Origin of the sequence: Candidatus Berkiella aquae (assembly GCF_001431295.2) — a bacterium.
Classification (GTDB): domain Bacteria; phylum Pseudomonadota; class Gammaproteobacteria; order Berkiellales; family Berkiellaceae; genus Berkiella; species Berkiella aquae.
This window is the reverse complement of sequence record NZ_LKAJ02000001.1, coordinates 1,210,406-1,268,076: the sequence shown is the minus strand read 5'-3', so window position 1 is coordinate 1,268,076 and position 57,671 is coordinate 1,210,406. Positions and strand designations below refer to the sequence as shown.

The following is a 57,671-nucleotide window of genomic DNA, read 5'->3' as shown; positions in this document are numbered from 1 at the left end:
CAGCTTGATCAAGATGAAAAACGTGGTAGACAAAAAGCAGCTTCAACATCAGATGAAAACTCCCCGCCAATAGAAAATAGAATGAAAGGCAACGTTGGTAGTGTTGAAGAAATAGAAAGGAAAGAAGCGGTCATGCCAAATATTGAGAGTGCCTTGCCAGATGAGATTATTCAAGCAGCAGAAGCGTTTTTGGAAAGTCCTAAAGCACATGAAATTAAAAAATTAAAAGAAGAATTTTTTCGTGGCGATTATAATCCTAAAGTAGAAGATAATATTACTATTGCAAGACTCCCTGATGGTAGTTATAAAGTAAGTGATCATTCACGTGCTAACTTGCGATTTCATTTTATCCCGAATATTATTCTCACAAGAGCTGAAATCATTGATTTTGCTCAAAGACAGAAATTGGGTTTGTCTGAAGCGAGCACTGATGTAACTATTAAGCCTAATATCGCATCTGAACTAGATGTCAAAATGCCTCCGGTTGATCCAGCGGTTTCTTTCACTCAAAATATCGAAAACGTGAAAAACATGGAAGAGCTTATTAGTACTATTGAAAAATACCAACATCCGATCCTCAGTTCTCATGGTACGTTGCTGGATAAAGGATTGATGTTAGATAATTTAAAAAAATTAAGCAGCGATCCAGTTGTATTAGAATATATTTCTGGTAATAATCGCATCGATGTCGTGTTTAGCGGGACGCATATCACAGGCCAGCATGGTATTCGTGATAAAGCCATTCAGTTGATGAAACAGAAATATGAACAAGAATTTAAACAAAAGGAACAAACACAACCCATAGAACCTCCAAAGGAAAATGCCACCACAGAACAATCTGAAGCAAAACTGCAAGATGATATGTATTATAAACTTCGAGAAATATTACAAATATACACTGTGTATTCTTCCTTTTCATATTCACCTAATGATGCTGTTTTTAGAGATGTTCCTACTGAAAACATACAAAAAGCGAAAGAGGTTTTAGCTAAGCTGGGAGTTAAACTTGATATTGCATCAAACTATATCTATTTTACAAGCAAACAAATGCCGGTAGGAAAGTATCAGGAATTTGTTGCAACGTTCAATGAAGTAATGCTTCAAAGACAAAAAGATCAAACAGAATTAAAACAACAGCTTGATGGTGCCACCTCAGTAGAGGCTATTATTAAAATATTACAAGATCATGATAAAAATGGTAAAGATATCCTTAGCAGTCGTGGCACTGTGATACCTGCAACCGAGCAAATTGCCGCTATTAAAAAACAGGTTGACCCGACTGTTAAAGCAACAACAAAAGTGACCAGCAATTATGGCTTGGAGCAAAAAGTACAAAGCCTTGCTAAGGCAGAGCCCAAAAATCAGATGCCTATCATGCAAATTATGAAACAAGAGCAAGCTCAAGAAATACCATTGCCTACTCCTGTGCAAAATGATGATCTTGTCATGAATGTCATTAAAAAAATATCTAACCTGGCAATGACTTGGGTTATTTCTCCTCAAGACAACAAAGATCGATGGCTCATTCCACTTCTGGATAAATTGAAAGATATTAATTCAAGCAAACTTCCTAATGAGCAAAAAAACCAAAAAATGATGGAAGCAATCTCTGCAGTGTATCTATCTGCTCACCAAAATAAAAAAGCCAATTATAACGCAATAAAAATCATTGAAGATGCTTTAAAAAGCCTTAACATTGCACTTCCTAGACCTGTAGACAACCAACGTCTTGATTCAATTTTAATGAAAAATTTTGATAATTTAAATACGGATTATAAGCAGTATCATCAAGCTAAACATCACAATGATCGTCGTATTTTAGGCTTATATCAAACCGTAAAATCGGTGGGAAAAGATCTTTCTGGAATTACCAGCGAGCGTAAACAACAAATCAAAGATATTAGCGATGTTTTTAATTTTATAAAAAAGGAAAACACTTTACTTCCACAAGAAAAAGCGATGCTTGCTTTTGCGCAATTAGATAAGATACAACAATCTTTAACTAATAAGTCCAGTTTAAAAACGCTTTGTGAAACCCTTAAAAATCAAATTGAGCTAGCGGCTCCTGGCACTCGAGCAAGCTTTAACGATCCTAACAACAAACAAGTTTATTTAAACACGTTACAAGCCATTCAGAATCCCTTACCCGAGAAAAAAAATAGCAGTAACCGCAAGAAGTAGTGCGGTTTACTTTGTTAATTTAAAATCATCAACCTTAACCACCATCGATGTATGTAAATTTTTATCCTGCGGCTCAACATCTCCCTGAAAAATATTCGCTAAAAACGCTTCTGCCAGTGCATAAAAGGCCATTCGATTCCCTGGATGCATAAACTGATGGCCTTCATCGGGGAAATAGGCATAGGTGACTGGAATGCCATTTGCCTGCATGGCAGCAACCATATGATCGGATTCTGATTGTTTGACCCTCACATCATTTGCACCATGACCAATTAATAATGGTTTGGTAATTTTATTGACCGAATGAATAGGTGAACGTTTAGCTAAAAATGCTTTCCCCTCGGGCGTATCAGGATCGCATCCTAACATCATCCCATTGATAACCCCTTGCATGGTTTTCCAATAGGCTGGAAAATTAGCAGCCATGGTTTCTAAATCAGCAGGCCCTACAATATCTACGCCACAACAAAATACCTCAGGAGTTTGCGTCAATGCCATCAACGTTGCATAGCCGCCAAAACTGCGTCCCATAATAGCCACTTGTTCTTTACGCGAGATCCCTTGCTCTATTGCCCAAGCAACAGCATCCAGTAAATCTTCTTGGATCTTACCACCCCATTCGCCATTTCCTGCCATCGCATGTGCTTTACCAAAGCCAGTTGATGCACGATAGTTAACGCTTAATACCGCATAGCCACGATTGGTTAACCATTGATGAATCGGGTTAAAACCCCAAAAATCACGAAAGTTGGGCCCACCATGCACCATTAATACTAATGGTACGGGTTGTTGTTTATCTAAAGGCAGAGATAAATAGCTGACGCATTCCAAACCATCCCTGGTTTTAATATTTTGTGGTTGCATGCGAGTAAAAGCATATTGAGAAAAAGAAGCATGGCTATCAAACAAATGATTTAAAGTTTTTTTATCTCGATGGTAGAGATAATAGCCTACAGGACCATTATCACGAACATAAGCAATGATCCAAAGTTGATTGTCTTTAGTTTGACTCACAATATCCATATCACCATCATCGAACGCCGTTAAAAAACGTATTTCCTGTTCGGTCTCTTTATCAAGTCCAAACCAGGCTTTTCGTTGATGGTTCACCGCATAGGCTAAAGGGATTTTATGTTGAGGATCAAGCAGTATATCGCAAATATCGGCATTTTGTTGTCCGCCTAATACACTTAGTTGCTTGCTCGATAATGTCACGGCACTTAATTGAGAGGTGTTCGTTTTTTCACTCTGTGCTAAAAAAAGCTGTGTACCATCAGCTGATAAGCCCAGACGCAATCGCGGATAGAAATAAAGTCCAAAAAGATCATGCTGTGTAACCTTCGCAACACATTCTGGCTCAGCTTGTGTTAAGTCAAGGTATTCTCCCCCTTGCAAAGTTATCTTCACCCCTAAACGTATAGTGAGCTCATCATCCGCAATAAATTCCCAATACGCATTATTTTGCCAAATACACTCCATATGGTTTGCGGCAAGATCTAATAAATAAACATCGTGATAATGGCTATCTCGCTGGTTTAACCCAATCAAGATTTGTTCAGGCTTCTTGGCACTAATATGAATAATTTTGGCATTACAGCCTTTTGCAGTATAAGAATGATAACTACCCGTTTCACAATGAAAACCGTGTAACTGCCAATTCTCATCGCCTTTTTCATCATGGATATAAAGGAGAAAATCTCCATTACCACTCCAACAATAATCTTTAATCGGTTGCTTGCTCTTGGTGACGGGTTTTGCAGCTTGGCTATTAGTAATAGGGGCTAGCCATAAATTAAGCTCCTCCTCATAAGGCGCCAAATAGCTAATGTGTTTACCATCCGGACTTATCTTAACGTTGAGTTTTTCTGGATCAGCAAATAGAACCTGCCGTGGAATCAATTTTGTATTTTGCATAGCTTTTTCCTTACATGCAATATCACAATAAGTCTTTGTTATATGATATTTTATATATTATTCAATAACTTATAGAGTTTTACCTATTATCAGGCATTAGCAAACGGTCATCTGACTTTTCTTGACAATATTTGAAATATTCTTCAGTTAACTATTGAACTAGCAAATATATGAGGTATAATACGCTCAATTTAGCGAACTAACGATTCTTATCGTTCTAGCTTGCTATCGAGAAGCTTAGTAACATAAAAAACATATAGGAACAGTAATCATGGCCCGACGCAACGATAAACGTGAACGATTAATTGAAGCCGCTGATGCGCTATTTCATCAGCAAGGCGTGAGCAATACAACGCTTGCGAATATCGCCTCTTTAGCGGATGTGCCATTAGGTAACGTGTATTACTACTTCAAATCCAAAGACTCTATAACTTTGGCAGTGATTGAACGTCGTAAGAAATTATTGGCTACTTTATTTAGCGAATGGAATAACCAAACAGACGTGAAAAGCCGTTTACGTGCACTGATTGAATACGTTGGCACATTAGCTGATGAATCCGCTAAATTTGGTGATTCTTTAGGTAGCTTATGCCAAGAATTAGGTAAGCAAGGTGGCACAATTGGCCAAGCAGCTTCCCAGTTAATGAACGATATTATCCACTGGTGTGAGAAGCAATTTAAATCACTCGGTAAGACAGATGATGATTCTTCAAAATTAGCACTGAATTTAGTTGCTAGCTTACAAGGTATTAACTTAATTACCTTAACATTTAAAGATCCACAATTCGTTGCGCGCCAAGGCGAATACTTAGGTCAGTGGATTGAAACTGTTTAATTTTTGAACAAAACGCTTTCCTCTCTAAAAGCATCACGTGATCCTCTCTCGTGGTGCTTTTTTCTTTTCAACAGCATAAAAAAATTTAAGAAGTTCAGCTTAATGGATACTTTTTAATTTTCATTGTAAGCTTCTCACCATTCCTGATGAAGGCTATCCGACAAAGCGTAACGGGCGCCCCTACGAAACATCAGTTGTGCCCAGGTTTTCCACAAGTTATACCCAGGTTCTTCACTTGCATTAGACGTGGAACCGCACTATCTTGTATGTAGCTGTTGGTTTTTTTCTATATGTTGGGGTTCAAAAGGTATTTCCCCAAATTAATTCACCACTAGTTAGTAATTGTACTTTGCCACTTGTTTCAAGCTGGCAGTGAGTTTTTTTGACTTTTTTCTTCCAATTGCGCTGGAGGATCCATGCAAATCGATATTTTAGATACAGAACAAAGCAACCTAATCAGTTTGCCCGTTTCACCAAAACCCGGACAACTGTACGTCATGCGCCGTGATAACCGCAGTGTTGTACCGTTTAATCCTGAAAAAATTAAAGTGGCCATTACCAAAGCTTTCCTCGCGATTGAAGGAAGTAATGCTGCCGATTCTCGTCGTATACATGAAGTCGTTGACGAACTCGCCGATTATGTCACCAGCAGCGTATCGCGCTATCTTAAGACCGGTGGCATCGTTCGCGTAGAAGAAATCCAAGATCAAGTGGAATTATCTCTCATGCGTCAGGGGTACCACAAAGAAGCGCGCACCTATATTCTCTATCGAGAAGAACGTCGTCTTGCCCGGGAAGCAAAACATAAAGCAATCCCTGCTTCTGATGCATTACATATTACGCTGGATAATGAACAGCGCGTCCCACTAGATGAACAACGCCTTAAAAGTCGCGTCGATGCTGCTTGCCGTGATCTCAATGATGTTGATGCATTAAGCATTGTGACAGAAACAAAACGCAACATTTTTGATGGCATTAAAGCCAGTGATTTGCGCAAAGCACTCATTATGAGCGCACGCACCAAAATTGAAACAGAACCGAGCTATTCCTTTGTTGCTGCTCGTTTATTGCTTGATGATTTAATGAGCGAAGCTTGCAAATTCATGGCGCTACCAGCACCTGAAAATGAACAAGAGAAATCGGCTATTTATAAACAAGCCTTTAAACAATTCATGCATAAAGGCGTGGAATTAGAGCTGCTTAGCCCTGAACTTAAAGAATTTGATCTGGATTTACTCAGTAATGCATTGATGCCAGAACGTGATAATCAATTCACTTATTTGGGCTTGCAAACGCTTTACGATCGCTATTTTATTCATGAGCGCGGTGTTCGTTTTGAATTACCTCAAGTTTTCTTTATGCGAGTATGCATGGGCCTTGCGTTGAAAGAACCTGAAAAGAACGCGCGAGCCATTGAATTCTATAACTTGCTATCTTCATTCGATTATATGTGCTCAACACCTACCCTATTTAATTCAGGCACATTAAGACCCCAGCTTTCAAGCTGCTTCTTAACAACCGTTCCTGATGATTTAGAAGGCATCTACAGCGCACTAAAAGATAACGCTTTACTCTCTAAATTTGCCGGTGGCTTGGGTAATGATTGGACTTCCGTTCGTGCAATGGGCGCTCACATTAAAGGCACCAATGGTAAATCACAGGGTGTTGTTCCTTTCTTAAAAGTCGCAAATGATACAGCGGTAGCAGTCAATCAAGGCGGCAAGCGCAAAGGGGCAATGTGTGCCTACTTGGAAACTTGGCACTTGGATATCGAGGAATTTCTGGATTTACGTAAAAATACCGGAGATGATCGCCGTCGTACCCATGACATGAACACCGCAAACTGGATCCCAGATTTGTTCATGAAGCGTATGATGGAAAACAAAGAATGGACCTTGTTCTCCCCCGATGACGTGCCTGATTTGCATGACCTTTACGGCCATGCTTTTGATGCAGCCTATGAAAATTATGAACGTAAAGCTGCTACTGGCATTATTAAAAATTTCAAGAAAGTACCCGCAATTAACTTGTGGCGAAAAATGTTAGGTATGATCTTTGAAACAGGCCATCCGTGGGTTACTTTTAAAGATCCTTGCAACTTACGTTCACCGCAACAACATGCAGGTGTTATTCATAGTTCTAATCTGTGCACAGAAATCACCCTCAATACATCAACCGATGAAATCGCCGTTTGTAATTTAGGCAGCATTAATCTGTCACAGCACATCAAAGACAACAAATTAGATCTAGAAAAATTGCAACGTACCGTTAAAACTGCCTTGCGAATGCTCGATAATGTTATCGACATTAACTATTACTCGGTTATCCAAGCCAGACGTTCAAACTTACGTCATCGTCCTGTTGGCATGGGTTTGATGGGCTTTCAAGATGCGTTGTATCAAATTGATATCGCCTATGCTTCACAAGCTGCGATTGAATTTGCTGATACCACCATGGAAGCTATCAGTTACTACGCGATTCAAGCTTCTACCGATTTGGCAGAAGAACGTGGTACTTATGCAACCTATGAAGGCTCTTTATGGAGCAAAGGTGTGTTACCTATCGATTCCATTGCTCATTTAGCTGAGTATCGTGGAAAATACTTAGAAGTAGATAGATCAGCTCGTTTTGATTGGAAAACCTTACGCGAACGCGTTAAAACTGTGGGAATGCGTAACTCCAATGTAATGGCAATTGCTCCTACAGCAACCATTTCCAATATTTGTGGTGTTTCACAATCTATTGAGCCCACCTATCAAAACCTCTACGTCAAATCGAATCTCTCAGGAGAATTCACTGTCGTTAACCCTTATTTAGTAAACGACTTGAAAAAACTGAATATTTGGGACGAAGTATTGGTTAATGATTTAAAATACTTTAATGGTAGTGTGCAACAAATCGATCGCATCCCTGCTGAACTAAAAGCGAAATATGCCACGGTTTTTGAAATCGAACCCGCTTGGTTAATTGAAGCCGGCGCTCGTCGTCAAAAATGGATTGATCAAAGCCAATCATTAAATATTTACATTGATAAACCATCCGGTAAGAAAATCGATTCGGTTTATAAATTGGCTTGGTTGCGTGGCCTTAAAACCACCTATTATTGCCGCACTTTAGGCGCATCAGATGCAGAAAAATCAACCGTTTCACGTAGCACGTTAAATGCAGTGAAAGCATCGATGGATGAAACGACAATGGTTGCCCCCCAAGTGTGCCCAATTGATGATCCAACTTGTGAAGCTTGCCAATAAGGAGAGAATGAACATGACAGCGGTATTAACCCCTCCAGCAGCCAAAACACGTGGCGGCGCAACTGGCTTAGAAGCTTTAGAAATGGGCGCAGCCAGAATTCGGGTTGATGATAAAAAAATCATCAACTGTCGCGCCGATCTGAACCAGCTCGTTCCTTTTAAGTACGAATGGGCTTGGGATAAATATTTGGTTGCTTGCGCTAACCATTGGATGCCCACTGAAATCAACATGACGGCAGACGTTGCATTATGGCGCAGTAATGATGGTTTAACGCCTGATGAGCGCATGATTATTGAGCGCAACTTAGGCTTTTTCTCAACGGCTGACTCATTGGTTGCAAATAACTTAGTATTGGCTGTTTATCGCCATATTACGAATCCTGAGTGCCGCCAATATTTACTTCGTCAAGCTTTTGAAGAAGCCTTACATACCCATGCTTATCAATATGTGATTGAAAGCTTGGGCATGGATGAAGGTCGTGTGTTCAACATGTACCGTGAATTGCCTGCGGTTGCTCATAAAGCAGCATGGGCATTACCTTTCACTGAAAGCTTAGGCGATCCAAGCTTCCATACCGGTACCTTTGAAGCCAATCAACGCCTCTTAAGAGATCTGATTGCTTTCTATGTGGTATTTGAAGGGATCTTCTTCTATGTAGGCTTCACCCAAGTGTTATCACTGGGACGTCGTAACAAAATGGTGGGTACCGCAGAGCAGTTCCAATACATTTTACGCGATGAGTCTATGCATCTTAATTTTGGTATCGACGTTATTAACCAAATCAAGATTGAAAACCCTGAGCTCTGGTCAGCTTCTTTCCAACGTGAAATGATTGATATCATTCGCCAAGGCGTTGATTTAGAGTATCAATATGCCATCGACACTATGCCACGTGGTATCTTGGGCTTAAATGCTCAAATGTTCCGTGAATATTTGGAATATGTCGCTAATCGACGTTGTTCACAAATTGGTCTTGCAGAACAATATCCTGGCGCAACCAATCCTTTCCCTTGGATGAGTGAAATGATTGATTTGAAAAAGGAAAAGAACTTTTTTGAAACACGTGTTACGGAATATCAAACCGGTGGTACATTAAGCTGGGATGAATAAAAAGAAAAAAGGGCCTTTAAGGCCCTTTTTTCTTACTTGAGAGTTACATTCTGTGTTATATCTACTTTGGGTTGCAAAGTCGCCGGATATTTCTGTAGCAATGAGACTTGCTGTTCAGGCAACAGTTTCGCAAATCCTAGCAATAAAGCAGGTAGCTTAGGATTATTAACAAAAGAGCGTACATAAGCTTCATCATATTGGTTAAATACCGTTAAGGCTTGCGGATTAGCTTCAATCAGTTTTGCGATTGCGGTTGCAGCTGCGTTCGTTTGCATAATTGCAAGAAAAGGCAATTTAATCCCCTTTCGTTCGCTGACTAAGGGCGTCATTGACCGCGCTGAATTGACAGAAATAGCCTCTTGCAATAAATGTCGCGACGGCCCAATAACAGGTGTTGGAACAACTACGGGAGTTGAGATAACCGTCGGCATTTGCATCGTTCCTCGATTAATATCCGTCAAAACAGGTTTATTGAGCGCTGCAAATTTCTCTAAGAACGAGACAAGCGAAAGCGCATTTAATTTTGCAATCTTTTCGCAAGTTTTAGCATCAGCATATTTCGCTATAAATGCTTTCGCTATCACACCACTAAATTTTTCATTGACAACCTTTACCGCCGCTGCATTTTGCTCAAATAATTGAATATATTTTTTACCTTCATCAGACTGATTAAAAACGCGATGAACAGAAGGTGACAAAGTCGAGGTGCTCGGTTGCAACTTTTTCGCTTGCGCCATTTTTAATTCCAATCGTGAAAGTTCTACAGCAAGACGGTGTGCTTCTTTAATAGCTTCTAACTCTGTTGAAGATATTTCACCAAACTGACATTTCACTTCCGCAATAATTAATTCCTTAGAGATTGAGCGTCCACCATATAATTTGAATTTTCCTGATTGCTTCTCATCGGTGAAAAAAGCTTCCATCATCTCATTAGGATAATATTGATTGTGCTCTCTTGCTTTTTCAACATCATTATTGGGTTCTTGATAGATCCAATGTAAACCCATATTAAAGACTTTGATGACCCAGGGAAATTCTCTTTGTGGCATTGATTGTGCACCACCAGTATATTCTGCTAAGCCATTATGTAATAGTGCATGACGCATTGACTCAAGCGTATAGACTTCTGCACCAATATTAAGTTTTTCACATAAAAATTGTAAATGATCAGCTGAAACCATCACACTGTTATTCATATCTGCAATATAATTAGCATAACGTTGGCAGCCATTTGTTAACCATTCAATTTGAGCAATGGGGACAAACTCATCTTCGATAGTGTTTCTTCGTTGAAAAATAACATGTCGCAAAATCTCTTCTTCAGTCATTTTATATTGAGGATTTGCTTTATTGTCACTATGATTTGCTAAGGCACTACGGGCTGTCGCTAATTCTCTCTCTGTTGGCGGTGTATTTAATGCTTCGATTAATGCCTCTTCAAAACGCTTTTTTAAACCATCCAAATACTCTTTATTGGAACGATAAACAGGCTGCGCAACATCTGCAACTGTTCCATGCTTAATATAATCGGAGACTGCCATACTGGCATCGGTATCCCATAGTGCTTCTTGATGTTCCATCAATGCTTTACCAAGATGTTTGCGCAAAACAGGTGCAAAAATGGCTTCTTGATCGGTAGGCACAGGATGAGCGCGCAATAAATCAAGCACATCATGCCAGCCATGTTCTTGTGTTAAGCCATAATATTCATTGAAAGAAGCTAACAGTGAAAGGTATTCGGGATTTTCACTTAAGAAAATATCCAATTCGCTATTGGAAAACGCTGATAATTTTGCAACTAAAAAGTGGGTTAAAGCATTTAAACCACAATTATTGTGCCAGCCTGTGGTTTTACATAATTTAGTAAAATCCAGCTGGAGTGTTTGCGCAGAACTTGTGGTGCCTTTAATTGACATAAAAAAATCCCCAATACGTGTAAATACGTAAAGATATGTTGTAATTCATTGGGGACTATTATATATAAAATGTTAGTTTACTAAGCTACCGTCTACCTTTTGTATAACGCCTTTCATAGGAAAATCAGCGATTGATATGATTATGCTCGAGGTTTCTTTGATGGAGGAGGATTGCTGGGTACTTTTTCTATTTTGTTCTTATTATCCTCTTCATGTTCTTTTGAACTGGGGGCAGTAGAAAGCTTTTCTTCTAATTTTCTTTTTCTTGACGCCTTAGTAGCTCCCTTGTAAGCATCAATTGCATCCCAGGCTGCATATAAACTACTATCTGACTTAAAGTCTTTGAATATTCTATGTAATTCGCTGCCTTTTTTAAATATTTTCTTAATCGAGCCAAAAGCGACTTCTATATCGGTCATTCTTTTAAGATCTTCTAATTCCTCTTCTTCATCAGAAAGCGCATAGTTTAATTCTCCCTCTTCCTCCTCTTCTTCCTCTTCATTTGTAAGTTCTAATTCTTCTGCTCTACCATAATCTATAAAAGATACCTTCATACTAATAGGATCAATAATAATATTGCCTGGATGCAAGTCATTATGTTTAATATTATTCTTTTTCAAACCTTCCAGCGCTTTTAAAAAATTGGTAGCTAATTCAATTTCTTCATTTGCAGTCAATGGGTGATACTTTACGATTTCCGCAAAACGCTCTAAAGTTATCCCATTAACCAAATTGACAAAAAGATAGTTATGTTTCCTGTCAATCAACTGCTCATCTACCCGTAATCCTCTCAATTGAGAAAATGAGGATTCTTTTTTAAATGCTTTAGAATTATAGTTAAATTGTTTTTTCATTATACAAACCTTCCCTGTATTTAATTCTAGGGCAAGTTTTACAGCACCATAATCACCCTTACTTAATCCACCATGATAAAGTGCAAATAGTCCTCCATCGACACCAGAAACAATGGAAAATTTTAGATTTTGATCTCTTTTTAACTTTTTGATTTCAGCTGATGAAAATTTACTCTGAAAATTATGAATATTTTCACTAGAAAAATATTCATTAAATTCTTTTTCCATCTGAGCTTTTTCTTTATAAATTTTTTCGTTACTCAGAATTTCTTCCCATAATTTTTTTCTTTCGCTCTTACTTTGGCGGCCCTCTCTGCTCATGTGTAACATCAAATTTGCTCCTACATCCCGCAATATTTAGTTATCATACTTTATTATATGTTTTTTAAGAGATGTAGACAAAATTTGTTATACAGGTTGTGTGTATGTTCTCAGGAGCTAAGTGAATCAATCAGGTTTAAATACACTTAACTCTAAAATATAAAACTGAAAAAATGATATTATTGTCTTTTGTTTAACAAGATATTGATCAAATAAGAATTTTATATGAATACAGAGTTTCCCCCTTGCCCTCAGTGCCAATCCGCTTTCGTGTATGCTGATCAAGAACATTATGTTTGTCCTGAATGTGGACATGAATGGAATCAAGGGCAAGAATCTACTACTGAGACAGATGTCTTGGTTGTCAAAGATGCCAATGGCAATCCATTACAAGAAGGTGACTATGTCACATTAATCAAAGATTTAAAGGTAAAAGGCTCTTCATCAGTCGCAAAAATAGGTACCAAAGTAAAAATCAATCGTCTCGTTGATGGCGACCATGATATCGATTGTAAAATCGAAGGCATTGGGCCTATGATGTTGAAATCAGAATTTGTTAAAAAATTATAAAGGTATTATGCAAAGCTCCTACCTTGGGAGCTTTGCATGCTCGGGAAATTTGTAACATTCTGCAAGACATCCTGGATTCTTCTGCTACACCTACTTCTTCCTCTAAAGTAGGAACATCATGCAAATGAGAATGTAACCATTTGATATTAATAGGCTTTTTAAGACTCCGATAAAAGCTGCGTTAACAAGTGATGAATGGCGAATATCAGGATTGCTTCATTACTTTGGTTTACTCTTTGCAACGCTCTTTTCTTGGGCATCTTGTCGTGGTGTTTTTGATATTGGCTGATCTTTCAAAAGCGGGGTTATATTAGCGACTTTGCCATGCTCATTTAACCAATGATTAATAGTATGAAATTTTGCATTTTGGTAGTGCTCAGGGCGCGTTAGTTCATCGCGAGACAAACCTTTTTGCGATTGGTAATCATCAATGACTTCAACACACCTGGATACATTGATATTTTTATTATGCTCATAAAATTCAGGATATTTTTGAACTAACATCTGTTTCAATTTCACGCCTTCTTTGCTTTCCCATATTCCCCCACCCATCAGTGAAGAGAATAAAAGATGATGCAAACAAGGTACCCTTTGATGCAAATCTTTGTGGATAATTTTTAAACTATCGACAATTTCACTCGGCATATATGAAAATAATCTAAAAGGAGGAACCACTGGCTTTTGAAAATAGCCAGGGATATTTCTCCCATCTTTGATGACAAGCCCCTGCATATCCTTTGCCGGTTCTGAGAGCAACCCTTCAAATGGAAACCAAGTCCCTGCTAATCCTGAATTTTGACCTGAAGAACTATAAAAAGGGATCCCATTTACAATCGTAATATCACGAGAAGTTTCCTTACCATGATCACTTGAAATATATCGGATATAATCTAATTGGATCCCTTCTTTTTCGACTGGCACTGAGCTAGCCGCTGATGAACTGCTAGCATCAGCTCTTCTCTTTTTTCTTTTTGAGTGATCTTTCTTTTCGTCAACATTACTCGCTCTATTTTCTTTATCATATTTCTCGTTAAATGAACGCTGTCTTATTAAAGGTGGCCTTGCTCTTGTGGGAACTTCCTGGGTAGCAATCTTTGCGCTAGCAACTAAATCTCGTTTAATAAGCTCAAGATCTTTTCGATTCTGTTTGCTTAAATGATGATATCGAACATCAACTTCATTTAATATTCCTTTTAATTTTTCGACTAAATCCTTTCTACTTCTCAACTGTTCAAAGACACTCGTATCTTTCTCAAATTCCTCCAATAGCGTCACAAGACTTTTTGTCTTAATCCCGAGAAACTGCCCAATCGATCTTATCGTCATTTCATTTTCATTGCTCATTTCTGCTATAATCGAGCGTAAATCTGCAGCTAATTTTACATCATAAGCATGTTCAATATTGGCTACTAATTCACGTAGTTTTTGAGCAGAAATGGCACCTTCGTTTAATCTATTCAGTGCCTTTTTGATTAAATCATCGATTGACGTGGTCATTTTTCATCTACCTAAATTTTTGATTCCATAAAATAGACACCGTAAGCGATGAAAAGTTCAAAAAGCGCAGCAATCCATGTAACGGCACCTTTTTTCTTAAATATGAGGTATAAATGATTTAGCAGGAATAAGGGAACAGCATGTTGATTGCTGTTCCATCAGGGAGAAATGAAGGTAGTTTAGGTCGACAAACTCAGTGCAATTTCAGGTTGCGAATTAACGTTCATCATCACGATACTTGCTATCTTATCCTCAATGCTTTTTTGATCTTTTCGCAACGATAAATAACGAACTTTGAGCTGGATGCCAAGAGGCCTGTCTTGCTGAACACGCAATAAAAAATGCGCTTTGTGCTGGCCAAGGCGTTTCAAATGCTCAAATTCTTGTTGTTGCTTTTTAGTCCAGCCACTATGCATATGGGTAAGTAGTTGATCGACTTCTCGATCGATTTCTTCTATGACTTCTTGAATTTTATCAAGCGCCGATGCAAACGTGAAAGTAAAAAAACATTTTCCTTCAATGAAGGCTCTATCTAAGGTGAAATTTACAATCGGGTTATTAGCAACTAAACTATTAGGAATTTTGATGGTGCGGCCTGTTTTATCTCCCCAAATCAATTCACTGGCTTCTTCTAATGAAAAATATAATGGCCCAATATTTTTGACATAACCACTATATTTGCCAATTTCAATATAATCCCCTTCTGTAAACAAAGAACGCCACATGATAATCAACCAACCAATAAAATTCATGAGGTATTCTTTTTGGGTAATGGTTAATGCCGCGGAAATAACGCCCACAAAGGTGAGCAAATAACCAAAACCTTCAACCCAGATCTTAGCCATGAAAAATAAAAAGCAGAAAAATAAGACGTAACGGGTGCCGACACGGATTTTAAAGCTTTTCTTTTTATCTTTGATATTGCGAACCAGTAATAGCTCTGCAACAAAGTCAATCAATAAAAGGAAAACAACTGCACTTAATGTTTTAATTAAATTAATATAAAGCTCATTCATGATATATACCTATTACACTTCAAAATGCAAAGCGTGATTTGAAGCGCTCATTACGCGATGGGGTTTATCAGGGGGAGAATCGCGATTTCTCCCCCTGATTGCAAGCGCAGAGTATTCTGAGCGCTGCATTAAAACAAAGAATTAAATAGAATAACCAATCACTCGTTTAGGTAAACGAGGTCTGGCATGGTGTTCAAGATAGTCAATAATTAAAGTTCCTAAATCAAGGCCAGATATTTTTTCTATACGCTTAAATGACGGAGAACTATTGACGTCAATAACGCGTGGCCCCGCTTTGGTGCGTAAAAAATTGACTACCGCAAATTTAAGCCCTAACACACGAGCAGCACGGATTGCTAATTTCTTCTCTATTGAGGTAATTTCAATCAAATGCGATTTTCTCGGGGTTGTCACTTCGTCCGTTAATATTTCAAGCGAAGATGTTTCTTGCTGAATTGCTGTTATCACTTTATTGCCTAAAATAACGCATAAGATATCTTTGCTTTTTGGCTCCTGAATATATTGTTGCGCAATAAAATTCGCTTTTAAGCCGCGAAAAGCTTGGATCACAGCAGCTGCTGATTTATTGGTTTGTGCTAGAACCACCCCTTTATTACCTTGTTGCCCTTCAAGCAATTTAATCACTAATGGTGCACCACCCAAGATTTTGATCATATCTTTGGTATCACCGGGATAGTGTGCAAAAGCGGTTGTTGGCATACTCACCCCGGCCCGGCTTAGCAATTGATGGGCAAATAGTCTATCACGCGAATGGGCAATTGCGCTGGCACTATTAATACAAAACGTTCCGAGTGTCTCAAACTGCCTTAAAATAGCAATGCCGTAATAATTGGTGTTTACATGATGGGAAAAAAGTGCATCAAAACGTGGTAAAACCTCACCTTGATAGTGAACTGCAGGCTTGTTAGAGCTAATATCAACATAACAGCGCGTTGCATCAATCACCTCAACTCGATGTCCTCGATTTTCAGCGACGGTGACTAAACGATCGGTTGTATAAATATTGCGCGAACGGCTCAAAATACAGATCTTCATTTTGCGCTTTTTACGCTTAGGGACAATATCATCATAACCGGAAGGACAAAGCGCCCCCAGCATAAAGGAGTGTTCTGGATTGACGGAAAGTTTGCCTTCCATCGCAGAGCGTCCTATTAACATGCGATAAGCCATCGTTTCGCGATCGGTTAGGGTAATTTCAATAGGCCATTTTTTTTTACCAAATTTCGCAATCGTGCGAATAACGTAGCGAAGCTCGGTTTGTCCATTTGAGCTCGTTATTTCGCGTTCAGCAACTAAATGTGCTTTACAATAAACTTCCACTTCAGGACGTTCAGGGATAGGATGAATGCCAAAATGGACTTTAACATCACCCTCTTCAATAATTTTTTCAACCATAAAAGCATGCAAGGCTGATGTTTTAGCGCCAGTATCCACTTTTGCTTTGATAGCAGGCAAACCAAGCTCAGGTAATGCAACCCACTCTTCCCAGCCAATCTGCATGATTTCATTATTTGCCATGGTATAGCCTTACAATCATCTTAGCTTTCCAACCTAAAATAACACTCTGTACTTATGTTATTATATGCTTATTACGCTCCCCTACCAGGGTATATCGTAAGGCTTTCGCTTTAGCCAAGGTTTCTTCGTATTCTTCTTTTGGTACAGAATCAATGGTTACCGCTCCACCCGTTTGAAAGGTTAAAAAATTCTGATGAATCGCATAAGTTCTAATGGTAATAGAAAGTGCAACATTATCATTAAATCCTAAATAACCAATACTTCCGCAATAAGGTCCACGCAAGGTTGGTTCACATTCTGCAATAATTTCCATGGCTCGAATCTTTGGCGCACCGGTAATAGAGCCGCCCGGGAAAGTGGCTTTCAATAAATCCAGCGCATTAAATTCGGGCTTTATTTTTCCTTGCACCACAGAAACCAAGTGATGAACCGTGGCAAAAGATTCTAATGCGCATAACTGTGAAACTTGAATAGAGTGTGCTAAGCAAACACGTGATAAATCATTTCGCATTAAATCCACAATCATGACATTTTCAGCATGATCTTTTTCGCTATCCATCAGTTCTTGCGCATTGCGTTTATCTTGTTCGGGGGTTGCATGACGAGGTCTTGTGCCTTTAATCGGCCGTGTTTCTACCATGCCATTTTCAAGTTGTAAAAATTGTTCAGGTGAAGCACTGGCAATAACATTGTCACCCAATTGCATATAAGCGGCATAAGGTGCAGGATTATTTTTGCGTAAGCGGCGATATAAATCAAAAGTACTCAGCTTATCTGGTAAGGTACAGGAAAATCGCTGCGAAATGTTCGCTTCGAAAATATCGCCTGCACGAATATATTCAATCACTCGTGCAACCTCTTCTTCATAACGTGCTTGGGTAAAAGTCGACGTAATCGCCTCTTCAGCAATCGTGACGGCACAGACTTCAGGCAGCGTTACCGTTTGTGATAATAAATCCTTAGCATAAGCAAGCCGTTTTTTAGCTCTTGTTAAGCGCGCTTCCTCCGATGTTTCAGGAAAACCGCTGGAAAATAACCAACATCGCTGCAATGGATGATCAAATGCCAACACCAAGTCGTAACAACCAACCATCAGTTCAGGAAACTGTAAGTCATCGATGGTTGAACGCGGTAATTTTTCAAGATATCCCCCTAATTCATAACTAAAAACGCCAGCAATTCCTCCTTGAAAGGGTGGCAAATCAGAGAGTGGCGTCAGCTTATAACGCGCAAAAACCGCTTCTAAAACCGTCCAAGGATTAACTGCTTCATTTTTACTGATAATGGTTTGAAAAGGACTAAAGGCAATATAACTATAGCGCCCTTGCTGTGATGTTGCGGCACTATCAAGCCATAATGCACCTTCACGTGGGACTCGAATAAAGCACGTTAAAGGGTCTTGATAGCGAAGCTCTTCAACAATGGGAAAATGATCCATACTATCCTCTTAAGGCTTAAATGAAGGGAGCATCGGCAAGAAGACCTCTGTCACTAACAAGGGGAATTGTTTTAAATAAAAATAAGATCGACGTCCCCACAACATCGGCTCCGTTAAAGACAGATAGGCTTGGATCTCACGATAAAGTGGGGTGTCTTGTGTAATCAGCGCATATTCAAAACGACTGCGTGTTGTATCAGGGTTATTATATAACAACGTCTCCCCTAGCGGCTTGGAGCCTAGTGAAGCAAACTGTGTAAAGTAACTTTGATAGGTACTCGGTGCAATCACAACACGACCATAAGTCCAAGGAACATCATCGCCGCATAAAAAGACTTGCCTGACAAAAGGTAAAGCACCTTGTTCAGAGAGTGTCTGCTCTGTGGCATCAACTGCAGCAAATTGCTGTGCTAATACCTGCACTCCCAAATGTTGGCAGTGGCGCTTAAGGGCATGGCTCAAAATATAAGGCTGGGTAAGCCAATTCTCGATAGAAGGAGATGGCTGTGTTTGTAAGGCTGCGACAGAGCTTTCCCACTGAATAGACTTCATAGGCTCCTCAATCCAGTAAGTAAGTTAGTTTATTTAAGCAATCATGTTAATATGCTTATGGATGTCGTTGATGCTAACAAAGTCCCCCCCAAAGCTCAATATACCTAGTTTGATAACTTTAAACTGGGTTACGAAGAGTATATTGAGTGTTTGTTTGTTCTTGCATCCCCCCTATAATGGAGCAACGAACAATCGACTAGATGAATAAAACATGCCAACGAAACCACACTATGGTGAGCCAAAAAGCAAAATAACCCTACCTTTAAACCAGTGGGATCTTGCTATATTGCTCTTGTTGTTTGGTTTGTTTGCTTCCTTGATATGGGGCGCTCAGAAAATGACGCTTCCCTATGCACTCGGCACACAAATTACCATTTCACTTTCACCCGAGATGCTACCCGGCTATGCCATCAGCACCATTATTCGAATGGGTATTGCGCTTTTTTTCTCACTGTTATTTACCTTCACCGTCGGCACCCTCGCAGCGAAAAATGCCCGAGCTGAAAAGTTTATTCTACCCTTTATTGATATTATGCAATCTGTGCCTATCTTAGGTTTTCTTTCTATCACAGTACTTTCCTTTATTTACTTATTTCCAGGTAGCCGCTTAGGGCCTGAATGTGCTGCTATTTTTGCTATTTTTACCTCACAAGTATGGAATATGGCACTTTCTTTTTATCAATCATTACGCACCATTCCTAAGGATCTCAAAGAAGCAGCGGATATGTTTCATTTAAGCCCTTGGCAACGTTTCTGGCGTCTTGAAGTTCCCTTTGCAACGCCCAGCTTAATTTGGAATACCATGATGTCCTTGTCGGCAGGCTGGTTCTTTGTAGTCGCTTCTGAAGCTATTTCAGTAAACAATCAAAATATTACTCTACCCGGTATTGGCTCTTACATTATGCAAGCCACGCAGCAAAGTGATTATGCTGCGATTAGTTATGTTATCTTGACCATGTTTATCGTCATTTTGGTTTATGACCAATTAATCTTTCGACCTCTCATCACTTGGTCAGAAAAATTTAAAATGGAGCATAACCCTGATGCTGAAACAGAAACCTGGTTTTTAAATCTACTGCAGCGAGCCCAGATCACTCACCATCTCATGAAATTGCTTGCCAGAATAAGAGATCTATTAACCGGACCTTTTTTTCCCAAAAAAGCCCATAACAAACGTTTGCCTCCTCGTGTGCGTCAAGCGCTGTCTTGGACAGCCGTGACATTTTGGAACAGCTTCTTATTTATTGGTATTGTAGGTTCAATTGGTATGCTCGGCCATTTCATTTATACCAAGCTCACCATGGGTGAAGTCTTACATGTTTGTTGGCTGGGCCTGATTACTGCTTTTAAAGTTACCATTTTGATTATGCTCTGCTCACTGGTATGGGTACCCATTGGGGTGTGGATTGGTCTCAAACCCAAAGTTGCAAAGATTATGCAACCCATCGCTCAATTTTTAGCTGCCTTTCCAGCCAATTTAGTGTATCCCGTACTCTTTATGATGATTGTTAGCCATAATCTGAATGTTAACATCTGGAGCGCCCCTTTAATGATATTAGGCACCCAGTGGTACATTTTATTTAATGTCATTGCAGGCACTTCAAACTTACCGCAAGAACTGCATCTGGTGACACAAAATTATGGCGTCAAAGGGTGGCTATGGTGGCGTAAATTAATTTTGCCGGGTATTTTGCCCTATTACATCACAGGTGCCATGACGGCGGCTGGCGGTTGTTGGAATGCAAGCGTTGTCGCCGATGTTGTTACCTGGGGCGGCAAGACGTTACATGCAACCGGACTCGGTGGATACATTACACAATATACTGCTGTCGGTGATTTTGCTCGTATAGGATTGGGTATTGCCGTTATGTGCTTATACGTCATGATCATTAATCGTCTGGTATGGCGAAAATTATATGACTTTGCTGAAGAAAGATATCAAGTGGGTTAATCATCATGAGTGAATCATCTAAAAACATCATTTTTACTGTTAAAGATCTGAAAAAGACTTTTCGCTCAAGTGAAGGGCAAGAACTTACCGTATTAGAATCGGTTGATTTTACCATGTATGAAAACGAAATCGTTGCTTTAGTTGGCAAATCGGGTTCGGGTAAATCAACACTTTTGCGCATTATTGCTGGTCTTGTAAAACCTTCCGGTGGTCAAGTGCTTTATCATGATCAAGTGGTTCATGAGCCGGTCCAAGGCATCGCCATGGTATTTCAAAATTTTGCGCTCTTACCCTGGTTAACCGTTTTACAGAATGTAGAATTAGGCCTTGAAGCATTAGGCGTTGAACGCCAAGAAAGACGGCGGCGTGCATTAAAAGCCATTGATACTATCGGTTTAGATGGATTTGAATCAGCCTATCCCAAAGAGTTATCCGGGGGCATGCGCCAGCGCGTTGGTTTTGCGCGTGCTTTAGTGGTCAACCCTGAAGTGCTTCTCATGGATGAGCCCTTTTCCGCATTAGATGTCTTAACCTCAGAAAACTTAAGAAGCGACTTAATTGACCTTTGGCTTGCGAAACGCACTCGAACCAAAGGCATTTTATTTGTCACCCACAGCATTGAAGAAGCAGCGTTGATGGCGGATAGAATCATCATTTTTGCAAGTAATCCTGGGCGTATTCGTGCTGAATTAACGGTTAGCACACCTTTGCCCCGCGATTCTGAAGATCCGCATTTTCGTAAATTAGTCGATGATATTTACACCTTAATGACCACCAGTGAACGCAAACGCGTTCGGGTTGATGAAGTGCATAAAGTCGATTTTGGTTATCGTTTACCCGATGCTGGCATTTCAGAGCTTACAGGCTTAGTCGATGCACTGTGGGCAGAAGACGAACAATCTGCCAGCGTAGACTTACCTTTACTGGCAGAAAGCTTACATTTAGAGGTGGATAGCTTATTTCCTTTAACCGAAGCTTTAGAAATTCTTCATTTTGCCACCGTTTCCAAGGGGGATATTACGCTAACCGACGAAGGTAAAATATTTGCAGATGCAACCATTTTGGAACGCAAAAAACTCTTTGCCAAACAGCTTGAGAAGCATATTCCGCTTGCAAAGCATATTCGTGAAACCTTAGATAATCGCCCTAATCATCGTGAGTCAGAAACCTATTTCTTACGAGAATTGGAAGAACATTTAAGTGAAACCGAAGCAGAACGCGTATTAACTGTTATCATTGACTGGGGACGTTATGCTGAAATTTTCGCTTATGATTACGATTCAGGAATTTTAAGCCTTGAAAATCCACGCTAGGATGCGTCATTCTCTTTGTACCTTACTACTTTTAGGTAGTTTAAGTTCGTTTGGCTCGCTTTTAGCCAAAGAAAAAGAAGAGGATTTTAATATTCATATCAATGGCGTCAGCAAAACCATTGAAGAAAACATTCGAGCCAATCTCACCTTAACGCCTGAGCAAAGTGAATTAGACGACAAAGCAAAAATACAACAATATGAAGAACGCGTTACTCAAGAAGTTACCAAAGCCATTCAACCTTTTGGCTATTATTCTCCTAAAATCGCATTGACCACCAATGCAACACAAAAGGCCATTGCAATAACCATTGATTTAGGTATGCCGGTTCGTATTCAAAAAATCACGATTAGCGTTGTGGGTGAAGGCAGCACCGATCCCAGCCTAAAGGAAATTAAAAATGAATTCTCCTTACATGAGGGGGAAATATTCGACCATACGCTATATGAACAAGGTAAAAAAGCGCTACTGTCTGCCTCTATTCAAAATGGTTACCTAGATGCCACTTTTAGTGTCCATCGAGTTGAAGTCAATCTGGATACGCACAGTAGTGATATCTATTTAACATTGGATACCAAACAGCGGCACTATTTTGGCCCCGTTAATTATCATGAAACAGTATTATCTGAAAAATTATTAAATCGCTATTTACCCTTTCAAACAGGCGATGTTTATTCTCCTGAAAAAATGTTGAAATTACAAAGTCGCTTAGCACAAAGCGACTATTTTTCTGAAGTGAATGTAAAGCCGCAAACAACGATTGACTCCAATGTGGTACCTATTCAAGTTGAATTAAAAGATGCCAAACCTAATCGCTATTTATTAGGCGCAGGCTATGGCACTGACACCGGGGTTCGTGGTAAAGCCGCATGGACCAGACGTCGTTTAAATTCAATGGGGCATCGTTTAAACGCAGAAGCGCGCGTTTCCGAAGTGTATGATAAATTTGAACTCGATTATATTATTCCCGGCAAACAACCTGCTACTGACACTTTTGCGATACATGGCAGTTACTTTGAAGAGGAATATACTGAAAAACTCTCGCAACTCTATGAAGCGGGTTTTACCCAAGTTCGTGAGATCAATAATTGGCAGCGTAAATTAGCGATTGCTTATTTGCATGAAAGTTACACTGCCTATATTACGAATGAACCCATTCAATCCAATCTCATTCTACCCAGTGTCACCTTTACGCAAATAAAGCGTGATAATGCCGCAGCCCCTACTCGTGGACGACGCATTGAGATTAATTTGCGCGGTTCAGTGGATGCCTTGGTGAGTGATACCAGCTTTTTCCAAGCGTATCTGCAATGTCGCTGGTTACATGCTTTCAATGAATCTTTAAAAGCATTAGTCAGGACAGAGCTTGGTTTCACTTTACCCGATGATAGCGAGCGTTTGCCTTTAAGTCAGCGTTTCTTCGCAGGCGGTGATTTAAGCATTCGTGGTTATGGCTATCGCTCGTTACCCAATGAAATTGATAAAGACGGTAATCGTTTACCCGTGGGTGGTGCTTACTTAGGGATAGTGAGCTTTGAAGTGGTTAAAACGATTAAAAAGCCGTTTGGCGTTTTAGCCTTTATTGATGCGGGTAATGCGTTTCGCCATTTTGGTGATCAAATTGAAGTCGGTACAGGCGTAGGGGTCGAATGGCAAACCCGTTTAGGCCCCGTCAAATTTGCCATTGCAAAACCGCTTAATAAAGATAGTGAAGCTTGGCGTATTCATGCTTCTTTTGGTCCTGAGATATAATCATCAAAAATAAGTTATTTAACTAATACTTAAACCAAAAGAGCATAAAGCTGTTCAATCAGCCACTAAGCAGATACAATACTCGTCAGCTAAATTAATTGCATATACCAAACACAGAGGGCGGACACAGAGGTCCGCCCCTACCCAACAACGACCTATGTAGAGGCGGACCTCTGTGTCCGCCTGGTGAGCAAATGGCATCATTATTATTTAGACATCTTGAACCTCTCTCGATTTTAAAAAAAATCGTGAAGCTCTTTGTCACCTTATTATTTGCAGGGCTTGCTTTTGTAGTATATTGCTTCTTAACGCCCTGCGGCACCAAAGTCGCATTACAGCTGATTGCCGATCTCACGCCTTATCAGATTCAATTTAAAGAAATCAAAGGCAGTTTGGCAACTGCACTCATCTTAGAAGATCTCTCTATTGAAACGCCTCGTTTCACCTTAACAGCGAAACAGCTTGAAACCCATTGGGATTGGCTTGATTTACTACACCATAAAACCATTTCAGAGATTATCGCGCAAAATGCAACCATCACTATCACCGCAACCACACCCAATAAAATAGAATCTCAAGCAATGCCGCTTGATACGCAAGCGATTGAATCTGCACTCACCGATGTCAAAACGGAACTTCATAAACTACCGGTTCCGTTTAAAGTGGGACATTTAGTGCTAGAAGATAGCTCTGTTATCTGGGAAACAGAGCAACATCACATTGATAAACTGGTATTGCTTAATACCGATACAGACAATGAAAACCTATTTCAAGAAATTCATTACCAAGGCAGTGCAGGTACCTTCGATGCAACGATAGCAAATACCGTCAATATCCATTGGAATTTACACTTGGCTTCAAATCCCTTTTTTGCACGATATTTCAGCGGCGAATTATCAAGCACGGGACACATTTTATTTTTAAAACAACAACTCGACCATCCTTCCACCAAGCTGAATATGAGCCTTCATGCAAGCAAAATGCAAATGGGACATTATCCACTTGAAAATGTATCGCTTCGATTACAGGGCACCTTGGCAAAACATGAAGCAATTATTAATGCCAAAATCGATGGCTACCCCGTCAAAAGTGCTCTTTATGGCGAATTGACACCTCAAAAATGGATAGCCAAATTAAATGAAATTGTTGTAGAACATGAACGTTGGCAACAAATGGGGACGACTAACGGTATTTTAACCCTGAACTGGAATCAGAAATACATAAAAGCATCCATAGACGCTTTACTCTGGAACAAGTACCCATTAGCTATTCAGCTCAAAACGCTCAAAGCAAAGCCCTACGCTGTTTCAGGAACCATTCAATCCCAAGTTAAAGAAATTAAAACGCTAGCCCCCCTTATTCCCGATTTAAAACCATGGCGTGCAAAGTGTAATATTAATTTAACGGTTGCTGGTACTTTAGGCTCACCGCAAATCACCGGTGACATTGCCCTGAAAGATATCCGGCTACGCTACTTTGCTTGGGGCAGTAAAGCCGTTATTCAACAACTTAATATTGCCTTATTACCTAATCATTTATTATCAATGACAGGTAATGGTACCTGGGGCAGTGGCCCATTTACCCTCAATGGCGAAGGTAAATTTGCCCAGGGCAAACCACACTTTGCTTTAAATCTTAAAGGCGAGAAATTATTATTAAGCGATACCCCTGAATATTATATTGTCGCTAATCCTGACTTAATCTTAACCTTAAAAAATGGTGAACCTTTACTATCAGGCAGTATTTTAGTCCCACAAGCCGAAATTCGCAGTCTGAAAAATCCAGATATGGTAACAACCTCTGACGATGTGGTGATTGTTTCACAGAAACCGCAAGCAAAACCGCTTGCTGAACGCAGTTTCGCTACCGCATTGACAACCAATATCGAAATTATTTTAGGCAACCAGATCTCGTATAGTGGTCATGGCTTTACAACCCACGCCAAAGGTAAATTATTAATCCGCCAATTACCTGGGCAAATGCCCAATGCGAAGGGTCAAATTAACTTAATTAATGGTAAATACCGCTCTTATGGAAAAGTATTTGATATTGATTATGGACAAATTGTTTTTTCCGGTGGCCCTATTAATGATCCCTTATTAGATATTCGGGCACAACGAAAAATTGAACCTGCTTCGAGCCTCGTTTCTGCGAAAACGGAACAAACCATTATTGCGGGTATTAAATTTGTCGGTAATTTAAAATCACCCCAAATTGAATTTTATTCTGTTCCTGCCATGAGCGATGCCGATATTATTTCCTATCTGGTGGTTGGTCGTCCGCAAAGTCAAATGAATGAAGCACAAAGTGAATTGCTATTACAAGCAGCCTCACAATTACTGAATATTATGGGTAATGAACGCGAAGATGTGCAGCTTAATCTTGCTGATAAACTTAAGCTCGATCAATTTGGATTTTCTAAAAAATCTAAAAGTTCGAAGAAATCAGGGCGTAGTCCGTTAGAAGATACCGTATTCGTTCTGGGCAAACAGCTCTCAGAACGCCTCTATTTACATTACAGCCTCGGTATTGCTGACTCTGCTAATAACTTCGGCTTGCGTTATATGTTGGGTAAAAATGTCACGGTAGAAGCTTCTACCGGCACCCAAGGAAGCAGCGCAGACGTACTGCTTTCGTTCGAAGGTCATTAAATTTCTTTTCCCTCCTTTTATGCTAAAACAATAAATGTTCTAACAAATTGTTAGAACATTTATTTAAAATGCTTTGCATTACGATAATTGGTTAATTGCCACTGATTATGAACATACTCTTTGTGATAATTAATATGTTAGTTTTATTACTTCTTGTTTAATAAAACACTTCGAACTTTTTGTCGCAAGAGGATATCTACAATGTTAACCGGTTCATCAGTAACACAGCATTCAAATGCATTTTTTACGGCTGAAGATGCGCTGGAAAAAATCAATAGTTTAATACCAGATATAACTGAAAAAGATGCAAAAATTGGTGTGCGCGTACTCATGTTGAGAAAACATATTTTACGTGATTTAAATAGCGCATTTACGATTAATTTCATTAAGAAACAATTAATCAATACGATTGAAATGCAAAAAGCAAAAGACTTGGATAATAATAAAGAAAATCTACCGCATGAAAATATAGCAATAAACAATGCACAACCGATACTTCATACCGCAAAAATAACTGCTAATAAAAAAGAAAAACTATCTGCCAAAGCAAATAACAATATCAAAAAATTTGCAGAGCTATCAGGCTCTAATGCAAAGACTGGAACCCGGATGAATGAATTCGTGATGACGCTCGGTTTACCTGATTTACCCAGAAGACATCCCGGTGCTGACGATAGCTATCATCCAGAAAAGGATATTGATGCAGAATATTTAGATTTACTTGAACGCAGCAATGTTACCTTAAAATATATTAAAAATAAAAAAGGTGGAAAACCCTGCCCCAAGCTACTGTTTTTACGTTGCAAAGTCGATGAATCAGACGATCCATTAACCCAACAAATTCACACAGGCCATACACTCGCAGATTTTGCCAGTAAAATTCTTGTTGAAACACAATATCCTGCCATATTTCATTTTGCAGGCCATGGCAATGCTGAGAAAATTGGCTCCATGACACAAGACAAACGCTTTTCTCCTGAACAATTTGCAGAGCATTTTACGCGTATCGCTGAAAATGCCGGATTATTAGAAAAGCTACAAAAACCTAAATACCCTGTAGAATTTTATTTTGATGTTTGTAATGCAGCTTTTACCAACGCAACAGATGCCGATGATGAAAACACCATCATCGAAAAAGTGCAAAATGAATCTGTTATTGGCCGTTTTGCAAATGCAATGCAGGCACTTGGTTACACTGATTTTGTTGTTCATGGCTATCGTGGTTTTTATACGGGCATGGCAACCAAAACCTCCAGCGGTATTCGTATTATCGATAGCATTTCAGAGCCAAGCGTCGATGTTGCAGCTGAGAACACCCAACACTCTATCACGGTTAATCATGATGCTATTTCGGTCACTTTGCCGAAAAACGAAAAATTTCGCACTTTCCCGGTCACAATGCTACCAACCGCATTAGCACCTGAAATGACAACCACTGCTCCTTTTTTATAAAAGGTTAATCGAGGCTAAGACAGCTTGCTCTCCCTTAGCAAGTTGTCTTAAGCGAAATAAGGTAAATAGCATGTATTTACACCATTTTTCAAAGCATCGATTGCAAAAAATTAGACAGGTTAACAACCATTTGTTAACATCCACAACGCTTTAGAATAATTTAGGAAGCTGGCATGTTAGCAGATTTTAATGATTATAATGACTCTGGCAAAACCATCACTTACTATTTTAATACAACAGCCCAACGTGCTAATCGCTCTCGTTATAGTCATTATGTGCTACTTCCCGTAATACCCCAATTTATTGCCAATCCTAAGAACACCTTAGATTTTGATTCCAATGAACTCTTTAGTTTTGCTGCTAAAACCATCCAGTCTTTAAAGAATAATTCAAAAAATAAAGTATTCCCTATTCCATTATTAACGGATACGCAAACACAAACGACTGCACAATTAAGCTCTTTTCAATTGACGCAATGTGCTTCAATCATTAAGGCTGAAAAACAATATACACCAACTTTTGTTGTTGTCGGACATGGCTCGCCCTTGGGAATTGGCTTTTTAGATCCTGAAGACCAAATAGCACCCGAAGTTTTTGCTGAAAAAATTGAGGCGCTATTTAAGAATGCAGAACTTAACTTCTATACAAAACCTTTTCATATTGCCTTTGAAACTTGCAATAGCGCCTTTGCTGCGGTCTCAACTGAAATGACTAGAAATGAAGCTTTACAACAAGTGATGGAACAATCTTTTATCGGAAGGTTCTATAATCGAATGTGCGAACTTGGCTACACTGAAATCACGGTAACAGGTTATCGCGGATATTTTTGTTCGATTAATACCAAAAAATCCTCTGCTGCGAGAGTACAAAACAGCTTTTGTAAGCCAACAATCGATCTTGATTCTAAACAAGGCCAATACGTCATTTACAATGGGCAATGCCAAAGTCCATGCCACGATGAATACTTAGCTTTCCCTGTGGAGGTATCGATGACTGCTATGAAAGAAGTCACCGAGAAACTCACCAAGCTTAGTCTGTAATAACCCATTCTTATACTTTAATACCACGACGCAAAGGCATTCGTTGTTGAGGTTCTACTTCTGGCTCAACCTCTTGTTCGATCATCGTATTAGAGCGTAGCTGATAGCGATGTATAATCGGTTTTGGTGCCTTAAAACGATCTTTCGCTTTTAACTTTGGTGCTAAAGCAACCGATCCTTTTTCGTCAATGCTGATATGGGTGTGGGTTAAAATATTAAATCGCTTAAAAATAGGCGATTCACCTAAAATCTCCATCACTTCATTTTTATTAGCAAGTGCCATAAAACTTAATGGTTGAGTAGCTGCGATTTTATCTTGGTTACGCAGATTTCGATATTCTTTTAACGCTGCCAAATTCAGCGGCAACACGCCAACCACCACATCTGCAATAGCAACCAAACGCACCAAGGAATCTGCTTTCTTTTTTAAGTTGTTGCCAAAGAAGCGTTCTTCAACTTGTCGCAATATGCCATCTTCTTTCTTTAACATTTTTTTACGAAAATCGATACCATTTTCATATAATGCAGGAGCGAAAGTAGGTGTTGGTTCATTATTCGCAGGAATATTAAAATAAGCTTGACTCAATTCTTTCATGAGCGTTTTAGGAATAAAGCGATAACCTTCAAGCAAGGCTTGTCCTTCATCGGGATGATAAAGTCGCATCATCGCACCAATATGCGCTAATAATCGTTTTTCTGAAATAGTTATTTCGCGATCGGGCAGATCACCCATTTTAAGAAAATCTTGCCAACGTTTATCAAGATAGTCATTCAGCAACACTTGCGAGGTCACATTTTCTTCAGTAAACAAGCGCTCTAAGGTCGTTTCTAGCGCCATCATCGCTTCAAATACATTGCTGGTTAAATATAATGAACCATGGGGATCAACATGTCCTCTAAAGCCCGTGATATTAATGGTCCAGTGGCAACGCCAAAAATCAAAACTTTCTTTATCAATGCTGCCATTTTGCACCCTCTCTCGAAGCGCATCAAACATGGTTTGATTGCCTTCGGTATACATCATATGTCGATAATGCTGACGGCTGGGAAAAGCAGCTTGTAATAACTTGGTGATACGTGCATGCTCATGCTCAGGATGCGCTTGGAAGAGCTCTTCGACGACAGGATAAATCGCCCGTGCATGTTGAATATTTCTAAAGGTGTCTGCCAAAAATTCTACGCTATCCAGCGTATAATTATCCTTACCTAAAACCGCATCGGCTCTTTCTCGGGCTTTAGGTGACAAAGGAACCGAGCTAACCATGGTGGAAACTCGCAACACACTTCTTGCGATATCATCAAGGGCTTGAAAACGCTCACTGAGTTTTTGATATTGTTCCTGTGTCAACGCAGGACTATATTCATCGGTTGTAGGCTGATTATTGGTAAAAGCAGGATATCCTTCCAATGAGTGTAATTGCTGCTCGCAAAATAATCTGGCTAAACAGCGTTTCACTTCCATATGAGCAGGATCGGATTCAAAAGCCTTTTCTGGCGATACGATCCCCCGAATACTCCAAGATAACTGCTCAATTTGCGTTTGTGTTAGCTCTACTGAAGGGAAATCTGCTGCAGAGTATTGACGAATACCATCTAAAGCCATCTTAACCACCTAGTTAGTTATACAATACATAAGAATTGGGAAACATTCTTACAGATAATAATTCATTTCGCAATGTTCGAATAGAAAAAACGATTTTTATTGCATTTTTTTCCTGAATTAAGATACTACTTTTTTCACTATGCAAGGCTCAATAAAGGAGTCAACCCATGCAAAACGGCCCCAATCGTTACGATCAACCGCCTCCCAATAAACGTGCTAAATTTCATGAAGAACCCGAAGAGAACCTTGATCCCTCCCCTTTAACACAATTCAACAATATCCCTATCGAACGACTTCTCCATATTGTCAATTATCTTCCTGCCTATCAACGTTTTGGTTTAAGACGTGTATCATTAATAAGCAGACAATTTCAAAGTATGCCTTCTCAAATATCGTTTGCAGAGCTTTATCAATCTTGCTTAAAAGACCCCGAGGGTGTGCCTTATCTTTTATCACATCCGACTTGTCTTGCGCATTTTACCACGACCCAATTATTGGAATTAGTAAGTTGTAACCTCACGTTAGCCACTAAAATCTTGGTATTATTGTCTCAAGCACCTTTTATGCGAAGCACCTATTTTTCAATTGTGGGTTTAAATCTTGATGTTGCAAAAATGATACTTTTGCATTATGAAGATTATGGCTTTGAAACGATTGATGAATTAACATTATTTGAAATACTTGCGCAAATGCACGAAGAGATAGCGCTAAAGTTGCTAACTATTCATTTACCCAATCTTAATTTTCTTGCTTATCAAATCGTTAATATTGCTTTTTACCATGAAACTGCAGCAGAACTTGTGTTAAATACGCAAGCACTATTTGATCAATTAGCGGATGATGATATTGCCTGTTTAGTTTGCCAACACGAACGATTAGCCATTCATGTCTTAAATACCCCCGAACTGAATGACAGAATGGGTATTTTTGAATTGTCTATTTTAGGTAGCAAACATCTATCTGTTGCCAAACGGATATTGCAAGAACAGGGTGAGCGTTTTCAAGAACCCGATTTAATTGAACTTTGTAGTCATAATCCTTTAATCGCTGCGGAAATCATTCATGATCCTTTGATAGTAGAAAAATTATCTGAAGGTTGTGTTGTTTTCATGGCTTCACTTTCTGAACCCCTTGCATTATCTGTTGTTTCGCACCCCACACTTTCGCAAAGGCTATCAGCTCAGTCCCTCGTCAATCTAGCGATGCCTTATCCTAGCGTTGCCAAGGAAATACAGAAAGCGCCTCAACTTCATGAAAAATTAACGGCTTTACAACAATTGATGCTGTTATGTCAGAGTCCCATGCTTTGTAATAAGCTTGCTGATCCCGCAATCAACCAAGATCTAACCGGCAGTGATTTTGTTGCCCTTTCTCAATACTCTCTTCCTGCAATGAGAATGATTTTAAGTACGCCAGAACTGTACCTTAAATTGAATGCCAATAACCTCATGGAAATGGGCAGTAAAAATCAGGAAATGTTCCTCATGATTCAACAAAATCCTCTATTATGGGATCGCCTGGATACTGAACATTTATTAGATTTTCATCATCAATATCCAGGACTACACGAAACTTTAATGAAAAATGACAAGGTCAATGAGATCAATCGCGTGGAATTAAAATGTGAACACCAGCTGCGTGAGGGCGTTCATCAAATTGCCAAAGCACTCTATGTTCCTAACGAAAACAAGGTTTGCGCAAGAACCCGCCCTGTGCCACGCAGAAGGTAATTGTTAATATCGGCGATAATAACGGCAATGTTTGTGACCATGATGGCGCCAGCAGCGTTTTACGGTGCCATCGCGGTAATATCGATACCCGGGTGTTTTGCCATAGTAAGTCCCTGGGCCATAGAAATAAATGCCGCTTTTATGATGATGATGGTGGTGGTGCTTATAATGATGACCATCATCATAATGATAAGGTTTTGCAAACACGGCTGTTGAAAAGATCATTAATATCGCTAGAATAAATGCTTTCATACAGTACTCCTAATACATCAATATAGTATTTGATGCAATTTATTCTAAAAAGTTCATTTCCAAAATTATCCACCCTTTCTATAAGGAAAATATTGTATGAATTTACAATGACCCCGTGTTTAATCGAACATATTGTAAACAGATTAATGTAGAACATTTATTTTTTGTTCAAACATTTTCTTCGCAAAATTACTGTTATCAGCTTAACTTTACCATTAATAATTTATTTGAATTTTTATAGTTCTTTCTCTTTAAGATTAAAGTAAAATCCCTGCAGCTTAATTTAACCTAGTTGTGTATCTAAGAGAGTTTCTCATGCCAAATTTAAAAGATTTTCATACTTATCAAGCCATCAGAGAATTGATTATTCACAATTTAAAAAGAGAAAAAATGGATCTTGATAAGATCAATCGAGCTATTGGCACGTTAAATGTATTACATGCTCTCAATGCCAATACAAAGTTTGAAAAGCTTGGGGATTTGATCTTAGAAAATGAAATCTCGCGAAATATGTGGCGATACCCAGAAAAATTAACACTAGAAGATAAACGCAAAATTACTCAATATGCTAAAGAACTTGAATTTGCCAACGAAGCAGAATTCTTGCAATGGTTAAAATTTGTAACGCCTAATCCCAGTGGGCTTGCACCTTGTGGACATATTCCAGGCGGCATTAGCCAAAAAGATAAAAGGGAATTAGTTGGAGATAAATTTGATATCCACGTACACACGGGAGATTTTATTACTCAAACTGAATCTGAAAAAGGCATTGTTAGAATTGGCAAAATGGGTAATACCGCGGGCAAACCACTCCCTACTTGGACGCAAGGCATACAAAACTGGTCTGAGGATTTCATGAATGCGGTGAGTATCGCTTGCGAATATGGCATGTGGAAAGAATTTGCTTATGCCTTGGGTGGATTGCCTTGCGGACAAGGAAGATTCTGGCCCTTAGAAGACTTCATCGTCAAAATGAAAAAAGAAAAATCTCTCGATAACGCCGCATTACAAGTACTTCAAGCAAAGCATTTGTCGCATATTCAAATACCTGTTATCCAACCGTCAAACATCTCAAAAGAAGAACCTGCAAAAGTTGCGTATCAGCTAGAAGATTTTTCAGATCTGTCGATGCAAAAAACAGGACGAGTACCCAATAAAGAAGGCTTTTCTCTAATCGCAGAATATCTCAGCAAAAAGCTCGGTACTGAAATTTTTGTCGCTGAAAATAATCAGGATGTTACTTCGCTTCTTAATTTAATGGCAAATGATCAAATTTCATGTGGTACCAAAGTAGGTGTCATAGGATTATCATCCAGCGGCCACTGGTATGCTTTGCAAGTGGAAAAAACCCAGCACAACCAAATGAGTGTCATATTGATGGATTCGCTTGGTAATGGTGAACATGCTCGAAGCGCTGCTTTTGATGAAGTTTCTTATGCAGTACAACAGTTTATTAGTCGCAATACACAGTTTAACGATTCTGTATTATTTCATAATAGGGAAAGATTGCAGTTTGATCCGGAAAATTGCGGAACTTATTCTGCCCAATTCTGCAAAAAAATGCTAACATCTGATTTTCTCAGAACAATCAACGCCGCAGAACAGGCAAAAGAGAAAGAAAAGGAGAGTGACAAACCAGATTTTACCAGACTCTATTCTTTACCTGCTGATTATTATTTTAAACAATATAACCATTTAGGCGGAGAAAGCGAGCTGGTTTTACAAAATATGTTAAAGCAATATAAGCACTCACTGCAGGCTAATGGAACGATAGAAGATGCTTATATGACACCCGATTTAGGCGGACTATCTGACAATCCTTATTATAAAATTTTCCAAGAAATTAAGCGAATCAGAGATAAATATTGGGAAAATGTCATCGCTCAGTTTCAGCGTGAAATGCCTAGCAGTCAAATGACATCCCTGCTTGCTAGCAGAAAATTAGAGAACGTTGGACTGCCTCAATTAATTTCAGCTACTCAGCCAAAGCCTGTGGTACCGCCGCGTTCCGCAAAAACGTATGACTTTCCATTATTACAAGTTGTGACTCAAAAGATGGAAAATCTGAGTATCACTCCAACAACTCTTCCAGGATCTCAAGCAGACCAAAAATCGCTTATCGAAGACATAGCCGATATTAAAGCCGAAATGGTTAAATTAGGCAAACGAAGAAATGTCACCGCCAATTTTGCTGTCACTCAATTAAGAAATTATTTGGAAAAAAATGCCATAGGCACGGGTGCAGATGAGCAGAAAATATATGTAGACAGCTTGCAATCTTTAACAAACAGAATCAAGCGCGGTGTCCAAGATGCAGAAGTAATTTCTCTGTTTCAAAGAATTGAGAATGTTGGCACTAAAGCAGCAACGCTTAGATTATCGTAACACAAATTAAAGTCAAATTGCGTCCTTCCATTTACGTTGTTAAATGGGAGGCCTTTAATGCCGTTTGGGAGAGGATTTATTCGCTTCGGTAGGAGGCAATGGTGTTTTAAGAATTTTATCAATCAATTCATTAAGGTTATCGTTTTTGATATTTTTGAGGCTACCTTTTTGCTGCAGATCTTTTACTAAATGTTGTAAATTTTTATACTGTTCACTCTGTAATTGTTGCTTAGCCGTGCTTGGCCTTATGCACTCCATCATTTTTCTTAAAACACCTTGGGTAATAAACCCTTCATTTCCTGCCAACTTTAACTCTGTTACTTCTTTTATCATTTCTTGCCATGATTGTGATTGCCCTTGGTTTTCTTCCAATCGCTTCACCGGGGGCTCATCCGCTTGTTTAGATTGCGATGAAATTTGCGTTTCTGCAGATTTAAGGTGCTCTGTTGGAGTGACAACCTGCTGTTGAATTGGCACATGCGCTTTTTGTTGCTGACTATTTCTTGTTGATATAGGGAAAGGCTTACGTAAAAGAGAGGCAGTCGTGGTAGTGCTTTCTCGATGTTTCCAAAAATCTCTGGCATTCGACGTTGGGGCCCTAACAGGGGTAGATTTCACTTCGGCTGCGGTTGTCAGTTCATCATGCAGCTTTTGTGCTTCCTTGATTTGAATATTCCCCACATTTCTGCGTTTTAATTCAAATTCAGCTTCTACCGGCGAAAAAATAGCATACTTGTTTTCTAACGTAGCAGTTTCTTCTTTGACGAGAGTTGTTGATGGAGACTGATTGACACTTAAATTAATCTTTGCAATTGATATGTTTTTCGCTTTTCGATTCTCAATTATTTTGCTAATTTCAGCAGAGTTTTTATTCTCATGAGTAGCTTGAATTGCTCTCTCCCAATACTTATTGCGAAAATACACCATTCTCATATTGACATCATATGAGCCTCCACCTTCGCCTTTCCCTGCAGGACTTTTTTGAAAGGCAGTGACGATACATTCTCCATCAACCGTTTCTTTAAGCTCATACTTGAATTCTTTGTTCATTCTTTCTGAGATTTTCCTTTTCTGTTCTTCTATTTTGCTTTGAAAATTTTCTCCGCGTTCGTAATATTGTGCATATTTTTTTCGTTGATTGTAACTAAAATACTCCGGTGGCAAAACATAGGATTTTATTTTTTGTTCGTATAATTTTGTAATTTGGACCTCATCTAGTTTTTGACGTCCTTTACCCATAGCGACTCTAGCACTCGCATCTTCAATGACATATCCTTCTTCCTTAAGCCTTTTGACAAAATCTTTTTCCTTTAGCATCCTTTCACAAAATTTCATTGAAAATGAACCACAATTTTCATAATCAAATTGGACTAGTTCGATGTTTTGATACAATTCAGAATCGTGATACTCAGGATGTTTATCTTTGAATTCTTTGAATATCTCAATCGCTGCATGTTCAGAAGATTCACGCAATGCGGTTCCATCTCCTAAAGAATCCATTAATACAAGATTAAGTTTGCCATCTCGTTCTTTCTCAATCATTAAAGCATACCAATGTGAACTTTGGTCTCCGGTAAGACCTTGAACCGCAATTTTTGCGCCTGGTTTTACCTCATTTTGAGACATCATATGCAATAGGTTACTTACCTCTTCTGAATTTTCTGCAATATAAATATCTTCATTACGTGTGTTTTTTAAATGCTCTGCAATTAAACATAGACCATTGGCATTGGGAACACGACCTGTTTGCTTTCTCGTGGGATCCATGTACTCCTGTAAAGGCTCCGGTTTAGTCACTACAGTGGTATCCTTTTTACTTGCATGTAATTCAGGAACTATCCTCCCAGTTAAAAGTTCCTCTTTCAGATTGTCAAAAGCTACTAAAGAATGAGTCTCTTCCACTTTTTTTCTTAAAATTATAAATTCATCCATTCTTGCTTGACCACAGCCAAGTGCTTCATCTTTAATAACATCCCACATGTTGTATTTCTCAACAGCCGCCACTGTTATTAAAAAATCATCCGTCATCTGCTGTATTGTTTCTTCCCATGTTTTGAATTGCAAATTCGTACCAGAAGAATCTCGCTGCTTTGCTTCATCGCATGTTAAAATTCGCCAACTACCCGTTTTACTTACGTGAATATCCATATTCAACCCGATATTCTTTGCTTTCTCAGTTGAAGATATACCCTTCATTTTACCAGAAGGTGCAATTCCAGCGCTGGCGTCATAAACTTTTACAAGCCAAGCCGCCAATTCTGTTAACGACGAGAAATCAAAATCTTTTTTTAACTGTTCAAGTCTTTCTGTACCTACACTAGCTTGTAGTGTGATAACCATTGCTGCTAATTCTTTTTTCTTTTGTTCTTCACTCTGAGCCTTTGCAAGAGCTGCCCTAAAACCGCCCATTCCTGTTATACCTTCTAATTTTCCCTCCAATTTATAATTACCTAACTTTACAAATCTGTCGTAATCTTTATGTAATTCATGAAGGCCATTTAAAGTGCCAAGCCATCTATTTCTTGCAGTTTGTTTAGGATCAGGTAACTTTTGGATTATTAGCTGACGTATCGCATCATAAGCGGCAGTACTCTCAAGTTCGTGGCTCATTGACCTAACCTCCATACCTCCATTTTTATGCCTATAGTAATTTGAGTAGGTACAATGCCATTAAGTTCCTGAAAAACGAAGGGTGTAGTAGCAAAGTAATTGAGTGGTTACTTTGCTCTATCGATTAGGATGTGCAAAAAATTTCAGCCGTAATGCCTCGTGTTTTGAGCATTTCTTTCAAATGATTTAAAGCTTCCACTTGGATTTGTCGTACTCGTTCACGTGTTAAGCCAATTTCTGCACCAACTTCTTCTAAAGTCGACGCTTCAAAGCCACGTAAACCAAAACGTCTTGAAATCACGGCGCGTTGCTTTTCATTGAGCGTGTTCAACCAGCGATCAACTTCATATTTGAAATCTTTTTCGGCGATCATTTGAATGGGATCAAGTTCATCATCATTGGCAATATTGCTTACCAGCGATTTTTCCGTTTCGCCCGTAATTGTCATATCTAAGGAGGTAACCTTTTCATTAAGCCCTAAAATTTTCTCTACGGTATCTACGTCTTTGCCTACTTGTTTTGCAATTTCATCAGGGCGAGGTTCATGATCAAGTTTATGAACTAATTCACGAGAGGTTCTTAAGTAAACATTTAATTCTTTGACAACATGAATCGGTAAACGAATCGTCCGTGTTTGACTCATCAGCGCTCGTTCTATGGTTTGCCGAATCCACCACGTGCCATAAGTGGAAAAGCGAAATCCTTTTTCTGGATCAAATTTTTCTACCGCGCGGATTAAGCCTAAATTACCCTCTTCAATCAAATCAATCAGCGGTAAGCCACGATTGAGATAGCGTCTAGCAATTTTAACCACTAAACGTAAATTGCTTTCTATCATTTGATTGCGGGATAAAATACAACCACTTTGCGCAAGACGCGCAAGACGAACTTCATCTTCTGCCGATAATAAACTCACGTACCCTATTTCATTCATATACATTTGAGTTGCATCAAATGCACTCTTTTTATTGGGTCCATCGGCTAATTTTTGGGACGATAAATCATCTTCTAGCAGATCATCTGCTAGCAATTCTAAGGGATCCTCATCATCGGCAAGCATTTCCACATCATCAAAACATTCTTCATCCTCGGTTTCATCTTCGACACCCATGGATAAAAAATCGCTTCCTTGTTCGTCGTCATCCTTGACAACGGATGCTTGCCAATCCTTTAGCATGATGAGTTCCCTTATAGCGCTTACATTTCAGCAATGACTTTCGTTAGGAAATCCAGTTCTTTGAGTAAGTGCTCAAATCTCTCTTGACCTAAACCAGCCACAATCTTCGTTTGCGCGTTATTCCATAACGGGATCCCTTTCGCCAAGGTCTCACGTCCTTTATCCGTTAGCGCATAAGCCTTAGATCGCTTGTCACGCGGCTCTACGGTTTCTATCAAACCCAATTTTTCAAGCGGTTTGAGATTACGCGTTAAGGTTGTTCTGTCCATGACCAAGGTACTTGCCATTTCAGTAAGCGTATGAGCAGACACGGAAGCCATTGAGACGAGCAACGTAAACTGTGTTGCACGGATCCCAGCTGGCTCGAGGCAATGGTCATAATACTGCGTGACCGCCCGAGTTGCCTTACGCAAGTTGAAACAGCTGCACCTGGCATTAATTTGTCGATAATTTATAGGTTCGCTGACTTCCATTGGTTTTCCTCCTTACAAAAAGTGTAGACCCCCGCTCACCCTCCCTGCAAGAGATATTAGTCAGTTTTCACAAATATTTTTTAACCCATTGCTATTTCTCGCAATATTTCCCAAAAAAGAATAAACTCACTGCACGATAAGGGCAGAAATAGTCACTATTTCTGGATGAATAATCAGGCATTTGGGAGGCTGGAATGAAAGACAGTTTTAAAACCGCAGATCAATTAACTGTCCACGGTAAGGATTATGAATTTTTTAATCTTAATAAGTTAGACAAGTCTTTTGATGTGAATAGGCTGCCTTTCTCATTAAAAATCCTTTTAGAAAATTTATTACGCACCGAAGATGGTATAAGCGTGCGCAAGCAGGATATTGAAGCCCTTTTAAAATGGGATCCTAAAGCAACGCCTAATACCGAAATTGCCTTTACGCCTAGCCGCGTTATTTTACAAGACTTTACGGGCGTACCCGCAGTAGTCGATTTAGCCGCAATGCGCGAAGCAATGAAAAAACTGGGCGGTAATGCGACCAAAATCAATCCTTTATCCCCTGTTGAATTAGTTATCGATCACTCCGTGATGGTTGATTATTTTGGTAATAACAATGCCTTTCATCTGAATACTGAAATTGAAATTGAGCGCAACCATGAGCGTTATAGTTTCTTGCGTTGGGGCCAACAAGCCTTTCAAAACTTTAAAGTGGTCCCCCCTGGCACCGGTATTGTGCATCAGGTCAATTTAGAATATTTAGCTCGAGTCGTTTTTGGTGAGACACGCCAAGGACGCTTACAAGCGTTCCCAGATACGCTCGTTGGCACCGATTCTCATACCACCATGATCAATGGTTTGGGCGTACTCGGCTGGGGCGTTGGCGGCATTGAGGCAGAAGCAGCCATGTTGGGTCAACCTATCACCATGTTAATCCCACAAGTCGTCGGTTTTGAACTGAAAGGTAAATTACCCGGTGGCGCAACGGCAACCGATTTAGTGCTCGTTGTCACACAAATGCTCCGTCAAAAAGGGGTGGTGGGTAAATTCGTTGAATTTTATGGCGAAGGCTTAGCTCATCTTCCTTTGGCGGATAGAGCAACCATCGCCAACATGGCACCCGAATATGGTGCAACTTGCGGTATGTTCCCTATCGATCAAGAAACATTAAACTTTTTAATGCTAACGGGGCGCGATAAAAAACAAGCGGAATTTATTGCAGAATATGCCAAAGCACAAGGCTTATTCCATACTCCTAGCTCAGCTCATGCACAATACAGTGATACCTTAACCTTAGATTTAAACGATGTTGATCCTTGTATTGCAGGCCCTAAACGTCCACAAGATCGCATTGCTTTACGTCAAGCGAAACAAACCTATGAGACCATTCTTGAGAGCTTATTAAAAGATGGCCCCAAAAATGGCAATGGTCATGCTAAACAAGCGCTTGAGCGCGGTTTAAATGAAGGCGCCCATATTACCGCTAAAGAAGCACCAGTTCCTCAACCTGAATCACATGAAGGTAAAATTCATCATGGTTCAGTGGTGATTGCGGCGATTACCAGTTGTACTAATACCTCGAATCCTGCGGTCATGATAGCTGCCGGTTTAATTGCGAAAGCTGCGCATGATCGGGGTTTAAAAACCAAATCCTGGGTGAAAACCAGCTTAGCCCCTGGCTCTCAAGTGGTAACCGATTATCTCAATCGTTGCAATCTGATGAAGCCACTTGAAGACTTAGGATTTAACTTAGTCGGCTATGGTTGTACAACCTGTATTGGTAATTCAGGCCCGTTACCAGAAAAAGTCAGCAAAGCCATTCAACAAGACAAATTGGCGGTAGCGGCGGTGCTTTCAGGTAACCGCAACTTCGAAGGACGCATTCACCCTGAAGTACAACATGCCTTCTTGGCTTCACCTCCTTTGGTCGTTATTTATGCGTTAGCAGGAACTATGGACATCGATTTGTTCAATGAACCCCTGGGTAAAGATAAAAAAGGCCAACCGGTTTATATGAAAGATCTGTGGCCAAGCCCACAAGAAATTCAAGAAATGATGAATACTTGCATCAGTCCTGAAATGTTTTCTTCGCGCTATGCGCATGTCTTTACAGGCGATGAGCAATGGCAAAAATTACCAGCCCCCAATTCTGAATTATTTGTTTGGGACGATAAGTCGACTTATGTCAAAAATCCCCCTTATTTTGAAGATATGACCTTAAGCGTGGGGACTTTGCAAAATATCAAAGATGCACGCGTTTTAGTGAAAGTAGGTGATTCTGTCACTACCGATCATATCTCTCCTGCAGGATCAATTGATGCCAACTCACCTGCTGGGCAATATTTAATCAGCAAAGGGGTTGAACCCAAAGATTTCAATTCTTATGGTTCAAGACGCGGTAATCATGAAGTTATGATGCGAGGTACCTTTGCCAATATTCGCCTCAAAAACCAGCTTGCACAAGGCAAAGAAGGTTGCTGGACCGCTTATCAACCTAGCAATGAAATCATGACAATTTATGATGCTTCTTTGCGTTATAAGAGCGAAAATGTGCCACTTATCATTTTAGCGGGTAAAGAATATGGCACCGGCTCTTCTCGCGATTGGGCCGCAAAAGGCACGGTGTTACTTGGCGTCAAAGCCGTGATTGCAGAAAGTTTTGAACGCATCCATCGTTCCAATTTAATCGGAATGGGCGTTTTGCCATTACAATTTATGGAATCAGAAAATGCGCAAAGCCTTGGTTTAACGGGGCAAGAAGCTTTTTCTATTATTCTCGATGGCATAAAACCACAAGACACACTTTCCATTGAGGTAACCGATACTAGCGGCAAAACACGCCGCTTTAACGCCAAAGTGCGTATCGATACCCCTAAAGAATTAGAGTATTACCAACATGGCGGTATTTTGCATTATGTTTTAAGACATTTAGCGAAAACCAGCTAAGGAGCGACAGAAGTTATGAGTGACAAATTTCGAATCGTAAAAGATAGTATGGGTGACATGAAGGTGCCTGTTGATGCACTGTATGGCGCACAAACACAGCGCGCTATCGAAAATTTCCCCATTTCGGGTATTCCAATGCCTCGTGGTTTCATTGAAGCCATGGGGTTAATTAAAGGCGCTGCGGCGAAAGCCAATGCGGATTTAAAATTAATCGATGCCCAAAAAGCGAATGCTATCATTGAAGCCGCCAATGCCGTTGCACAAGGCAAACATGATGCTTCTTTTCCTATTGATGTTTTTCAAACGGGCTCTGGTACCAGCACCAACATGAATGCTAATGAAGTGATTGCTGAACTTGCGACCCGTATTGCCAAATCACCTATTCATCCTAATGATGATGTGAATATGAGCCAAAGTAGTAATGATGTTATTCCTACCGCCATTCATGTGAGTGCTAGTATCGCTTTACATCGGGATTTATTACCTGCTCTAAAACATCTACAAGAAACCTTAGAAAAAAGAGCCAATGAATTAAAAGAGGTTGTTAAAACCGGTCGAACCCATTTAATGGACGCAATGCCTGTTACTTTAGGGCAAGAATTAGGCGGTTATGCAGCGCAAATAGCAGCCAATATCGCTCAATTAACAGCGGTTTCTAAAGGTATAGAAGCATTAGTGATTGGCGGCACCGCCGTTGGCACCGGCATTAATGCCCATCCTGAATTTGGTCAGCGCGTTACTAAAGAATTGGCGCAAAAACAACATATTGCCTTTACCGAAAGCACCAATCGATTTGCAAGCATGAGCTCTCAAGATGCAGCTGTTGCTTTGTCTGGTCAATTAAAAACCACGGCTGTTAGTTTAATGAAAATAGCCAATGATTTGCGTTGGATGAACAGCGGTCCACTTGCCGGCCTAGGTGAAATTGCTTTACCTTCATTGCAACCCGGTAGCAGCATTATGCCTGGCAAAGTGAATCCTGTGATCCCCGAAGCAATGACGATGATTTGTGCCCAGGTTATCGGCAATGACACAGCAATTACCATTGGTGGCCAATCGGGTAACTTCCAACTCAATGTGATGCTACCGATGATTGCGCATAATCTGCTGCAAAGCTTGCAGATCTTAAGCCAAGGTGCACGTTTATTAGCAGATAAAGCCATCGCTGGGTTTACAGTTAATCAGGCACGTTTAGAAGAGCAACTTTCTCGCAATCCTATTTTGGTAACCGCGCTTAATACCGTTATTGGTTATGAATTGGGTGCCAAAATTGCGAAAACAGCCTATGCCAAAGGATTGCCATTAATGGATGTTGCCAAAGAAATGACCGATTTATCAGAAGAGCATCTGAAGCAATTGCTTGATCCTGCCCTTTTAACCAAAGGCGGTATTCCCAAATAAGGATGGCATTTATCTCTTAATTAACATCAGCGCCATTTGGCGCTGGTGTTAATACTACCTCTGTCTCGCCGACTTTCTTTTATATGCCGCCCAATCCAATGTCGGCTCAACATGATGAGAACCTTTTACAGTCTCATATTTTTTAGCTTGCTCTTTTGCTTGTTTTAGTAATAGCAAGTTAGGCTTGATAGAATGTGCCATATAATCATCAATGGCATTAGCATAATCATAATGAATGTAAGAAAGTACATCGCTAAGACTCCTATTATAAGCGATTTTAGATGAGTATTGCTTTTTATTATAATGATAACTGATTGCTAACAGGAGGCCCTTTAAACTGTAGTATGAACAATTCCCCATAGTTTGTGCAGGAATATCAATTTGCTCAAGTTGCGTTAAGTGATGTTTTTTAGAAAAATCTTTGAAATCATTAAATTCCATCACACGAGCAATTTTATCTTGCAATTTTGCTGGGTTGCGCATCTCTTCATCTGTAATTTGAATCTGATCTAATAAATCCGTTTTTTCCCAAGATTTTAAATCATTTAACACGGATGCTTTTTTATGATGAGGAACATCATAAACCTGAATACCAGGAGCTTTACTGCCAAGCCCCATATTAATCATATATAACTTATCATCTAATAATATTGCGCACCAACCATGATTTACATGATTAAAATAAAATAGTTCTCCATTTAACGTATGTTTTCCTGATTGAGGTAATAGGTTAACAATCTCATCAACGGCCCGATTAAATCCTTCACTCAGTTTGTTGGGATGTTTGACCGCAAACAATAAAAGATGCTCTTTGAATTGCCTCAATGAAAAGCCTGCATTTTGTCCTTCTAAACTTATCTCATCTAATTTAGCTTTATCCCATTTTATTTCGGCTTTCCCAGGCAAGTTGAGACGATGGTTAAGCTCATGAATATAATAAGGTTCATAGAGGCTAAAATACAGTTTTTCATAAGGAGATAACTGCCCATAAGAACGACCCTGATAGCGTTTTGGATCGAGTTTATAAAACAAGTCCCACATCATTAAATTTCCAGCATCCGGATAAAAAGATTGAATCAGTGATTTCAAACTACTGTCACTCACCGATAATGGATGCTCTAATAATGTTTGAAAAAGTTTACTATTGTGTATCTCAATTGCAAAATCAACAGCAGATGATAATTTTTTTTGCGTTGGCTTTGCTTTTGCAAAATTAGCAAAACTCAACATATTCATTAATGCTTTTGTATTGTCGATAACAGTCTTATTAGATGAGCGAATAATAAGTGCTATTGCATCAGCTTTCATTTGTCGACTTAGCTTTGCTTTTTGTAGCAAGCGTGGGTTTTTGTACAACAGCAAACCTAATTCTGTTCCTAACTTTTTTAGCTTAGCTGTTGAGCATGGCTTCATGCCTTGTCGAATAAGTGCATAGAGTTGCTGTTGTTTTTTATCTTGCACTACTTGTCCAATAGAATGTTTAGTCATAATTAATATCTCACTACGATGTCTATAATTTAAATTTTCCTTAGCATTTTTCTTTTAAATGTTAAAAACTCATCTTTTGATACGCAGCCTCATCCTGAGTTTCATCAATAAGCAAATCCCATGGGTGAAACTCATATTTTTTCGCTTGTGCTTTTGCACGCTCTAGCAAAGGAAAATTAGGATGTATCGAATGTGCTAAATAATCCTCTATCGCATTCGCATAGTCATAATTATTGAAAGCAAGGAGATTGCGTAGGCTTTTGTCATAAGCCATTTGAGGGGCGTAATGTGCTTGATTATAATGATAGCTCATTGCTAGCAATAACCCTTTTAAACTGTAATAAGAGCAATTATCAACCGTTTGTGCTGGAATATCGATTTGCTCAAGTTGTGTCAAGTTATGTTTTTGTGCAAAATTTCTAAAATGTTTATAGCTCATTTTAGTATCTAATAAGCTACGATTTTCCCATGCGGTTAAAGTATTTAATACAGTTGATACTTTGTCATTGGGCACATCATAAACTTGAATACCCGGCGTTTCACTGCCATATCCCATATTAATCATATACAACTTATTATCCACATAAAACGCACACCAAATATGATGCGAATGATTAAAATAAAATATATTTTTTTTATTTTCAGTGCTTTTATTAAAATAATGGCATCCTGATTGTGGTGTTAATTCAAGTATCTCATTCACAGCCTGAGTAAACCCAGGACTCAATTTGTTATTGTTTGCAATAAATAATAAAAGATGATTTTTTAACTGCATCAATCCACAACCGGGATCTTGCCCTGTTTTAGAATCAATTTTGTATATATTTTTTTTGCCCCACTTGATATGAGATCTGCCACCCAAATTTAAACGATGGTTGAGTTCAGCCACATAATAATATTCATATACTTGATAATATAATTTTTCATAAGGCGAGAGAGTTCGATAAGCTCTGCTTTGATACTGTTTGGGATCAAGCTTATGGAATAAATCCCACTTCATCAAATCTCCTTCATCATTAAAAAATCTATCTACCAGTGAAATTAAATGGTTATCACTGATTGAGGAAGGATGTTCTAAGAGTGCTTGAAACAGTTTGCTGTTTTGTGTCTTGATGGCAAATTCAATAGCAGGCAATAATTGATGATTACTCGGCTTTATCTGTGCAAAGTGTTTAACATTGAGTAATTCGATTAATGTTTTGCGTTGTGCAATAACCGTATCATGGGTTGAACGAATAATAAGCGCCAAGGCATCGGTTTTTTGTTGCCGACTCCACTGGTAATTCAGTAAATGCGGATTGCTAAGCAATAGCAAGCCAATTTCTGTACCATAATGATCAAGTTGCTTGTCAGAACTTTGCTGTATACCTGTTCGAATAAGCGCACGTAGTTGTTTAATAGACATTGTGAATTCCCCCAAATTCATAGTGTCAGAAAAATAACTTTTGCAAGAATTCATTTCAAGTTAATGCGGATAGATGAAAATCACTCCGTGATGAATGGTTATATTAAAGAGAGATGAACTTAATATATTCGAACAATAAAAACAGATTGGCTCTAAGCTTCAGCACGTGCTTCCGTTACTGCTTGCGCAATAATTGCTTGCTGATCGGCTTCGTAACTGAAAATGGTACTACGCAGCCACCAGAGTAAAAGTAAGCCTGGTACCGCAAATACAACTGTCCACAAGAAAAACTCTGCCCAACCCACATTTTCAACTAAAAATCCGGCAGCCGGCCCAACAAAAACACGACCAATCGCACTGAATGAACTGAGTAAAGCAAATTGCGTTGCCGTAAAACGAGCATTACATAAGCTCATGACTAATGCCATAAAAGCTGCCGTGCCAAGTCCACCGCTGAAGTTCTCTAAAAATACCGTTACGACATAGAGCGGAAAATGTTGCCCCACCATCGCTAATGCAAAGAAAAGTAAATTAGTAATGGCCTGCAAAATACCAAACCATAACAAAGAGCGGAATAAGCCCAGCTTCACCATCAACACGCCACCGACAAATACGCCAAATAAAGTAGAGGCAAGGCCGATCGTTTTGTTGACAAAACCCACTTCAACTAATGAAAAACCGACGCCCTTTAACAAAAAGGCCGTGGTGAGACTACCTGCAAAGGCATCTCCGAGTTTATAAAGAACAATGAATCCAAGCAAAGCCACTGCATGTTGACGACTAAAAAATTCTTTAAAAGGTTCTAAACAGGCGGTTAAAAATGGCACTGATTTTTCACGATAATGTTGTGGCTCTTGTCCCCACAACGTTGCAAAAACACCAACGCCCATTAATGCAGCCATTAATAAATACGTAAAAGAAAAACTGCTATAGTGGGCAATAATCATGGTAAGCCCACCCGATACGAGCATCGCAATACGATAGCCTGTTACCGCCATGGAAGTACCCATGCCCCGCTCTTGGACAGTGAGCAACTCTGTGCGATAAGCATCAATTGCAATATCTTGGGTTGCGGATAATACCGTCAAGCAAAGTGCTAAGAAGGCTAGATGATAAGGTTCTACCGCGGGCTTCATCATAGCCATCAACACCAGCACGATGATAATGCCAAGCTGCATTGCTATCATCCAACCTCTTCGTAAACCCAAGAAGGGCAAGCGATATTTATCTAAAACCGGTGACCACAGAAATTTATAAACATAAGGCTGACCGACCAGCGCTAAAAAGCCGATGGTCACCATATTGACCCCATCCATGGCATACCAAGCTTGCAACGTTGAGCCACTTAACCCTAAGGGAAGCCCTGAAGCAAAACCCAATAACAGAATGAGTAACATTTTCTTTTGCAGAAGCAAACTAAGCCATTGGGGCGCATTTTTCATATGTTAACTAACTGATATCAATGTATGATGAACTCTTTTGATTCTACTGTTTACGCTATTGAATACCAATCCTTTTATTTTGAAAACCATCTTAAGTTAAGGGCTTATATGCAAAGAGAAAACAACTTGATATAGTGAGTTTCTCGCATTTTGGGTAACTTTGAGGATTTACAATGAAACGGACACTTATCGCCCTAACAACTGCAACCCTTTGTTTCTTTGCTCAACAATCTTTTGCAGCTGAAGGTAAAGCTATGCAACTAAAAGATAAAACCGATAAAATCAGCTACAGCATCGGTGTTGATGTTGGTAAAAGCATTCAAAAACAAAAAATTGAAATCAACCCAGAAGCTTTTCTTGCTGGCTTTAAAGAAGGTCAAGCAGACAAATTAACACTCATGACCGAAGATCAAATTCGTGAAACCTTAATGGCGCTACAAACTGAAATGTTAGAAAAACATAAAGCCCTTGCTAAAGAACTCGCTAGCAAAAACCTAGCCGAAGGTGAAAAATTCCTGACTGAAAACAAAAAGCAAAAAGGTGTTGTCACCCTTCCTAGCGGCTTGCAATATCGTATTATCAAAGAAGGTAAAGGTTCTTCACCTAAAGCGACTGATACGGTTGTGACCCACTATCGTGGCAAGCTCATCAACGGCACGGAATTTGATAGCTCTTATTCCCGTGGCGAACCTGCTAAATTCGCTGTTAACGGCGTTATTCCTGGTTGGGTTGAAGCATTACAATTAATGAAACCCGGCGCTAAATGGGAATTATTTGTTCCTGCTAAATTAGCTTATGGCGAAAATGGCGTTGGTCAATTAATTGGTCCTAACTCTACTTTGTTATTTGAAGTTGAATTAGTGAATGTAGAAGGCGCTGACAACACCGCTTCTGCACCAACAACCAAAACTGAGAAAAACTAAAGAACAAAATGGATCACCTCTCTTTAAGAGAGGTGATCACTTCTTCTAAGATACCGGAAAATTCAAAATAGCCCTCTTAAAGTTCCGACTAATTGGATAAGGCCCAACCCACATCCTTAATAAGGTGTTAAAGAAATTTTTAGCATAGGGCCAGTGGTAAGAAATTTTTCCATTTAACAACATCGTAACGCCATATTGAGGCGAATATTGAAATGCTAGCGTATCTCCTGCATTGAGGGTTTCAGCTAGATGCTCTTGTAGCTCGGTTAAGCGTTTATCAATGGGATTCTTATCGTTTTCGACGTTATTGATCATGATAGCTTCAGCAAAGGCGTCCATTAACATGGAACGAGAAATATCATCTTCAACAAAGAAAAATACCATTGCCATTGGGCTATCATTCAATAACAGCATCTCAGCACGCTTTTCAATGGCATCTGTATAAAGAGCGCCTACATAAATTTCTTTTCCCCAGCGACTACAAATAGCGTAACCATTTAAAATGACCTTTTCTTTGGTATTTTCCAAAATCATTTGATTGGGTAAGGAGACGCCAAGTAACTCTATATAGCTTTCTCTGGCACATGCCAAATGAGTGCTAGTCGCTAAAAAAATAAAAAATACACATCTTGCTATCAATGTCATGTCGCATTCCCTTGCCAATGGCATTAATCACGACGCAATTTCTCAGAAAAAGCAATCGGGTTTGGATAACGGTTCACTACCCAATAAGACGAAACCATAAATGTAATAACGGTGGTTATTTGAATCAATGCGTAAGCAGCTTCACTAATCAGTTTGTTATTTTCTGCCGTATAAGCAACCAATAAAGAAAACTCACTAATTTGTCCTAACCTGACCCCAATTTCCCAACCTGCACTTTTAGAAGGGGCAATACGCCCAAGTAATTGTTGGAAGATAACGGGTTTGGTAACCAACATGAGTGCAGCCAAAGCAATGGCGGGCAGCCAAATTTGATCGATCAAAGAAAGATGGATTTTGGCTCCCAGTGAAAAGAAAAATAAGATCAAAAAGAAATCTCGGATAGGTCGTAAACTTTCTGCGATAAAGCGGGCAATAGGACTTTGTGCAATGGAGATCCCAGCAACAAAAGCACCAATTTCAAATGAAAGATTCATCATTTCTGCTAGCTGGCCAAGTCCAAGACACCAGCCAATGGCAACTAAAAATAAATATTCATGGATCCGGCTAAAGCGGTGCACTATTTTAATTAAGAGATAACGCTCTACCAAAAAGGCAAAGATGATCAAGAGCGGTAAAGCAATAAATGCTCTTAGTAATGCAAACCAGCCCAAGGTTCCACTACTTGCCCCGTGGAGAATCAGCAAGGTAAATATAGCGATAATATCTTGCATTAACAAAATACTGATGACGATTTCACCGGTACGCTGATGGTGCAAAACGGTTGTTGGTAGCAATTTTAAAGCAATAATAGTGCTTGAAAACATCATACAAGCTCCAACGACAAAAGCATCGGCTTGCGTAAAACCACCGGCGATGGCAAGCGCATAGCCGATTGCCGCAAAAGCAAAGGCGCTCATCATCGTAATAATCGTGGTCTGCTTTAGGGTTTTCAATAAATTATGTGGTTCTAGATGTAGCCCTAGCAAAAACAAGAGAAAAATGATTCCAATATCACCAATCTCTTTCAAAACCTTAGGATCATCGATGAGTTTTAGGCCAAAAGGACCCAGTACAACGCCAAGAATAATGTAGGCAACCAACAATGATTGACGGGTATACAGCGATAACGTTGCTAAAACGGCTGCCCCGGAAAAAATGAGAAAGATGGAAAAAATGATATCATTATGCATATGTGGATTATACCTATTGCACTTGCAGATGCGAAGCATCAAAAAATGCTGTGCATCGATGGTTACTTGTGAGATTGATATGGATGACTCTTTAAAACAACAATTTGAAGCGGCATTAGCGCTACAACAGCAAAATAAGCTGGAGGCAGCTATCCCCTTATTACATTCCCTTTTAATACAATCACCCCGCGATGGTGATATTTTACACGCGCTTGGCATGGCTTATGCGCAAAATCATGATTTTGAAAAAGCGCGCAGTTATCTTGAGCAAGCGATTCAGGCTGCTCCAAAGGTCGCAGAATTTCATAATAACATAGCAAATGTTTACAAAGGGATGGGACAATTATCACTTGCGCAACGTCATTATCAAGAAGCATTGCGCCTAAAAACCCCTTATCCTCAAGCTCATAATAATTTAGGGGCTTTACTTTATAAGTTAGGTAAGTATGACGAAGCAATCAATCATTTTCAAAAGGCCGTTCGCATGGCACCTTTTGCAGTGGATACACATTACAATTTAGCCAATGCTTATATCCAGCAAGACCGATTTTTAGATGCCAAAGCCCACTATGAAGAAGTATTAAAGCTGCGCCCGGAACATTTAGGTGCTTTGCATAATCTTGGGATTACCTTGTGTGTACTCAAGCAATTTGCACAAGCTGCGCCCCTTCTAGAACAAGTGATATCTCGTGAGCCACACAACATTGATGCTCTTTATCATTTAGGCGTTATTGCAAGCGCACTTAACAACGGTGAAGAGGCAAAAACGTATTTTAGCAAAGTACTTGAATTGAATCCTAACCATGCCAACAGCCAACACAATCTTGCAACCGTCTATTTGCAATTGGGTGAGCCTGCTCTAGCATTGTCACATTTTCAGGCAGCCTTTGCGCTTGAGCCTAATAATCAAACAGCGGCGCATATGATCGCAGCACTTCAAGGCAAAACCTCGCCAGAGGGCGCCCCTCTTCCTTTTACACGTGCCCTTTTTGATCAGTATGCTTATAGTTATGATCAACATGTCAAAAACCAACTCAACTATCAGGTACCAACGCTACTTCGGCAAGCCATGGCACCTTTTATCAACCAGCGTCAATCATGGGATACCTTAGACTTAGGATGCGGCAGTGGTTTATGTGCCCCCTTATTTGCTGATCTTGCCACACGATTAACGGGTGTCGATCTATCGCCTAATATGCTTGAAGTTGCCAAACAGCGAGGCGCTTATAATGCCTTGTATTGTGAAGATGCGTTGAGTTTTTTACAGACACAAAAAGCCAGTTTTGATTTAATTATTGCCGCAGATGTCTTTGTCTATTTTGGCTCCTTAAGTGCTGTTTTTAATGCATGCCAGCGTGCCCTCAAAGAATCCGGTTACTTTTGTTTTTCTATTGAAACACTTGAAGATGATAATAAAGAGGACTATCAACTTCGTCATACAGGACGCTATGCTCACCGGCGTTCTTATATTCAACAATTATTAGCGCAATATCACTTTAAGCAACTTGATGAGCAAAGTGCCACGTTACGAACCCAAGAGGGTGAAGCTGTGATAGGCCATATCTTCGTTCTACAAAAAATAGCGTAGCTACACTGATAATTATTAATAATAGAGCAATACTATAATAATAAATAATACTCACAGCAGATGATTGGTCGGGTAGGCGCCGATCCCCCGAGCAATCCAGCCTACACTAAAAGCTTCGGCGGACCTGAAATCAGACCCGGCGTAGCTTTAGCGGAGACGGGCCGGGTATATAAAAAATACATGAGGATTGTGAGGTGGGGCGAAGGCAACGCCCCGACGATTCAACTGCGAAGAGTATGGAGGACTGTATGAATCTTTCTGGTAATTTATTGAATTATGTTTGGCTAGGTATTGGTATTTTTGCCTTGTTATATCTTGTTTTAATTTTTAATAACTTGGTAACATTGAAAAACAATGTCAAAAAGTCCTGGGCCAATATTGATGTACTGCTAAAGCAAAGGCATGATGAATTACCTAAACTCGTTGAAACTTGCAAGCAGTATATGGCCTATGAACGCCCAACGCTCGAAAAAATCACCGAGCTTCGAGCAAAAGCAATGCAAGCGCGTGAACAAGGTGATATTAATACGCTGGGTAAAGTAGAAGGTTTACTTAAGGGTTCTTTGGGGAATCTATTTGCTTTGGCAGAAAACTACCCCGAACTCAAAGCGAATCAAACCTTTGCACATCTGCAAACCCGCATCTCCGGTTTAGAGAACTCCATTGCCGATCGTCGTGAGCTTTATAATGACAGTGTCACTCTCAATAATATCCGCATTGAACAAATCCCTGATATTCTTGTCGCTAAACTATTTGGTTTTAAGCATTTCGTTCCATTAGAATATTCAGCCAGTGAAACGGCTGATGTTGACGTAAATCAACTATTTTCAAAGTAATAGACATTATGAGTGTGAAATATCATCTACAGCAAAGCTATCAAGACCTAAGTGCTTTTCGCATGATCCCGGCAGAAGCGTTTTGGACACTCATTGGCCTATTTGCGCTGTTTATTCTTTATTTTATGCGTCAATCTTATAAAAGCATTATCAAAGCGCGTACTCTTGAAGATACGCCAACTGCCAAAATACGCTCAGCAGCACAAGGTTACGTTGAATTATCAGGCACTCAGCATACGCTAAAAGGGTTAACAACTTATACTCGATTAAGTCGCTCCCCATGCACCTGGTACCGTTATACGATTGAATTTTATGATAATACCGCTTGGCGAATGATTGAAAATGGTGATAGCACCGGGTTGTTTTTACTGCAAGATGAAACGGGTATTTGTGTTGTTGATCCTAAAGGGGCAGATATTACAACAGCCTGCGTGGATCATTGGCTCGGTTATAGTCGTTATCCGCAAGGTAAACCCAAATCTTGGCTAGGAAGACTCTTTAACTCTTTTGGCAAATATCGTTATACCGAGTGGACCATGCATGAAGAGATGCCTTTATACGCGATTGGCAATTTTCATAGTTACGATAGCCAGTCATTTGCTCATTTATATCCCGATGCTTACCAAGCCCTCTCACAAATCAAACATACATTTGATGGCAATACCGCTATCCATCTGTTGAGTCAAAATGGCTTAGGAAAGCGTAACCCTTTTGTGCTTTCCGCGCTTGACCAAAAAAAGAATATTCGTAAATATCGCATTGACGCTTTTTTTTGGTTTTTAGCTTATTTGAGTTTACTGGTGGGTGCTTGTTGGTTGTTAGTCGTTCGCTTTCATTAGCTTCAAAAACATCTTTTTGCGTTGTTCCTATGTTGCAGGTTCTTTTGGGATAAGGTTCTAAATATTAATAAATAACAATCCTGTGACAATTAACGCTTGTAGTTCCATTAATTTTTTCGCATAAAACGTATTGGGTGAGAATTTTGCTAATTCATGATCTAAAACGGCCATGAGTTGAGAATAATGATTTTTGGGGTCATTCAAAAATTTTTCAAGCTGATTACTGACCCTAGCCCAACTACGATAACACTTAAAATAATGGGATTTGCCAAGTGTGAAGAAGAACCAGTTGCTACCATAATTACTGAGGTAGTGATGAACTTCATGCCTAATATTTCTCAAATGCTCATGACTTTGTGTTAGCTTGTCGTACGCTTCGACAAAGCTCAAATCATAGGTGATACTCTGTAGGCCCATAAGAACCTTCCTTATCTATCGCACACTGCGTGTAAATACTTAAAAATCAGTGCATATATAGATCTAGCCTAATGAGATATTTTATCATCAATTTATGTGTTTGTTAACTAAACTTTTGTACAATAAGCATTTTCATGCTAACTAACTGAAAATTATCGTTTTTTTATAAGACAAACCATATTAGAATGGATTGAATTTTCAAGGAGTTGAAAAAATGATGACCACCAGTGCAACCAGCATGACAGCAGAACGTATTCTAGAAGATGAATACAATAAAACCCCTTATCAAAGTTTTCCTTTTAGCCACACCCACCCTACCCATTTATTTACCTTGGCAACTTTATTTGGCTTAAAACCAAAACCGGTTGAAAAAGCACGGATCCTTGAAATTGGTTGTGCCAGTGGAGGCAACCTTATTCCAATTGGTTATCATTTTCCTACAAGCGAATGCCTGGGTATCGATATTTCAGAAAAACAAATTGATGATGGTATTAAACAGCTTGTTGATATGGATATTAAAAATGTCACGCTTCGCCATCAATCTTTATTGGAATTTGACACTAAAGATGGCAAATTTGATTATATTATTTGTCATGGCGTTTATTCCTGGGTTGATAATGAAGCACGACGAAAGATCTTACAAATTTGCCATGATAATCTCAGTAAAAATGGTATTGCTTACATCAGCTATAATACCTTCCCGGGTTGGAATATGGTCAATAGTGTCAGAGCTCTCATGATGTGGCACACTAAAAATATTGCCAATCCAGCAGAGAAAGCATCACAAGCACGATCGGTGCTTAAATTCATCGGTGATGGCTTACAAGAAGATAAATCACCATACGCTACTTTTTTACGCAACGAGATTCAATTACTCTCCATGCATGCAGACAGTTATTTGTTACACGAACACTTATCCTCTTATAATGATCCGGTCTATTTTCATCAATTTATGGATCAAGCAAACCAAGCAAAATTATCTTACCTTGCAGATGCTTTTCTATCACTGATGTTTACTGAAAATTTACCGCCTCAATTTGCAAGCGAACTCAAGAAAATAAACAATATTGTCACAACCGGACAATATATGGATTTTATTCGCAATCAACGTTTTCGTTGCACTTTGCTGTGTCATCAAGAACAACAAATTAATCGTTCTCTTAAAACCGTTGATATTGAAAATTTCTATTTACAGTTTACAGGAAAAACAGATCGGCTTAATTTAAGTGAAAGAGACGTCGGTCAAGATGATATTAGTTTTTCAAATGCGGCTGTCACGCTTAAGTTACGTAATTCTTTATCACAACTTGCCATGGTTATTCTTTATCAAGAACAATTTAAGCCAATGCATTATAAAGAATTATGTGAGCAAATGATGCTTCGTAGTTCAACCAAAGATTTAGCATTCATTAAACATCATTTAAATGAAGAATTAAATCTCATGCGAACCGTTTTAGCGGGTTTAATTAATATTTCAAGTTATCCTGGTGATTATCAGCTAACACTCACTGAAAAGCCAACCGCATGCCCTTATGCACGCTATCAAGCAACCTTTCAACAATTTGCCACGAATCGCCGTCATCAAGCGATACGTTTAGATCCATTAGGTAAAAGTTTATTACCTCTTTTAGATGGGACCCATGCCCTGCCCGATCTTATCAATCATGCCTTTTCTGAAGTCAAAGCAGGTCGCTTGAATTTGCTTGATAAAGACAAAAGACCTATCACCGATGAAGAACTGGTTAGACAACAGCTTAAAATGGCTTGTGAGAATGTTTTAAATAATTTTGCTAAACAAGCTTTGCTGGTTTAGTTTTTTGACACCGTCATTGCGAGTCGCCACGCTCGCAATGACTGCTCAAACCTCGCGGTTTACTCCTGCTTCAACCACTCTGACCAGCTTTTCTTTGGAAATCCTTCCGGATCGGCTGCATAGCGATAAAAATCTTCAAGAAAAGCTTTACGCTCTAACGCAGGTTCTCGTTTCCATAAGGATTCTGGCTTGTTCGATATATGAAGGAAATTGGAACCACCTAACATTTTTTGCCGTAATAAAATCTCGTCTAAGGGTACTGTTTTGGCATTTTTGAGCATATCGTAAATCACCATAAAACTAGTACTTCTTCCTTTACCTGCTCGGCAATGAATGTAAAGCCAAGTATTTGGCTTCAGCGATTTAACGAGATTGATAAATTGATCCACGGTTTCATCATCAGGACGAAAATGATCTTGTACAACAAAGCGCGAATAACCAAGCTTCAATTGATGTGCCAATGTCTCTTCTGTCTCTAGATTTGAAATAACTACCTCAACCGGCTGAGTCTCTTGAATAACGCCCATTTTTTTGTTTGTGATACGTTGTACCCAAAGCGGATTTTCTGCTTTTAAATCCCCAATCATTTTCGCTTCTTTTTGCAAAATTTCGGTCGCAGACAAACCCAAGTTTGTCGAATTATGTGGGGCAAACCAGCTAATAGGTAATCCATTGACAAAACCATGAGATTCACGACGCAAATCGACTATCCATACATTCCCTTGAAGTTTTGGCAAAGCATTCTTTAACGTTCTCTCAGAAAACTGTGCACTCGCAACCGCTTGTAATTCATATAAGCCAAGCCGAGAAGGAAGCATTTGAATTTCTTGATTAGGTAAGAAAGGATCTCTTGTTGTGCGAAAATTTCTTGGAATTTCATAGGATGAGTCTTCATCAAATACTAACATGGATTTCCCTTGTGCCAGATGAGCTACGCTAACCAATAATAGGCCCATAACTACGTAAATGATTTTTTTAAAGAATTTGATCATAGGTCATTGGCCGCTTCATTCTCACATTACTTTCATTTTAGCAGTTAGGCGTATCGAGAGTAACCTTTTTAACTAAAGTAGTTTTGTTAGCGAGGTAAATTTGAATCTATGTTGCAAAATTAACATTTACTTTAAGATCTGTTTTATTTCTAAGCAAAAGAATATAGGAAGCCCTTCCTAAGATAGGCGCAAATGTTGATTAATTGGCGATAAATTCATTATTTCAAAAACACAAAACCAATATGGCTGAATATTTCAGGAAAGCAAACTACAACAATTGATTGTTTATTATAAAACCAGTAGCATGCGTTTTTTTTATGCCAACGTGAATATTTTTTGGAAGTACCAGCGAGTTTAGATTCTGAATATGAGTGAAC

41 protein-coding genes (2 of these 41 running past the window's edge) are annotated in these 57,671 nt (G+C 39.3%); 21 read left to right on the top strand and 20 right to left on the bottom strand.

Annotated elements, in window-relative coordinates:
• On the top strand, positions 1-2,181 hold the 3' portion of the coding sequence (locus HT99x_RS05805) for a YopJ family acetyltransferase (RefSeq protein WP_075066171.1). 1,260 nt of this gene lie to the left of the window's left edge; only the last 2,181 of its 3,441 coding nucleotides appear in the window; its start codon lies beyond the left edge, outside the window; its stop codon occupies positions 2,179-2,181.
• A 6-nt stretch (positions 2,182-2,187) separates the two neighbouring features.
• Here the strand turns inward: HT99x_RS05805 and HT99x_RS05800 are convergent, their stop codons facing one another.
• The gene (locus HT99x_RS05800) at positions 2,188-4,095 is read right to left on the bottom strand and encodes a prolyl oligopeptidase family serine peptidase (RefSeq protein ID WP_075066170.1); all 1,908 of its coding nucleotides are present in this window, start codon (positions 4,093-4,095) and stop codon (positions 2,188-2,190) included.
• A gap of 271 nt (positions 4,096-4,366) precedes the next feature.
• Between HT99x_RS05800 and HT99x_RS05795 the strand changes: the two genes are divergently transcribed.
• From HT99x_RS05795 to HT99x_RS05785, 3 genes are all read left to right on the top strand, one after another.
• Positions 4,367-4,930: a TetR family transcriptional regulator gene (locus HT99x_RS05795; protein WP_075066169.1), complete on the top strand. Its 564-nt coding sequence runs from the start codon at positions 4,367-4,369 to the stop codon at positions 4,928-4,930.
• A 416-nt stretch (positions 4,931-5,346) separates the two neighbouring features.
• Positions 5,347-8,181 (top strand): ribonucleoside-diphosphate reductase subunit alpha, encoded by a 2,835-nt coding sequence (locus HT99x_RS05790; protein ID WP_445971431.1) that lies wholly within the window; start codon positions 5,347-5,349, stop codon positions 8,179-8,181.
• A gap of 13 nt (positions 8,182-8,194) precedes the next feature.
• Entirely contained in the window at positions 8,195-9,292 is a 1,098-nt protein-coding gene (locus HT99x_RS05785) for a ribonucleotide-diphosphate reductase subunit beta (protein ID WP_075066167.1), read from the top strand.
• Between the two features lie 32 nt (positions 9,293-9,324).
• Here HT99x_RS05785 and HT99x_RS05780 read toward each other — a convergent pair whose 3' ends face one another.
• Both HT99x_RS05780 and HT99x_RS05775 read right to left on the bottom strand, forming a co-directional pair.
• Positions 9,325-11,208 carry a hypothetical protein gene (locus tag HT99x_RS05780; protein ID WP_075066166.1) on the bottom strand — a complete coding sequence of 628 codons (1,884 nt, stop codon included), beginning with the start codon at positions 11,206-11,208 and terminating at the stop codon, positions 9,325-9,327.
• Between the two features lie 140 nt (positions 11,209-11,348).
• Entirely contained in the window at positions 11,349-12,392 is a 1,044-nt protein-coding gene (locus HT99x_RS05775; RefSeq protein ID WP_075066165.1) for a protein kinase domain-containing protein, read from the bottom strand.
• Between the two features lie 216 nt (positions 12,393-12,608).
• On the opposite strand from HT99x_RS05775, the gene HT99x_RS05770 reads away from it, so the two are divergent.
• Entirely contained in the window at positions 12,609-12,953 is a 345-nt protein-coding gene (locus HT99x_RS05770) for a zinc ribbon domain-containing protein YjdM (RefSeq protein ID WP_075066164.1), read from the top strand.
• 219 nt (positions 12,954-13,172) lie between these two features.
• On the opposite strand, the gene HT99x_RS05765 is transcribed toward HT99x_RS05770, so the two are convergent.
• The 5 genes from HT99x_RS05765 to HT99x_RS05745 all read right to left on the bottom strand — a co-directional run bounded on the left by HT99x_RS05765 (position 13,173) and on the right by HT99x_RS05745 (position 18,995).
• Positions 13,173-14,450, bottom strand: a complete 1,278-nt coding sequence (locus HT99x_RS05765) for a hypothetical protein (RefSeq protein WP_075066163.1) — start codon at positions 14,448-14,450, stop codon at positions 13,173-13,175.
• Positions 14,451-14,629: 179 nt separating this feature from the next.
• Complete coding sequence (locus HT99x_RS05760) at positions 14,630-15,466, bottom strand: mechanosensitive ion channel family protein (RefSeq protein WP_075066162.1); 837 nt, start codon at positions 15,464-15,466, stop codon at positions 14,630-14,632.
• 141 nt (positions 15,467-15,607) lie between these two features.
• Entirely contained in the window at positions 15,608-17,005 is a 1,398-nt protein-coding gene (locus tag HT99x_RS05755; protein WP_075066161.1) for a RimK family alpha-L-glutamate ligase, read from the bottom strand.
• A gap of 52 nt (positions 17,006-17,057) precedes the next feature.
• Positions 17,058-18,443, bottom strand: a complete 1,386-nt coding sequence (pabB, locus tag HT99x_RS05750) for an aminodeoxychorismate synthase component I (protein WP_075066160.1) — start codon at positions 18,441-18,443, stop codon at positions 17,058-17,060.
• Between the two features lie 9 nt (positions 18,444-18,452).
• Complete coding sequence (locus HT99x_RS05745) at positions 18,453-18,995, bottom strand: chorismate lyase (protein WP_075066159.1); 543 nt, start codon at positions 18,993-18,995, stop codon at positions 18,453-18,455.
• A gap of 211 nt (positions 18,996-19,206) precedes the next feature.
• Here HT99x_RS05745 and HT99x_RS05740 point away from each other — a divergent pair, with 211 nt between their 5' ends.
• The 6 genes from HT99x_RS05740 (at position 19,207) to HT99x_RS05715 (ending at position 29,152) form a co-directional block, all read left to right on the top strand.
• Positions 19,207-20,946 (top strand): ABC transporter permease subunit, encoded by a 1,740-nt coding sequence (locus HT99x_RS05740; RefSeq protein ID WP_075066158.1) that lies wholly within the window; start codon positions 19,207-19,209, stop codon positions 20,944-20,946.
• A gap of 5 nt (positions 20,947-20,951) precedes the next feature.
• Positions 20,952-22,259 carry an AAA-associated domain-containing protein gene (locus HT99x_RS05735; RefSeq protein ID WP_075066157.1) on the top strand — a complete coding sequence of 436 codons (1,308 nt, stop codon included), beginning with the start codon at positions 20,952-20,954 and terminating at the stop codon, positions 22,257-22,259.
• Positions 22,243-24,009, top strand: a complete 1,767-nt coding sequence (locus HT99x_RS05730; protein ID WP_139016594.1) for a BamA/TamA family outer membrane protein — start codon at positions 22,243-22,245, stop codon at positions 24,007-24,009. The genes HT99x_RS05735 and HT99x_RS05730 overlap by 17 nt, the downstream gene beginning before the upstream one ends.
• A 194-nt stretch (positions 24,010-24,203) precedes the next feature.
• Positions 24,204-26,660 carry a translocation/assembly module TamB domain-containing protein gene (locus tag HT99x_RS05725; protein WP_075066155.1) on the top strand — a complete coding sequence of 819 codons (2,457 nt, stop codon included), beginning with the start codon at positions 24,204-24,206 and terminating at the stop codon, positions 26,658-26,660.
• A 201-nt stretch (positions 26,661-26,861) separates the two neighbouring features.
• The gene (locus HT99x_RS05720) at positions 26,862-28,112 is read left to right on the top strand and encodes a hypothetical protein (protein ID WP_075066154.1); all 1,251 of its coding nucleotides are present in this window, start codon (positions 26,862-26,864) and stop codon (positions 28,110-28,112) included.
• A 173-nt stretch (positions 28,113-28,285) separates the two neighbouring features.
• Positions 28,286-29,152: a hypothetical protein gene (locus HT99x_RS05715; protein ID WP_075066153.1), complete on the top strand. Its 867-nt coding sequence runs from the start codon at positions 28,286-28,288 to the stop codon at positions 29,150-29,152.
• A gap of 10 nt (positions 29,153-29,162) precedes the next feature.
• Here the strand turns inward: HT99x_RS05715 and HT99x_RS05710 are convergent, their stop codons facing one another.
• Complete coding sequence (locus tag HT99x_RS05710) at positions 29,163-30,755, bottom strand: DUF6829 domain-containing protein (RefSeq protein ID WP_075066152.1); 1,593 nt, start codon at positions 30,753-30,755, stop codon at positions 29,163-29,165.
• A 167-nt stretch (positions 30,756-30,922) separates the two neighbouring features.
• Between HT99x_RS05710 and HT99x_RS05705 the strand changes: the two genes are divergently transcribed.
• Positions 30,923-32,485, top strand: a complete 1,563-nt coding sequence (locus tag HT99x_RS05705; RefSeq protein ID WP_075066151.1) for a hypothetical protein — start codon at positions 30,923-30,925, stop codon at positions 32,483-32,485.
• Positions 32,486-32,488: 3 nt separating this feature from the next.
• Here HT99x_RS05705 and HT99x_RS05700 read toward each other — a convergent pair whose 3' ends face one another.
• Entirely contained in the window at positions 32,489-32,737 is a 249-nt protein-coding gene (locus tag HT99x_RS05700; protein WP_075066150.1) for a hypothetical protein, read from the bottom strand.
• 315 nt (positions 32,738-33,052) lie between these two features.
• Here HT99x_RS05700 and HT99x_RS05695 point away from each other — a divergent pair, with 315 nt between their 5' ends.
• A complete protein-coding gene (locus HT99x_RS05695) occupies positions 33,053-35,122 on the top strand; it encodes a YopJ family acetyltransferase (RefSeq protein WP_075066149.1) in 2,070 nt (689 codons plus the stop codon).
• A 54-nt stretch (positions 35,123-35,176) separates the two neighbouring features.
• On the opposite strand, the gene HT99x_RS05690 is transcribed toward HT99x_RS05695, so the two are convergent.
• The 3 genes from HT99x_RS05690 to HT99x_RS05680 form a co-directional block, all read right to left on the bottom strand.
• A complete protein-coding gene (locus HT99x_RS05690) occupies positions 35,177-37,732 on the bottom strand; it encodes a YopJ family acetyltransferase (RefSeq protein ID WP_075066148.1) in 2,556 nt (851 codons plus the stop codon).
• A 124-nt stretch (positions 37,733-37,856) separates the two neighbouring features.
• On the bottom strand, positions 37,857-38,843 hold the full coding sequence (gene rpoS, locus HT99x_RS05685) for an RNA polymerase sigma factor RpoS (protein ID WP_075066254.1): 987 nt from the start codon (positions 38,841-38,843) through the stop codon (positions 37,857-37,859).
• Between the two features lie 86 nt (positions 38,844-38,929).
• Positions 38,930-39,382 (bottom strand): MarR family transcriptional regulator, encoded by a 453-nt coding sequence (locus HT99x_RS05680; RefSeq protein ID WP_075066147.1) that lies wholly within the window; start codon positions 39,380-39,382, stop codon positions 38,930-38,932.
• Positions 39,383-39,576: 194 nt separating this feature from the next.
• Here HT99x_RS05680 and acnA point away from each other — a divergent pair, with 194 nt between their 5' ends.
• Complete coding sequence (gene acnA / locus HT99x_RS05675; RefSeq protein WP_075066146.1) at positions 39,577-42,315, top strand: aconitate hydratase AcnA; 2,739 nt, start codon at positions 39,577-39,579, stop codon at positions 42,313-42,315.
• 15 nt (positions 42,316-42,330) lie between these two features.
• Entirely contained in the window at positions 42,331-43,716 is a 1,386-nt protein-coding gene (locus HT99x_RS05670; RefSeq protein ID WP_075066145.1) for an aspartate ammonia-lyase, read from the top strand.
• A 54-nt stretch (positions 43,717-43,770) separates the two neighbouring features.
• Here the strand turns inward: HT99x_RS05670 and HT99x_RS05665 are convergent, their stop codons facing one another.
• The 3 genes from HT99x_RS05665 to HT99x_RS05655 all read right to left on the bottom strand — a co-directional run bounded on the left by HT99x_RS05665 (position 43,771) and on the right by HT99x_RS05655 (position 48,051).
• On the bottom strand, positions 43,771-45,204 hold the full coding sequence (locus HT99x_RS05665) for a hypothetical protein (RefSeq protein WP_075066144.1): 1,434 nt from the start codon (positions 45,202-45,204) through the stop codon (positions 43,771-43,773).
• A 61-nt stretch (positions 45,205-45,265) separates the two neighbouring features.
• Positions 45,266-46,609: a hypothetical protein gene (locus HT99x_RS05660; RefSeq protein WP_075066143.1), complete on the bottom strand. Its 1,344-nt coding sequence runs from the start codon at positions 46,607-46,609 to the stop codon at positions 45,266-45,268.
• Between the two features lie 152 nt (positions 46,610-46,761).
• A complete protein-coding gene (locus HT99x_RS05655; protein ID WP_075066142.1) occupies positions 46,762-48,051 on the bottom strand; it encodes an AmpG family muropeptide MFS transporter in 1,290 nt (429 codons plus the stop codon).
• A 173-nt stretch (positions 48,052-48,224) separates the two neighbouring features.
• Here HT99x_RS05655 and bamJ point away from each other — a divergent pair, with 173 nt between their 5' ends.
• Positions 48,225-48,974 carry a BamJ family beta-barrel-assembly machinery protein gene (gene bamJ, locus HT99x_RS05650; RefSeq protein WP_075066141.1) on the top strand — a complete coding sequence of 250 codons (750 nt, stop codon included), beginning with the start codon at positions 48,225-48,227 and terminating at the stop codon, positions 48,972-48,974.
• A 45-nt stretch (positions 48,975-49,019) separates the two neighbouring features.
• On the opposite strand, the gene HT99x_RS05645 is transcribed toward bamJ, so the two are convergent.
• Positions 49,020-49,619, bottom strand: coding sequence for a chalcone isomerase family protein (locus HT99x_RS05645; RefSeq protein ID WP_075066140.1), 600 nt, complete (start codon positions 49,617-49,619; stop codon positions 49,020-49,022).
• A 23-nt stretch (positions 49,620-49,642) separates the two neighbouring features.
• Positions 49,643-50,809 carry a cation:proton antiporter domain-containing protein gene (locus HT99x_RS05640; RefSeq protein WP_075066139.1) on the bottom strand — a complete coding sequence of 389 codons (1,167 nt, stop codon included), beginning with the start codon at positions 50,807-50,809 and terminating at the stop codon, positions 49,643-49,645.
• Between the two features lie 79 nt (positions 50,810-50,888).
• Between HT99x_RS05640 and HT99x_RS05635 the strand changes: the two genes are divergently transcribed.
• The 3 genes from HT99x_RS05635 to HT99x_RS05625 all read left to right on the top strand — a co-directional run bounded on the left by HT99x_RS05635 (position 50,889) and on the right by HT99x_RS05625 (position 54,072).
• Positions 50,889-52,397 (top strand): tetratricopeptide repeat protein, encoded by a 1,509-nt coding sequence (locus HT99x_RS05635; protein WP_075066138.1) that lies wholly within the window; start codon positions 50,889-50,891, stop codon positions 52,395-52,397.
• Positions 52,398-52,645: 248 nt separating this feature from the next.
• Positions 52,646-53,233, top strand: a complete 588-nt coding sequence (locus HT99x_RS05630) for a LemA family protein (RefSeq protein WP_075066136.1) — start codon at positions 52,646-52,648, stop codon at positions 53,231-53,233.
• Between the two features lie 8 nt (positions 53,234-53,241).
• Positions 53,242-54,072 carry a GIDE domain-containing protein gene (locus HT99x_RS05625; RefSeq protein ID WP_075066135.1) on the top strand — a complete coding sequence of 277 codons (831 nt, stop codon included), beginning with the start codon at positions 53,242-53,244 and terminating at the stop codon, positions 54,070-54,072.
• A 57-nt stretch (positions 54,073-54,129) separates the two neighbouring features.
• On the opposite strand, the gene HT99x_RS05620 is transcribed toward HT99x_RS05625, so the two are convergent.
• Positions 54,130-54,489: a hypothetical protein gene (locus HT99x_RS05620; RefSeq protein WP_075066134.1), complete on the bottom strand. Its 360-nt coding sequence runs from the start codon at positions 54,487-54,489 to the stop codon at positions 54,130-54,132.
• 214 nt (positions 54,490-54,703) lie between these two features.
• On the opposite strand from HT99x_RS05620, the gene HT99x_RS05615 reads away from it, so the two are divergent.
• Positions 54,704-56,302, top strand: a complete 1,599-nt coding sequence (locus tag HT99x_RS05615; RefSeq protein ID WP_259565666.1) for a class I SAM-dependent methyltransferase — start codon at positions 54,704-54,706, stop codon at positions 56,300-56,302.
• Between the two features lie 59 nt (positions 56,303-56,361).
• Here the strand turns inward: HT99x_RS05615 and HT99x_RS05610 are convergent, their stop codons facing one another.
• Positions 56,362-57,210 (bottom strand): phosphatase domain-containing protein, encoded by an 849-nt coding sequence (locus HT99x_RS05610; RefSeq protein ID WP_158003377.1) that lies wholly within the window; start codon positions 57,208-57,210, stop codon positions 56,362-56,364.
• Positions 57,211-57,661: 451 nt separating this feature from the next.
• Here HT99x_RS05610 and sufU point away from each other — a divergent pair, with 451 nt between their 5' ends.
• Positions 57,662-57,671 carry the 5' end (the start) of a Fe-S cluster assembly sulfur transfer protein SufU gene (sufU, locus tag HT99x_RS05605; RefSeq protein WP_075066131.1) on the top strand. 449 nt of this gene lie beyond the right edge of the window, so the window shows 10 of its 459 coding nt (coding positions 1-10); its start codon is at positions 57,662-57,664; its stop codon lies off the right edge, out of view.

Bases quoted from the DNA above. Each gene is read 5' to 3' on its own strand.
- HT99x_RS05765 (WP_075066163.1), bottom strand. From the start codon at position 14,450: ATGACCACGTCAATCGATGATTTAATCAAAAAGGCACTGAATAGATTA.
- HT99x_RS05610 (WP_158003377.1), bottom strand. From the start codon at position 57,210: ATGTTAGTATTTGATGAAGACTCATCCTATGAAATTCCAAGAAATTTT.
- HT99x_RS05700 (WP_075066150.1), bottom strand. From the start codon at position 32,737: ATGAAAGCATTTATTCTAGCGATATTAATGATCTTTTCAACAGCCGTG.
- HT99x_RS05760 (WP_075066162.1), bottom strand. From the start codon at position 15,466: ATGAATGAGCTTTATATTAATTTAATTAAAACATTAAGTGCAGTTGTT.
- HT99x_RS05630 (WP_075066136.1), top strand. From the start codon at position 52,646: ATGAATCTTTCTGGTAATTTATTGAATTATGTTTGGCTAGGTATTGGT.
- HT99x_RS05790 (WP_445971431.1), top strand. From the start codon at position 5,347: ATGCAAATCGATATTTTAGATACAGAACAAAGCAACCTAATCAGTTTG.
- HT99x_RS05620 (WP_075066134.1), bottom strand. From the start codon at position 54,489: ATGGGCCTACAGAGTATCACCTATGATTTGAGCTTTGTCGAAGCGTAC.
- rpoS (WP_075066254.1), bottom strand. From the start codon at position 38,843: ATGGGTGTCGAAGATGAAACCGAGGATGAAGAATGTTTTGATGATGTG.
- HT99x_RS05740 (WP_075066158.1), top strand. From the start codon at position 19,207: ATGCCAACGAAACCACACTATGGTGAGCCAAAAAGCAAAATAACCCTA.
- HT99x_RS05705 (WP_075066151.1), top strand. From the start codon at position 30,923: ATGCAAAACGGCCCCAATCGTTACGATCAACCGCCTCCCAATAAACGT.
- HT99x_RS05665 (WP_075066144.1), bottom strand. From the start codon at position 45,204: ATGACTAAACATTCTATTGGACAAGTAGTGCAAGATAAAAAACAACAG.
- acnA (WP_075066146.1), top strand. From the start codon at position 39,577: ATGAAAGACAGTTTTAAAACCGCAGATCAATTAACTGTCCACGGTAAG.
- HT99x_RS05655 (WP_075066142.1), bottom strand. From the start codon at position 48,051: ATGAAAAATGCGCCCCAATGGCTTAGTTTGCTTCTGCAAAAGAAAATG.
- bamJ (WP_075066141.1), top strand. From the start codon at position 48,225: ATGAAACGGACACTTATCGCCCTAACAACTGCAACCCTTTGTTTCTTT.
- HT99x_RS05680 (WP_075066147.1), bottom strand. From the start codon at position 39,382: ATGGAAGTCAGCGAACCTATAAATTATCGACAAATTAATGCCAGGTGC.
- HT99x_RS05715 (WP_075066153.1), top strand. From the start codon at position 28,286: ATGTTAGCAGATTTTAATGATTATAATGACTCTGGCAAAACCATCACT.
- HT99x_RS05745 (WP_075066159.1), bottom strand. From the start codon at position 18,995: ATGAAGTCTATTCAGTGGGAAAGCTCTGTCGCAGCCTTACAAACACAG.
- HT99x_RS05770 (WP_075066164.1), top strand. From the start codon at position 12,609: ATGAATACAGAGTTTCCCCCTTGCCCTCAGTGCCAATCCGCTTTCGTG.
- HT99x_RS05615 (WP_259565666.1), top strand. From the start codon at position 54,704: ATGATGACCACCAGTGCAACCAGCATGACAGCAGAACGTATTCTAGAA.
- HT99x_RS05710 (WP_075066152.1), bottom strand. From the start codon at position 30,755: ATGGCTTTAGATGGTATTCGTCAATACTCTGCAGCAGATTTCCCTTCA.
- HT99x_RS05780 (WP_075066166.1), bottom strand. From the start codon at position 11,208: ATGTCAATTAAAGGCACCACAAGTTCTGCGCAAACACTCCAGCTGGAT.
- HT99x_RS05775 (WP_075066165.1), bottom strand. From the start codon at position 12,392: ATGTTACACATGAGCAGAGAGGGCCGCCAAAGTAAGAGCGAAAGAAAA.
- HT99x_RS05800 (WP_075066170.1), bottom strand. From the start codon at position 4,095: ATGCAAAATACAAAATTGATTCCACGGCAGGTTCTATTTGCTGATCCA.
- HT99x_RS05660 (WP_075066143.1), bottom strand. From the start codon at position 46,609: ATGTCTATTAAACAACTACGTGCGCTTATTCGAACAGGTATACAGCAA.
- HT99x_RS05670 (WP_075066145.1), top strand. From the start codon at position 42,331: ATGAGTGACAAATTTCGAATCGTAAAAGATAGTATGGGTGACATGAAG.
- HT99x_RS05625 (WP_075066135.1), top strand. From the start codon at position 53,242: ATGAGTGTGAAATATCATCTACAGCAAAGCTATCAAGACCTAAGTGCT.
- HT99x_RS05735 (WP_075066157.1), top strand. From the start codon at position 20,952: ATGAGTGAATCATCTAAAAACATCATTTTTACTGTTAAAGATCTGAAA.
- HT99x_RS05645 (WP_075066140.1), bottom strand. From the start codon at position 49,619: ATGACATTGATAGCAAGATGTGTATTTTTTATTTTTTTAGCGACTAGC.
- HT99x_RS05695 (WP_075066149.1), top strand. From the start codon at position 33,053: ATGCCAAATTTAAAAGATTTTCATACTTATCAAGCCATCAGAGAATTG.
- HT99x_RS05785 (WP_075066167.1), top strand. From the start codon at position 8,195: ATGACAGCGGTATTAACCCCTCCAGCAGCCAAAACACGTGGCGGCGCA.
- HT99x_RS05690 (WP_075066148.1), bottom strand. From the start codon at position 37,732: ATGAGCCACGAACTTGAGAGTACTGCCGCTTATGATGCGATACGTCAG.
- HT99x_RS05640 (WP_075066139.1), bottom strand. From the start codon at position 50,809: ATGCATAATGATATCATTTTTTCCATCTTTCTCATTTTTTCCGGGGCA.
- HT99x_RS05635 (WP_075066138.1), top strand. From the start codon at position 50,889: ATGGATGACTCTTTAAAACAACAATTTGAAGCGGCATTAGCGCTACAA.
- HT99x_RS05725 (WP_075066155.1), top strand. From the start codon at position 24,204: ATGGCATCATTATTATTTAGACATCTTGAACCTCTCTCGATTTTAAAA.
- HT99x_RS05795 (WP_075066169.1), top strand. From the start codon at position 4,367: ATGGCCCGACGCAACGATAAACGTGAACGATTAATTGAAGCCGCTGAT.
- pabB (WP_075066160.1), bottom strand. From the start codon at position 18,443: ATGGATCATTTTCCCATTGTTGAAGAGCTTCGCTATCAAGACCCTTTA.
- HT99x_RS05755 (WP_075066161.1), bottom strand. From the start codon at position 17,005: ATGGCAAATAATGAAATCATGCAGATTGGCTGGGAAGAGTGGGTTGCA.
- HT99x_RS05720 (WP_075066154.1), top strand. From the start codon at position 26,862: ATGTTAACCGGTTCATCAGTAACACAGCATTCAAATGCATTTTTTACG.